This window comes from Mycobacterium sp. NPDC048908 (assembly GCF_043197955.1).
Taxonomy (GTDB): Bacteria; Actinomycetota; Actinomycetes; order Mycobacteriales; family Mycobacteriaceae; genus Mycobacterium.
The window spans coordinates 1-57,671 of the sequence record NZ_JBICUE010000024.1; the positions used below are offsets into that span (position 1 = coordinate 1).

Genomic DNA, 57,671 nt, shown 5'->3' on the forward strand with positions numbered 1-57,671 from the left:
CTGGACTGGAAAACACCCGCCGAAGCCCTCGACGAACTACTCTCCAACCCGTCCACACCGACCGCTGTTGCATAGAGCGCTAGAAACCGCCGGCGCATTTCGGGCAGTTTTACGTCTGCTCGCGGGGGAAGTTTCGCGCTACAAACGCGACTGTTCCTTGATCGATGTGTCGGTGGTGCGCAGCGGCCGGATCAACGCGTCCTGGGTGAAGGAGGCGATCAACTCGCCTTCCTCGGTGTGCACCGCACCCCGCACATAGGACATGCCCGCGCCGACCTGGGTGCTCTCATGGCTGTAGAGAAGCCAGCCGTCCCACCGCACCGGTTCGTGAAAGCTCACCGTCACCATCATCGGTGCAGTCGAAACGGTCAGATGTGCCTGGGCGGTGCCGATGCCTGCGTGCGGGCGCATGGTCGTCGAAATGCCAAGATGCCCAGTGAAATACGCGATCAACGCCTTGGCCAGGTCGTCACGCGACGGGATCGGATCGTAATGCACCCAGGCGTACAGCTCTGGCGGGCCGACCTCGTCGGGGCTGTTCACGTCGACGACGTCGACCACTCGCACCTGCCTGCCATCCATCGGCATCGGCGAGACGTTCGCATCGTCGGGCCCCGCGACATCGGGGCGTGGCAGATGGTGCCGGATGACGTCGGCCGTCGGCACGTCGGCCAGCACAGTCACCGTGATGTACCGCTTGCCGTTCTGGTTGGCTGCGACGATCGCCGTTGCGGTGGATCGCCCTTCACTCATCACGTCGATCTCCAACTCGACCGGCCCTGCCCCGACCATCACCGCTCGGGCGAACACCGCGGACGCCGACCGCACCGACTTGTCCGGGAAACGTTTGGCCACCGCGACGATCGCCTGGGCCAGCACCTGGGTCCCCTCCACCACCTGGCGCTCATCCTCGCCGGCAGGCCCGGTGTTGGCGATGAACCGGTTCTCCCCGCGCTGCTGCACGTCGAACAGGTCGAGCAGTCCGGCCACGCTCCACGTCTGCGCTGAGTCTGTCGTCATGGCACGGAACAGTAACCGAGCTTCTGCAAAACCGGTAACGTCATTACCGTGGCGAAGTCCAGTGGACGGACGCCGGACGCGTCCGGCATCGACACCGAGCCTCGGGAACGCCGCTTCATGAGGTCGGCGCTGGCGATTCTCGGCGAGACCGGCCGTACCGACTTCACCGTGCTCGAGGTCGTCGAGCGGTCCAAGACCTCGTTGCGGTCGTTCTACCAACACTTTTCGACCAAGGACGAGTTGCTGCTGGCGTTGATCGACAAGATCATGTCCGAGTCGACGCGCAAGTGGCGTGAGGACACCGCGGGCCTGGCTCCCGACGCGGCGCTGCGGGTGCTCATCGACCGCATCTGCTCGCCGGCCGAAACAACCACCCAAGACAGGGTCAACCGCGGTCTGACCTCCTACAACGACCGCCTGGCCGAGACACTGCCCCGCGAGTATGCGCGTGTGCTCGCGCCGCTGCACGACCTGATCAAAGACATCGTCAACCGCGGTATCGCCGACGGCGCCTTCCGCGGCGGGCCCGACGTCGACGCCACCGCCGCATTGATCATGCAATCGGCGCTCGGCGCGATGCGGTTGCAAGTGCTCGGCGCGGAACTCAACGGCGTTCCCGTCAGCGCCGATGACATCTACACGTTCTGCATCGGCGGCCTGCAAGGCCGCGCCGACCCGGGCTGACCTGCCGGGTACAGGTTCTTGCCCGGGGCGCTGTTTACGCTGGTACAGACGTGGTAATGTCATTACCATTATCAGCCAATGAGACTTCCAGGAGGCGGAAATGGCCCGCAAGCTTCCGTATCCGGTGTTCGACGCCGACAACCACTTCTACGAGCCCAAAGAGGCGCTGACCAAGTTCCTGCCGGACCACCGCAAGAACGTCATCGACTACATCGAGGTCCGCGGCCGCACCAAGATCATGGTCCGCAACCAGGTCAGCGACTACATCCCCAACCCCACGTTCGAAGTCGTCGCGCGCCCAGGCGCGCAGGAGGAATACTTCCGGCACGGCAGCGGCGGCAAGAGCTTCCGCGAGGTGATGGGCAAGCCGATGAAGGCGATTCCGGCGTTCCGCGAGCCCGCCGCGCGACTGGAGGTGATGGATGGGCTCGGGCTCGATTACTCGCTGATGTTCCCGACCCTGGCCAGCCTCGTCGAGGAGCGGATGAAGGACGATCCCGAACTGATCCACGACGTCATCCACGCGCTGAACGAATGGATGTACGAGACATGGCAGTTCAACTACGAGAACCGCATCTTCTCCACCCCGGTGATCACGCTGCCGATCGTCGACCGTGCCCTCGAGGAACTCGAGTGGTGTCTCGAGCGCGGCGCGAAAACCGTACTCGTCCGCCCGGCCCCGGTGCCCGGTATGCGCGGCACGCGGTCCTTCGGCACCGAGGAATTCGACCCATTCTGGGACGCATGCGCCAAGGCTGGGATCCCGGTGTCGATGCACGCGTCGGACTCGGGTTACGCGGAGTACCTCAACGATTGGGAGCCTGCTGACGAGTTCCTGCCGTTCAAGCCGACGGCGTTCCGAATGGTATCGATGGGCAAGCGGCCGATCGAGGACTCGATGGCGGCGCTGGTGTGCCACGGTGCGCTCACCCGCAACCCCGAACTGCGCATTCTGTCGATCGAGAACGGCGCCGACTGGGTGCCCTACCTGTTCAAGCAGTTCGAGAACACCTACAAGAAGATGCCGCAGGCGTTTCCCGAGAACCCGATCGACGCATTCAAACGAGGTGTCTATGTGGCGCCGTTCTGGGAGGACGACTTCGCCAAGATGGCCGATCTGTGCGGGATCGACCGGGTGATCTTCGGATCCGACTGGCCGCATCCCGAAGGCCTGGCCGAGCCTACCCACCTGATCGACGACCTGCAGGGTCTCGACGAGGAGGGACAGCGGAAAGTCATGGGCGGCAACATGATCGACCTGTTCAAAGTCGAGAACAAGATCGTCCACAACCCTGACGTGCCACCGCTCGTCATCCCTGCCTGAACGGATCACATGACCGACGACGCAAATCCAGAACGGTTGCTGTTCGCCTCGACGACGGAGTCGTTCCTGCAGAAGGAAGCCTCGCTGAGCCGGTTGCGGGACCTGTACGCGGCGGGCATCTCCTTCGACGCCGACTGGTGGCGGCGAGCCGCCGAGCTCGGATGGACGAGCCTGCTCGTCGGGGAGGAACTCGGCGGTGGCAGCGTGTCCGGGAACGGAGTGGCCGACTTGGCGCTCGTCGCCGAGCTGGCGGGCAGAACCGTCTGCCCCGGACCGCTGCATCCGGTCAGCACCGTGTTGGCCGGACTCGTCGAGGCGCCCGAAAACCACCAGGAGACAATCGAAGCCCTCGTTTCGGGTGAGGCGGTCGGCTCGTGGGCGGTGTATGAACCTGGTAAGCGGTGGGCGCCGCTGGACGTGTCGGCCACGGCGACGCGCACGGAGAACGGGTACCGGATCGACGGTGTCAAGGATCGCGTCGAAGCGGGACTGCAGAGTGCGGTGCTGATGGTCGTCGCACGATGCGACGGCGAAGTGCGACAGTTCCTGGTTCCGACGGACGCAGTTGGGGTTCGTGTCGAATCGCAGCGGTCCATCGACATGGTCAAAAGTTATGCCCGAGTGCACTTCGACGGCGTCGAGGTCGACAAGTCCGCGGTGGTCGGCTCTGCCGAGCAGACGGCCGGCATGATCGCCCGGCAGAGCCAGATCGCGCAGATGCTGCAGTGCGCGGAGGTGGTCGGCATCCTGGACACCGTGCTGGCCTTCACCATCCAATGGGGATTCGACCGGCATTCGTTCGGCCGTCCGATCGGCTCCTACCAGGCGCTCAAACACAAGTACGCCGATTTGAAAATCGGCTTCGAGTCCTGCCGCGCGACGTCCAACGCCGCGGTCGCACAAGTGGCGTCGCGTTCACCGGGCGCCGAACTCGCGGTCAGTGTCGCGAAATCCTATGTGGGGGAACATTCTCCCGGCATGCTGCAGGACTGCGTCCAATTGCACGGCGGTATCGGTGTGACGTGGGAGCATGACCTGCATCTGTTCCTGCGCCGAGCCACGCTGTACCGCTCGATGTTCGGGACGCCTGAGGAACACAATCTGCGGGTCTACGACCTCACCAGGCAACTGGAGGCCGCCTCGTGACCGAAACGGCATCTGCACCGGCCCAGACGGAATCGGTCGAGGAGTTCGCCGCCCGCGCCCGAGCGTGGCTGGCTGACAACATGCCTCGCATCGATCCTGCCAACCCGCCCGAGCACGACCGCGGCGAAGAGGAGCCGTGGCGCCGCGCTCGTGAACTTCAAAAGAAGCTGCATGCCGGTGGATTCGCCGGGATCTGCTTCCCTCGGGAGTACGGCGGTCTCGGGCTGCCGATCGCCTACCAGAAGGCGTTCGACAATGAATCCCGTAACTACGAGATGCCGGTCATCCTGAACACGCCGACGTTTACCATCTGCGCTGCAACGATTCTCGACACCGCCTCAGAAGAGCAGAAACGTCAGCACATCTCGGCGGTATTGCGCGGGGACGAGGTACTGGTCCAACTGCTGTCCGAACCGAGCGGTGGATCAGATCTGGCCGGCGTGATCACCAGGGCCGACCGGGTCGGCGACAGGTGGGTGATCAACGGCGCGAAGACCTGGAGCACAAGCGCATTCGCGGCCGATTACGGATTGATGTTGGCCCGCACCAACTGGGACGTGCCCAAGCATGAGGGCCTGACGATGTTCCTGGTGCCCATCAACAGCCCCGGCATCACCCTGCGGCGGATCAAGCAGGTCAACGGATCGGTCGAGTTCTGTGAAGAGTTCTTGGACAACCTCGAACTCGGTGACGACGCCGTCGTCGGCGAAGTCAACCAGGGCTGGCACGTGGCATCCAGGCAGCTTCACCACGAGCGACGCGCCGTCGGAGGCGGTTCCCAATTCGCCAGCGGTATAGGCGCCGAAGGCAAATCCGATGTGCCGATCGATTACGTGTCGCTGTTGGCAACGTTGGGGCAGCAGGACAACGAGCGACTGCGTGAACTGGCGGGCCGGGCGCTGGTGCACAGGGCTGTGCGCGACCAGTTGATCGACCACGTCTACCATGGCGTCCTCGCCGGATCGCTGCCGCCCGCAGCGGGTTCGATCATCCGGGTGACCCACGCGGAAATCCACCATCTGGAGATCGACACCGTTTTGGCCATCACGGGCAGTGCGGGGGTGGTCGATGGTGGCGACGACCTGATCCGCTACGGCGACCGTTATCTGTCACGGCAGGCAAGTGCACTCGGCGGGGGCACCACCGAGATTGCGAAAAACATCATCGGCGAACGCATTCTCGGCTTCCCTCGCGAGTACGCCGCCGACCGCGGTGTGCCATTCAACCAGGTGAAGCGCAACAAAACCTGAGGGCCTTTCCTTCGCGAGCAGACGCAGAAAGTTCCGACACGCCGATGATTTGGAACATTCTGCGTCTGCTCGCGCTAGAAGAGTGTGGGCTGCAGGACCTCAGCGGGCGGTGGCGGCGCGGCCTGCTCCGCCGCGCGGAAGGACCGCCGGTCGGGGGCCAACCCGTACTTGGCCACCAGCGGTGCCGCCCGGTCATGCAGCATCTTCCGGTATTCGGACGGCAGATACGCTCCGCGCCTGTACAACTCGCGGTACTCCCGCACGAGCTCGGGATGCGATTTCGCCAACCATCCCATGAACCAGCCGCGCGTCGAACCGCGCAGATGCAAACCGAACACCGTCACACCCGTGGCCCCGGCGGCCGCGATCTGGCGTAGCAGCGAGTCGAGGTGCTCGACCGAATCGGTCAACCGGGGCAGCACCGGCGCGACCATCACGTGGCACCCGAGGCCGGCTTCGCGGATTGCCGAGATGAGCGCCAATCTCGCTTGCGGCGTGGGTGTTCCGGGCTCGACGTCCTTATGCAACTCGGGATCCCCGATCGCCAGCGACACCGCAACGCTGACCTCGACGGTGTCCGCGGCCTGGGTGAGCAACGGCAGATCCCGACGCAGCAGCGTGCCCTTGGTCAGGATGGAGAACGGCGTGCCGGACTCCGCGAGTGCACCGATGATGCCCGGCATCAGCGCGTAGCGGCCCTCGGCGCGTTGATAAGGGTCGGTGTTGGTGCCGAGCGCGACGGTCTCGCGTTGCCACGTCCGGCGGTGCAGCTCGCGCCGCAGCACCTCGGCGACGTTGGTCTTCACCACGACCTGGGTGTCGAAATCGGTGCCGCAGTCGAGATCGAGGTACTCGTGGGTGGGCCGCGCGAAGCAGTACCGGCAGGCGTGCGAACATCCGCGGTAGCCGTTCACGGTGTACCGGAACGGCAGCATCGAGGCTGCGGGCACCTTGTTCAGCGCGGTTTTGCAGAGAATCTCGTGAAACGTCATGCCCTCGAATTGGGGGCTGCGGACGCTGCGCACGAAGCCGATGCGTTGCAAGCCGGGCAGGGCGCCGTCGTCGACGCTGACGCCCTGCCGATCCCACCGCACTCCACCATTCGAACGCTTGTTCGAGATGATGTCAAGGTAATTACTCGTGTGTTTCGGCGTGGTGCCCGTTTCACCGTATAACGCGGGTGGTGGCTTGCGGCAAGACTGGGGTCATGCCGCAGAATCCTCCCCTACCTTCGATAGGGGCCGGATCGAGGCCACAGATCAGGAAATGAGGCACGTGTCCTACGAAGACGAATTGCAGTCCGAGCAGAGTCACCTCGACGGGCTCTATGCGCGGCTCGACGGCGAGCGAACGCGCGTGAAAGACCGCTACCGCGCTGCGCTGCGGGAAGACGGCCTGCCGCTCGTGGAGCGCGACGCCGAGGTCCGCGCGCTGGCGCGAGAGATGAACCGGCTGAACGTCGCCGACCACGCGCTGTGCTTCGGCCGGCTGGACAGCGTCGACGGCGACCCGTCGTACATCGGCCGCATCGGCCTGTTCGATGCCGACAACGACTACGAGCCTGTTCTGTTGGACTGGCGAGCACCGGCGGCGCGGGCGTTCTACGTCGCCACCGCCGCCAATCCGGAGAACATGCGCAGGCGGCGCCAGTTCCACAGTCTCGGGCGCCGGTTGGTCGACTTCACCGACGAGGTGTTCGGCCGCCCCGGTCGCGGCGCGCGCGGAGATGCTGCGCTACTGGCCGCGGTCAACGCCCCGCGCGGCGAGGGCATGCGCGACATCGTCGCGACCATTCAGGCCGAACAGGACGAGATCATCCGACTCGACCATCCCGGCGTACTGGTGATCGAAGGCGGGCCCGGCACCGGCAAGACCGTGGTCGCGCTGCACCGCGTCGCTTACCTGCTCTACACGCAGCGTGAGCACATGGAACGCCACGGAGTGCTGGTGGTCGGCCCGAACGCGGCGTTCCTCAACCACATCGGTCGCGTGCTGCCCTCGCTGGGTGAAACCAACGTTGTGTTCATGACCCCCGGCGACCTGGTGCCCGGTCTGCACGTGACGGCCGAGGACGAACGGTACGTCGCGCAGGTGAAGGGCTCGACGGCAATACTCGACGTGCTCGCCGCGGCGGTGGCCGACAGGCAGCGACTGCCGGACCAGCCGATCCGGATCCCGTTGAAGGATGTCACCATGCGCATCGACGCGGAGATCGCCGAGTGGGCCATCGAGGAGGCGCGCACAAGCGGCCTGCCGCACAACGAGGCCCGCGCGGTGTTCAGCGACATCGTCACGTGGGTTCTCACCGAACGGGCCATCGCGTTGATCGGCCGCGGCTGGCTGACCCGGGAGGACGGCCAGGCGTGGGAGAACATGCGCGCCGATCTCCTCGCCGAACTCACCGAGACCCAGGAGTTCATCGCAGCGCTCGATGAGCTCTGGCCGTTGCTGACGCCCGAGTCTCTGCTGGCGGAGTTGTACGAATCGCCGCACCGGTTGCAGGCCGCAGGCGCCGATCCGGCGTTGCACCGCGCCAAGGGTGATGCGTGGACGGTGTCGGACGTGGCCCTGCTCGACGAGTTGTTCGACCTCTTGGGGCGGGTCAAGCTGCCCGACGACGAAGCCGAACGTGACCGCAAGGCCGACGCCGCGTTCGCCGAGGGTGTGCTGGACCTGATGGTCGGCCGCGAGGATCTGATGGACGACGAGGACCAGCTGCTGGCCACCGACCTCCTCTACGCCGAGGATCTGGCCGACCGCTTCGCCGAACGCGACTACCGAGGACTCGCCGAACGTGCTGCCGCGGACCGGGATTGGACCTACCGGCACGTTGTGGTCGACGAGGCGCAGGAACTGTCGCAGATGCAGTGGCGGGTGCTGATGCGGCGGTGCCCGAACCGGTCCTTCACGATCGTCGGCGATCTCGCACAGCGCCGGGCGGCGGCCGGGGCGACGTCGTGGGACGACGTGCTCGAACCCTATGTGCCAGGCCGCTGGCTGTACCGGCCGCTGTCGGTGAACTACCGCACCCCGGCCGAGATCATGGCGATCGCCGCCGCGCTGCTCGAAGAGTTCGCCCCCGGCGTCCAGCCGCCGGAGTCCGTCCGCGCATCGGGCGCACAGCCGTGGGCCAAGCAGACCAGCGAAGGTGAACTTGCTTCTGCCATCGACGAATTCGTGCAGACCGAGAAGGGACTACCGGGCACCAGTATCGTGATCGGTCCGCCCGGTGTGGCTGGCACGGTGCCCGCGTCGGAGACGAAGGGGTTGGAGTTCGACGCGGTCCTGGTGGTCGAGCCTGAGCGCATTCTCGCCGAGGGACCGCGCGGCGCTGCCGATCTCTACGTCGCCCTCACCCGCGCCACTCAGCGGCTCGGTGTGCTGCACAGCGGCCCGTTGCCGCAGGTGTTAAGTGGCCTGCGGATACCGCATGTGGCCTGATCGCCGCGAAAACCGTTGACAGGAAATCGAATCGAGGAGGTTGCAGTGCCGGGAGCGAACCCCTACGGGCAGTTGCGGTACAAGCAGATCAACGGAAAGCGAATGGCCTACATCGACGAGGGTCAAGGTGACGCGATCGTTTTCCAGCACGGCAACCCGACGTCATCGTACCTGTGGCGCAACGTGATGCCGCATCTGGAAGGACTGGGCCGACTGATCGCCTGCGACCTGATCGGGATGGGCGGCTCGGACAAGCTGGACGATTCCGGACCCGACCGCTACCACTACGCCGAACAGCGCGACTATCTGTTCGCCTTGTGGGACGAACTGGATCTCGGCGACCGGGTGATTCTCGTTCTGCACGACTGGGGTTCGGCGCTCGGCTTCGATTGGGCCAACAGGCACCGCGACCGGGTGGCGGGCATCGCGTACATGGAAGCCGTCGCGATGCCGATCGAGTGGTCGGACTTCCCGGGCCCGATGCGCAGCATATTCCAGGGCTTCCGCTCCCCCGATGGCGAGTCGATGGTGTTGGAGCAGAACATGTTCGTCGAGGCCGTGCTGCCCGCGTCCATCGCGCGTCAGCTCACCGATGAGGAGAAGGCGCACTACCGCGAACCATTCCGCAACGCAGGCGAGGACCGCAAACCGACGCTGACGTGGCCGCGCAACATCCCCATCGAGGGTGAACCCGCCGATGTGGCCGCCACCGTCACGGAATACGGCCAGTGGCTGTCGCAGTGCGACGTGCCCAAGCTGTTCGTCAAGGGCGAACCCGGGGCGTTGATCCGCGGCCGCGCCTTGGACTTCGTGCGCACCTGGCGGAACCAGATCGAGGTGTCCGTGCCAGGCATCCACTTCCTGCAAGAGGACAGCCCCGACGAAATCGGCGCTGCGGTCGCGTCTTTCGTGCGGGCAGTCAGAGCATGACCGTCTTGGTGGTGGGTGCCGGAGCGGGCGGCGGGTACATCGGCGACCGGTTGATTGCCGCGGGTCGCGACGTCACCTTTCTGGTTCACCCGCACACGCTTGCGCGACTGCGCGAGAGCGGTTTACGGCTGCGCCACGACAACGACGTCCGCACCGTCGACGTCAACGCCGTCACCTCCGCCGACTTGAACGGCACATACGACGTCATCGTCGTCGCGGTGCGCGCCAGTGCCGTCGCGTCGGCGATCGACGATGTCCTGCCTGCCGTCGGCCCGGGCACCAGGATCGTGCCGATCGTCAACGGCATCGGTCATCTCTCGCTACTGGCAGCCGCCTTCGGGCGTCGGGCGCTGGGCGCGGCGGCCCGGTTGCACGCATCGTTGGCCGCGGACGGCGTCATCGACGTGGTCACGCCCGGTATCGACATTCAGCTCGGTGCGCTCGACGTCGACGATGCAGACGGCCTGGGACGCACACGGGCCGAACTGGAGGTACCCGACATCGCCGTGGCGGCCCGGGAGGACATCCTCGGTGCCATGTGGGAGAAGTTCGCGTTCATCATGTCGACGGCGGTGCTCACCTGCCTGGCGGGCGCCGAGATAGGACCGATCGCCCGCACCGACGGCGGGGTCGGGTTGGCCCGTCGGGTGCTGACCGAGGTGTCCTCGATCGCGGCCGCAGAGGGTCACCCGCTCACGGACGAGGCCCGCAACGGCTTGGACGCGGTGCTCACGAACCCGTCGTCGATGTTCGGCCCCTCGATGTTCCGCGATCTGCGGGCCGGTCGTCCGATAGAGATCGGCGTCTTCGCAGACCTCGCCGACCATGCCCGCACGCATGACCTCGACACGCCGTTGTTGGACGCGGCCATGGTCGTGGTCGACGTGCACAACCGCCGCGTGTCGCAGTAAGCGGCGGCTACCTCACCACTGTCCGAGCTTGCACTGCAGGTTGTACGGGCCGTCCTGCTGCACGACCACCTGGCCGTCGACGGCGATCTCGCAATGCGGATTCGGCGCGGCCTGGCCGCCATGGGTGGTGCTGCTGACGGTGAAGATCGCCCACTGCGGGTCCGCGAGCGTGGTTTCGAACACCCACGGCGCGCCAGGACCGAGGTTCACGGTCTCCTTCTTCACGAATGAGTAGGCGTCGGCGTTGTAGGCGTCCTTGCTCGGCGGCTGAGCGGTCAGATAGAAGAGGTCGAAATCGGCCGGGCCACCCGTCGTCAGCGTGTACCGCACCTGGTGTCCGGCCGGCTCAGCGCTCGCGATGCCACCACTTACCGCAATACCGGCGGCCGCCACGAGGAGCGCCGCCCCAACCCTTGTCGCTGTTCGCATGTCCGTCACATCGCCGCACGGTACCGGATCGTTACATCAGCGCCCCCGCAGCTACGTCTAGCTCGGCGAACGGCAAATGACGTGGGGTGGGCCGACAGGTTAATCCTTTCGTCACACGCTTGTCGCCGTCCCTTGGCAAGGAGATCCACCCCGCCCGCAGCACCGGCACCACGACGCACCTGCAAGGTGCCGTGGGCCACCCGCGCCCACGCCAGCGAGACGTCGTCACCGGATCGCTCGTCATGCCAGTACCGCCGATCCGGGCCCCCATCCCGATGCACCGAGAATAGGACGTTGCCGACCCAGCGGCGGGCGTTATTGACGCATTGTCAACTTCGGCGATAGAACTCCAATGTGACTTGGCTCACAGTATTGAACCGTTCTGCAGGCGCACGCGTTTAGCGGGTAGTGACCCAACTGAGCCGCCGTTCGGTTCTTCTCGGTATCGGCGCAGTCGGCGCATTCTTGGCCGTTGACCTGGGCGCCGTCGCATACGCCAACAATTGGATCGGTCCGCGTGCCGCGCTGACCCGCGAGACCTTCATGGACGGTTTCCGTAAGGTATTCGGCTTTCATCCGGGGTTTCGGCGGAATCACGCCAAGGGCGTCGTCGTCACCGGTCACTTCGACAGCAACGGCAGCGGACGCCAACTGTCGAAGGCGGCGGTTTTCGCGCGCGGACAAACGCCGGTGATCGGACGGTTCTCACTGAGCGGTGGGAACCCCATGATGGCGGATGCACCTGGGGCGGCCCGCGGTCTTGGCCTGGCCTTCACCTTCCCGGACGCCACCCAGTGGCGGATGGCGCTACTGAATCTGCCGGTGTTCCCTGATAATTCGGCGCAGGGTTTCTACGACCGATTGTTTGCGTCCAAGAACGACCCGGCAACGGGAAAGCCCGACCCGAAGGCGATGGCGGCGTTCGAGACGGCGCATCCTGAGTCGGCTGCTGCCATGGCGATCATCAAGCAGCATCCGCCGACCCCCGGCTTCGCTGACAGCACCTTCGGCAGCCTCATCACCTTCTTCTTCGTCGACGACGGCGGCAGGCGGACGCCGGTGCGGTGGGCCTTCGTGCCGATGCAGGCGGCGTTGCCGCCGCATCCGGGGACCACCAACTCGCTGTTCGACGCGCTCGTCCGGCAGCTGAAAAGCGGGCCGCTGCAGTGGCGGCTGATCCTGACGATCGGCCAGCCGAACGATCCGGTCACCGACGCCACACTGCCGTGGCCCGCTGACCGTCGAACCATCGATGCGGGAGTGCTCACTTTGACGACGATCGAGACCGAGGCAGCCGGGAACGCCCGCGACGTCAACTTCGATCCACTGGTGTTGCCGGACGGCATCGAGCCGTCTGACGACCCGCTGCTGAGTGCGCGGTCCGCGGTGTACGCGGCGTCCTATCGGGCGCGGTCCGGTGAACCGAAGACAGCGTCCGCCGTTCAGGTCGACGAGGTCGCACAGTGACGGCGCAGGCGCGATACCCGCTGCGTACGCGGATCCTGCACTGGCTGACAGCGCTGCTGGTGTTCAGCATGCTGCTGATCGGGTTCGTCATGGTCAACTCGATCGGCGCGTACGCGGCGTTGCGCGCCATCCACATGACCCTCGGTGTGACCGTCCTCGTCATCGTCATCGTCCGAGTCGCCAACAGGTTCACCCACCGTGCGCCGAAGCTGCCCGACACGGTGGGTTGGCTCGAGCACAAGATGGTCGTCGGGTCGGAGTTGACGCTGTACGCGCTGCTGCTGGCGCAACCGCTGGTCGGATGGGCGATGGTGTCGGCGACCGGCAAGCCCGTTGACGTGTTCGGGTCACTGCATCTGCCGCGAATAGCCCCATTCGACGCCAACCTCTATTTCGTTCTTCGCCAGACACATTCGCTGCTGGCATACGTGTTGGTGGTGGTGATCGCCGCACATGTCAGCGCGGTACTGCTGCACACGCTGACGTTGCGCGACGGCATGCTGTCGCGGATGGCATTTTCGCTTCGCCGCAAGGACACCCCTACCGACTCTGCGAATCCGCCCACGCCCGCGGCTGCGGACATGCAGTCTGCTCTGGGTGAGCACACCACAGTCACCGCAAACGCTGGCCGACACGGGCGGCCTCGTCGTCACCGATGACGGCCGTCGCGTACTCGTCTTCGACCGCTGCACGGGCGCGCTGACCGTATTTACTTTCGTGCTCGCTGTGCTCGCTGTCGTGGTCGGCGGCTTTGGCATCGTCACCCTCGTTTCGGGTGTGCCGTCGACGGCGCTGGGTGCGGCGTTCGTGGTCGTGGCCCTCGGCATCGCGGCGACGACGTACGCCGTGGTCCGCAAGATTCGCGGCCGCCGCAGCCAACCGCTGCATCAATGCCGCCCGGTCGCCGTCATCGACCGCAAGCTCGGATTGTTCAGCTACGGCGGTGGTGCCGTCGTCTCACTGGATCAGGTGCGCTTCGCGCGCAGAATGCAAATCGGTTCGAGCTCACCGAAACTCGTCGCGTTGACGGCCGGTGGCACCCATGTTCTCAAACGCGGCAATCCGTTCGACGGCGGCATCGGCAACATCGACGAAGTGTTGGCCGCCGCCGTGCGGCAAGGCTGAATCCGGCCTCGTCCGCGAGCAACCGCGTTTGCACGCCGCGTGACGGCGTGTCGGCGTACAGACGCGGTCACTCGCCGGAGAGAGATCAGGCGCGGCTCAGCCGGGACAGCACTTCGGACAGCACGGCGTCGACGGGGATGTCGACCTGCTCACCGGTCGCCAGGTTCTTCACCCCGACCGTGCCGGCCTCGATGTCACGGTCACCGGCCACCAACGCGATGGACGCACCAGAGCGATCGGCGGCGCGCATGGAGCCCTTGATGCCGCGGTCGCCGTAGGCCAGATCGACGCGCACCCCGGCAGCCCGCAACCTGGCGGCCAGCACACCGAGTGTGAGCTTGGCCGCCTCCCCAAGTGGCACCCCGAACACATCGACGCGGGTGGTGCCGCCGACCGTCTTGCCCTCTGCCTTGAGCGCCAGCAGCGTCCGATCGACACCGAGACCAAAACCGATGCCGGACAGATCTTTTCCGCCGAGCTGGCTCATCAGCCCGTCGTAGCGGCCGCCGCCACCGATGCCCGACTGCGCGCCGAGCCCGTCGTGGACGAACTCGAACGTCGTCTTCGTGTAGTAGTCCAGTCCCCGCACCATGCGTGGGTTGATCACATAGGGCACACCCAACGCGTCGAGATGCGCGAGCACCGTGTCGAAGTGCTGCTTGGCCACATCGGAGAGGTGGTCCAGCATCACCGGCGCGTCGGCGGTCATCTCGCGCATCTTGGGGCGCTTGTCGTCGAGCACCCGCAGCGGGTTGATCTCGGCGCGCCGACGAGTTTCCTCGTCCAGGTCGAGCTTGAACAGGAAGTCCTGCAACAGTTCCCGGTACTGCGGTCGGCAGGTGTCGTCGCCAAGCGACGTGATCTCCAGCCGAAACCCGTCGAGCCCAAGCGAGCGGAAGCCGGCGTCGGCGACGGCGATCACCTCGGCGTCCAGCGCGGGGTCATCGACGCCGATCGCCTCGACGCCGACCTGCTGCAGCTGCCGGTAGCGGCCGGCCTGCGGGCGCTCGTAGCGGAAGAACGGCCCGGCGTAGCAGAGCTTCACCGGCAGCGGCCCGCGGTCCAGGCCGTGCTCGATGACCGCGCGCATCACCCCCGCGGTGCCCTCCGGTCGCAGCGTCACCGACCGATCGCCGCGGTCGGCGAAGGTGTACATCTCCTTGGACACCACGTCGGTGGATTCACCGACGCCGCGCGCGAACAGCGCGGTGTCCTCGAAGATGGGCAGTTCGATGTCGCCGTAGCCTGCGCGCCGGGCGGCGTCGAGCAGGCCGTCGCGCACACCCACGAACTGCGCCGAATCGGGCGGCAAGTAGTCCGGGACGCCCTTGGGCGCCTGAAAATCGCTCACTAGCTCAAGCCTTCGAGGAACGGGTTGGTGCGGCGTTCGGCGCCGATCGTGGTCTTTTCACCGTGTCCAGGTAGTACCACGGTGTCGTCGTCGAGCACCAACAGTTTTGTCACGATGGAGTCGAGGAGCTCGCGGCCGCTGCCGCCGGGCAGATCGGTCCGGCCCACCGACTGGCGGAACAGGGTGTCGCCGCTGAAGATCAGAGAGCCGGGGCCCCGCCCAATACCTTCGTCGACCCGGAACACCACGGAGCCTCGGGTGTGGCCTGGCGTGTGGTCGACGGTGACGGTCACATCACCCACATCTACCTTGTCCCCGTCGCGGTCCAGCTCAACGAGCTGTTTGGGTTCCCGGAACATGGCGCCGAAGGCGGAGCGGGCGATGCCGGCAATAAAACCGAGCCCGAAGTCCTTGATCGGGTCGGTCAGCATGAACCGGTCCTCGGGGTGGATGTAGGCCGGGCAGCCGTACATATCCGCCACCTTCTGCGCGGACCAGATGTGGTCGATGTGGCCGTGGGTCAGCATCACCGCCGCCGGCGTCAGGTGGTTGTCGTCGAGAATCTGCCGCAGCCTCCCCATCGCCCGTTGCCCCGGGTCGACGATGATCGCGTCGGCGCCGGCCTTGGCGGCCAGCACGTAGCAATTGCACGCCAACATGCCTGCCGGGAAGCCGGTGATCAACACGGCGTCCAGTGTCCCATTTCCTGTTCACGAGGGTCGCGACCCCCGCATTCAGCAATTGCTGGCACACTCGTTGCCGACCGAGCAGATCATGAGGAGGACAGCGGCGGTGCCGACCAACGAACAACGGCGGGCAACAGCGAAGCGCAAACTGGAGCGTCAGCTCGAGCGCCGAGCCGCGAAGGAACGCAGACGCCGCATCTACACGATCGCCGGGTCGGCGGTCGCGGCGATCGTCGTGATCGGCGCCATCGTGGCCACCATCGTCGTCACCAACAAGGACTCCGGCAGCCAGACCGCGTCCGCGGCGACGACGACCTCGGCCGCACCCACCAGCGCGGCTCCTGCGGCGCCGGGCGAACTGCCCCCCTTCGTCGCGCCGGCCAACCTCGGCGCCAACTGCCAATACCCGGCGACCCAGGCCAAGGCCACCAAGCCGACCCAGCCCCCACGCACCGGAAAGGTGCCCACCGATCCGGCGCAGGTCAGCGCCAGCATGTCGACCAATCAAGGCAACCTCGGGCTGCAGTTGGACAACGCGAAGTCGCCGTGCACCGTCAACAGCTTCGCGAGCCTGGCCCAGCAGGGATACTTCAACGACACCCCCTGCCACCGGCTGACCACCTCTCCGGGGCTGGCCGTGCTGCAGTGCGGCGACCCCACAGGGCAAGGCACCGGCGGGCCCGGCTACCAGTTCGACAACGAATACCCGACCAACCAGTTCCAGCCCGACGACCCGAAGCTGCAGGAACCGGTGAAGTATCCGCGCGGCACGCTGGCAATGGCCAACGCGGGTCCTGGCACCAACGGCAGCCAGTTCTTCCTGGTTTACCAGGACTCGCAGCTGCCGCCCAACTACACGGTGTTCGGCACCATCGACCAGACCGGGCTGGCCACGCTGGACAAGATCGCCGCAGCGGGCACCGCAGACGGTGGCCAGGACGGTAAGCCTAAGGACGACGTGACGATCAAGTCGATCCTGCTGGACTGACGTCGGGGCATGACCACTCCGCCGCCGTACGGCGCGTATCCACCGGCCCCGTCCGGCGGCTATCCGGGGTATTACGGTTATCCCCCGGCGCCGCCGACCAACGGGCTGGCCATCGCCTCGCTGGTGTGCGCGTTCCTGTTCGCCCCGCTGGGCATCGTGTTCGGCCACCTGTCGCTGTCGCAGATCCGCAGGACCGGCGAGGAGGGTCGCGGGCTGGCCGTCGCCGGGCTGGTGATCGGCTATCTGATCACGGTGCTCACCGTGTTGGTGGTGGCGTTGAGCGCGTTGTTCCTCGTCCGGATCTCGCGTGAGCTCGAGTCGTTGGACGGGTTGACCTCCGATTACCCGGGCATCACCGCCAGCCCGTCACCGGCCGAGCGAAACCTGCCGCCGTTCACCCCGAGCAAGACGCTCGGCTCGAATTGCCAGTATCCGGCGACCACCGAACCGGCAAGCAAGCCGGTACGCCCACCCCAAAACGGCCGCATTGCAACGGATCCCGCGACATTGCGCGCCAACCTCACCGCCACCCAAGGCAGCATCGGCCTGGAATTGCACACCAGCCAGGCGCCGTGCACGGTCAACAACTTCACCAGCCTGGCCAGGCAGGGCTTCTTCGACAACACCAGGTGCCACCGGTTGACCACGTCGGACACCGTCGGTGTGCTGCAGTGCGGCGACCCCACGGGCAGCGGCACGGGCGGGCCAGGCTACCGGTTCCCGAACGAGTACCCGACGAACCAGTACCGGCTGGCCGATCCAGCGCTGAAAATCCCCGTGGTCTATCCGCGCGGCACACTGGCCATGGCCAATTCCGGGCCGGGGACCAACGGCAGCCAATTCTTGTTGGTGTACAAGGACTCTCAGCTCCCGCCGACCTACACGGTGTTCGGCACCATCGACAGCGCCGGGTTGGCGACACTGGAGAAGGTCGCGGCGGCCGGGGTGGCAGACGGAACCGAGGACGGTAAGCCGGTTGCCGACGTGACGATCAGGTCAGCGCGGATCGGTTAGCACCGCGTGGGCGCACCGCGCACGCCGAGCAGACGCAGAAACGTGTGAAATTGGCGTCCCGAGCACGTTTCTATGTCTGCTCGCGCGAGGACTGAGCAAGCACCGAGCTATTTGGTCGGTGCGGTCTTGATGTAGAACTCGACGTCGTCACCCTGGACCTTGGTGACCTTCATCCGGGCGGTGTACTCCTTGCCCTCGGGCCCGGTGAAGTGGCATTCGAACTGCTTGCCGACCTCGGCGTCGACGCCCGACGGACACTTCACGTCGGTGGGCTTGAATCCGGTCTGCTTCGACACCAGATCGACGACGGAGTTCGCCGCCCCGTCAGGCTTGATCGTCGAACTACACGCGGCCGACGCCATCGCCAGCGAAGCCATCAGCACCACCCAAGCCAAACGCACCGCCGCAGTATTACAGACAAGGCAATTGAATGGTCAAATTTTGCGTCGTGAAATCACGCCGCAGAAGTGACCCGGTAGACGTCGTAGACGCCCTCCACGTTGCGCACCACGTTGAGCACGTGGCCAAGGTGCTTCGGATCACCCATCTCGAAGGTGAACCGGCTGATGGCCACGCGGTCGTTGGACGTGGTCACCGATGCGGACAAGATGTTGACCTTCTCGTCGGCCAGCACGCGCGTGACATCGGAGAGCAATCGGTGTCGGTCGAGCGCCTCGACCTGGATGGCCACCAGGAACACCGACGACGGTGACGGCGCCCAGTTCACGTCGATGATTCGCTCCGACTGTTCTTGCAGGGACGCGGCGTTCGTGCAGTCCGTGCGGTGCACGCTGACGCCACCTCCGCGGGTGACGAAGCCCATGATGTTGTCGCCTGGGACCGGTGTGCAGCACTTGGCCAGCTTCGTCAGCACCCCCGGCGCACCCGGCACCGCAACGCCGACGTCGTCGTTGGTGCGCTGCCGCACCGGCATGGTTGCGGGTGTGGAGCGTTCGGCGAGCTCGTCGGCGGCCTCGTCGTCACCACCGAGTTGGGCCACCAGACGCTGCACGACGTGCCGCGCCGAGACGTGTCCCTCTCCCACCGCGGTATAGAGCGCCGAGACGTCGGTGTAGCGCAGTTCGCGGGCCAGCGCAGCCATCGACTCGGCATTCATCAAGCGCTGCAACGGAAGTCCGCTGCGACGCACCTCGCGTGCGATCGCATCCTTACCGGACTCCAGCGCCTCTTCGCGACGTTCCTTGGCGAACCACTGCCGGATCTTGGCTTTCGCGCGAGGCGATACGACGAATGTCTGCCAGTCCCGCGACGGCCCGGCGTTCGGCGCCTTCGAGGTGAAAACCTCGACCACTTCTCCGTTTTCGAGCTTGCGCTCCAGCGCCACCAATCTGCCGTTGACCCTGGCGCCGATGCAGCGATGGCCAACCTCGGTGTGCACCGCGTACGCGAAGTCGACGGGAGTGGAACCCGTTGGCAGTGTGATCAGATCGCCCTTCGGGGTGAACACGAAGATCTCTTGTACCGCAAGGTCGTAGCGAAGAGCCTCGAGGAACTCGCCGGGATCCGCGGCCTCCCGTTGCCAGTCGAGCAGTTGGCGCATCCACGCCATGTCGTCGATCTCGGCGGCGGCATGCGGATGGGGTGCGTTGCGCCCCTTGGTCTCCTTGTACCGCCAGTGCGCGGCGATGCCATACTCCGCGGTGTTGTGCATGTCCTTGGTGCGGATCTGCACCTCCAGCGGCTTGCCTTCGGGTCCCACAACGGTGGTGTGCAGTGACTGGTAGACGCCGAACCGGGGTTGGGCGATGTAGTCCTTGAACCGTCCTGGCATGGGCTGCCACAGCGAGTGCACCACGCCCACCGCGGCATAACAGTCGCGGATCTCGTCGCAGAGGATCCGCACCCCGACCAGATCGTGAATGTCGTCGAAGTCGCGACCCTTGACGATCATCTTCTGATAGATCGACCAGTAGTGCTTGGGCCTGCCCTCCACGGTCGCGTTGATCTTCGACGCGGTCAGCGTGTTGACGATCTCATCGCGGACCTTGGCCAGATAGGTGTCACGCGACGGCGCCCGGTCGGCCACCAACCGGACGATCTCCTCGTACTTCTTGGGGTGCAAAATCGCGAACGACAGGTCCTCGAGCTCCCACTTGACCGTCGCCATACCCAGCCGATGTGCCAGCGGCGCAATCACTTCCAGCGTCTCACGGGCTTTTCGCGCCTGCTTCTCCGGCGGCAGGAAACGCATGGTCCGCATGTTGTGCAGCCGGTCGGCGACCTTGATCACAAGCACCCGGCCGTCACGGGCCATCGCGATGATCATCTTGCGGATCGTCTCGGCGTCGGCCGCGGTGCCCAGCGCCACCTTGTCCAGCTTGGTGACGCCGTCAACCAGATGGGCGACCTCCTCGCCGAAGTCGGCGGTCAGCTGTTCCATCGTGTAGCCGGTGTCCTCGACCGTGTCGTGCAGCAGCGCGGCCACCAACGTCGTGGTGTCCATGCCCAACTCGGCCAGGATGTTCGCAACAGCCAGCGGATGGGTGATGTACGGATCGCCTGAGCGCCGCATCTGGTCGGCGTGCCGCTGCTCGGCCACCTCGTAGGCCTTCTGCAGCAAGGTCAGATTGGCTTTCGGCACGAAACTCTTGTGCACCGCGACCAGCGGCTCCAGCACCGGGTTGACGGCGCTGCGCTGGGCGGTCATCCGACGGGCCAGCCTGGCCCTCACCCGCCGCGAGGCGCTGGTCGACGTCTTCTCGTCGCGTCCGCGCGGAATCTCGATCGGCTGGGTCTCGGGCAACGAAGCCCCAGGAGGTGCCTGCACGGCCTGTCCCGTGCCGGGATCGTCAGCCATGCTCACCTCCTATGTGCTCATCGAGCCAGACTTCGAGGATATCCCTCACACCGTGTGCAAGCTGCGCACTGGCAGCGGTTTGAGCAGGTCGCGACCCCCGAGCGCGGCCAGTTCCAGTATCACCGCGGCCCCAGTCACCGTCGCCCCGGCGTGCCGGAGCAGCTTCGCGGTGGCGGCCACCGTCCCGCCAGTGGCTAAAACGTCGTCGATGATCGCGATGTTCCGGCCTGCCAGTTCGATGCCTTCGGCGGGAACCTCCAGCGTGGCGGTGCCGTACTCCAGGTTGTAGGTTTCGCCGATCACCGGCGGCGGCAGTTTGCCGCCCTTGCGGACGGCGAGCACCCCGATACCCAGCTTGATCGCGACGGCGCCGCCCAGCAGGAAGCCGCGGGCGTCCACCCCGGCCACCAGGTCGGCACCCCGTGAAATGTCCGCCAGCGCATCGGACACGGCGTCCAGGCCGCGCGCGTCAGCGAGCACCGGCGTGAGGTCTTTGAACTGGATGCCCGGCTCCGGGAAGTCGGCTACTTCCCGGGTCAGCGAGGCGACCAGTTCGGAAATCTCGGTCATGACCCCAGCATCCAACGGTCCATATTCCACCCCGCGCCCCACCGAGTCGGATTGCCACTCACGGCGTACATCTTCTTCGAAGTCAACAGCGTCCGCTGCTGGCGGTACAGCGGCAGCGTCGGCATGTCGGCCCACAGGATCGAGCCGCCCTCACCGAGCAGTCGGGCGACTTCCTTCGGGTCGGATGTCACCGCGATCGACGCGATGATGCCGTCGATGCGCTCGTTGCTGTAGCCCGACAGGTTGTTGCCGTTTCCGGTGTGCAGGTCATAGGCGTCCATCGCCGACGAACCCGTCGACCCACTGCCTGCGGCGCCGCCGGTGCTCGCGATCAGCACGTCGATCTTGTTGTCCCGCAGACTCACTGGGCCGATGGTGTCGGCCGCGGCGTCCTGAACTGTGATTCCGGCGGGGGCGCATGCCTTCGCGATGGCGCCGACCGCCGCGGCGAGCCGGGCATTCGGGCTTTGGTATCCGATCCGCACGGTCAGTGGCTGGTTGATTGCGGCGCGGGCGGCGTCGGCGTTGGCGACCGCGAACTGTCCTGCCTCCACAGCCCCTTCTGCGGGACTGAACGCATCCTCGGACGCCGGATTCAGCCGCGAATTGGCGACGGGCACCGATGCGTTCTTGGCGATCATGTCGCGCGGCGTGCACATGGCCAACGCGCGACGGGCGGGCACCGCCGCCATCGGGCCCTGCGGCGCGAAGATGAGCTGTTCGATGCCGGCCGACGGCGAGTCCGAGCGCACATAGTCGTCTGGCAGGTTCAAGGTCCCCGACGAGCCCGCCGCCACGTCGACGACGTCGTAGACGCCTTGATTGATCTTGTCCTGGATGTCGGCGCCGCGGGGCCACACGGTGATCTTCTTGGTGACGGCCTTGGCGCCCCACCATTTGTCGTTGGCGGCAAGGACGACTGAGCCGTCTTTGTTGACCGACTCGAGCTTGTAGGGGCCCGAGGCCGGGAACCGTTTGGCGTCGAAATTGTCGGCATCGAGGTTCCAGGTGTTGTTCCACACCTGTGCGATCCGTTCGACCATCGGGCCGTCGTTGCTCAAGAGAGCCGAGGTGACGCCCCCATCCCCTAGGCCGAGTTCGTCGGCGATGACGTGCGACGGCATCATCGACGTCGCGGCGAACAACTGGCCGAAGTCGACGAAACCCCGGTCCTGGGCGAACGTCACGCGCGCCTTTTTCTGGCCCGGCGTGCAGTCCACCCGCGCGATGTCGCTGTATCCGGCGCGGTTGGCTGCGTCGAAGCCGGGCAGTCGGCCGGACTGCGACGACCATGCCAGCACCATGTCGTCGCAGGTGATCGGTTTGCCGTCCGAATACACCGCGTTGGCATTGATCTCGTAATCGAGCACCAGTGGGGCGCGGCCGACCACCGAGACGGTGCCGAAGTCGTGGTCGCCGATGATCTGCCCGTCGGGCCCGTGGTAGTTGAAGCCCGTCAGCACCCTCGCGAAGGCCTGCGGTCCACCCGAGGCCGCACCCGCGACGGTGTTGGTGTTGTAGGTGACCAGCATGCCGTCCACTGCGTAGTTGATGCTGTCGGCGCTGCCTGCCCCGCATCCTGACAGACCCAGCGCGCCAACCAACGACAGCACGGCCGCCGCGATGACGCTTCGGCTCCGGACTGGCATCGGCCTATCGCCCGCGGGTGCTTCGCTTACCCGAGGGGCGCCCGGTCCGGCTTGCGGTCGGCCGGACAGGCTTCGACCCGGGCGCGGGCTTCTCCGGGGCCGGCTTGGCGGCCACCGCCGCCACCTCCTCCGGTACGGCGTCAGCCACCTCGTCAGCCCTGGTCGGCTTGCGCCTGTTGAGCACCCGTCGGGTGTGGGTGCGAACCAGATTCGTGCGTTCCCGCAGAGAAACCAACAGCGGGGTGGCGAAGAAGATCGACGAGTACGTGCCGACGATGACGCCGACCAGCTGCACAAGTGCCAGGTCCTTGAGCGTTCCGACGCCGAGCAGCCACACCGCGACGACCATCAAAGCCAGGATCGGCAGCACCGAGATCAGACTGGTGTTGATCGACCGCATGAACGTCTGATTGACCGCAAGGTTGGCGTGTTCGGCGAAGGTGCGCCGCGTGGTGTGTTCGAAACCGTGGGTGTTCTCCTCCACCTTGTCGAACACGATGACGGTGTCGTAGAGCGAGAAGCCGAGGATCGTCAGCAGGCCGATGACCGTGGCCGGGGTGACCTCGAACCCGACAAGCGAGTACACGCCCGCGGTGGTCACCAAGTCGAACACCAAAGTCGCCAGCGCGGAAATCGCCATGTAGCGCTCGTACCGCACCGTGATGTAGGCGGCCGCCAGCACCAGGAACACCACCAGCGCGATCAGCGCCTTCTTGGTGATCTGCCCACCCCAGGTCTCGGAAACGTCGGATTGGCTGATCGCCTGCTTGCTGGGTTTGCCGTCGGATCCCTTGGGCTGCAACGCATCAAACAGCGCTGTACCGAGCTTTTCAGTCTCGTCGTTGCTCAGCTTCTCCGAGCGGATCTGCAACGTCGCCGACGGACCGTTGCCAACGACGACGACCGATTCGGGGCTCTTGCCAAGGGTCTTGCTGAACACGTCTTCGACCTGCTGCGAGGTGATCGTGCCGTTGGCACCCGCCGTGGGCATGGACACCTTGGTGCCGCCCTCGAAGTCGATGCCGAACGTGAATCCGCGCAACACCATGCTCGCGATACAGACCGCGAGGATCAGCCCGCTGATCGAGTACCACAGCTTGCGGCGCCCGATTACCTCGAACGCTCCTGTGCCGGTGTAGAGCCGGACAAAGAACCCGTGCTTGGGGGCATCGGCCGCGGCCGCTTCCAGGTCGGGTGCCTCGACCGCGCTGGAATCGGTCACGTCGGGTGAATGCTTGGCCGCCATCTACCTATCCCGTCCCGTCGCGTGTGCGGCCGCTCGCCGTTCCCGCGCGATCTGCTGCACTGCACCCAGCCCGTTCAGTGACGGCTTGGCCAGCGTCGGCGACTTCGACGCCAGGTACACCAGCGGCCAGGTCACCAGGACCACGACGACGACGTCGAGGACCGTCGTCAGGCCCAGCGTGAATGCGAAGCCTTTCACCTGACCGACCGCAAGTACGTAGAGCACGACCGCGGCCAACAGCGTCACCGCGTTGCCCGACAGGATCGTCTTGCGCGCCCTGGCCCAACCGCGTGGGACGGCGGAGCGGAACGAACGACCTTCGCGTATCTCATCTTTGATGCGTTCGAAGAACACCACGAACGAGTCGGCCGTGGTGCCGATACCGATGATCAAACCGGCGATACCGGCGAGGTCGAGCGTGTAGTTGATGTATCTGCCGAGCAACACCAGGATCGCGAAAACCATTGCGCCGGAAGCGACAAGCGATAGCGCAGTCAGCAGACCGAGCACCCGGTAGTACAGCAGCGCATACAACAGCACCAGCGCCAGACCGATCCCACCTGCGATCAGCCCTGCCCGCAGCGATGTCAATCCCAGTGTCGCCGAGACGGTTTCGGCCTCCGATGACTCGAATGACAGCGGCAGCGACCCGTATTTCAGCACGTTGGCCAGTTGGCGCGCGGAGTCCGCGGTGAACTGACCGGTGATCTGCGTGCGTCCACCGGGAATGGCTTCCTGGATTTGCGGTGCGCTGACCACCTTGGAGTCCAACACGAACGCGGTCTGCGTGCCGACGTTGGCGGCGGTGAAATCGGCCCAGATTTTCGATGCCTCATCGTTGAACTCGACCGTGACGACGTACTCACCGCGCTGCTGGTCGAGTCCCGAGTCGGCGTTCTTGATCTGCTCACCCTTGATGATCGCCTTGTCGAGCAGATACACCTGCTTTCCGTCCTGCGAGCAAGTCACCAACGGCAGGTTCGGGTCGTCGTTACCCGCCAACACGTCCTCTTGGTCGCAGCGGGTCGCCTGGAACTGCAGAGCCAGAATTTCGATCTGTTGATCGGTACTCTGCCGCAACTGCTTCTCGTCGGCGATGCGCTGCGCGAGCGACTGGTTCTGCGGCGCAGGCGGCGCCCCTGGCGCGGGTGGCGCGCCCGGGCCCGGCGGCGGCGGGGCCGGCGTCGGTGCGGGCTCCTGCGGGTAGGGGCGCGGCTGCGGCGCCGGCTCCGCCGGCGGTGGCGGCGTCTGCTCGGCGGGCGACGGCGGGGAAACAGGTGCGCCGGGCTCGGCCGGAGCGATGGGAGGAATTCCGCCCGGCAGTCCGGGCACCCCAGCAGGCGGAGCGCCAGGCGGCGGTCCGCCCGGCGGCGCCTCCGTAGGGGACTGCGGTGCCTGGCCCTGTGCCGGAATCACGTGGATGACGGGCCTGATGTACAGCCGGGCCGTCTGGCCGAGGTTGCGGGCTTCGCTGCCGTCGTTGCCCGGCACCGTGATGACCAGGTTCGAGCCGTCGATGATCACCTCGGAGCCGGAGACGCCGAGACCGTTGACGCGGGCGCTGATGATCTGCTGCGCCTGGTTGAGCGCGTCGCGGGTGGGCGGCGAGCCGTCCGGTGTGCGCGCGGTGAGCGTCACGCGGGTACCACCCTGCAGGTCGATGCCCAGCTTGGGCTTGGCCTGCTTGTCACCGGTCAGGAAGACCAAGAGGTAGGCACCGACGAGCAACACCAAAAAAAGCCCTAGGTAGCGGGCAGGGTGCACCGGTGCCGAAGACGATGCCACGTTGTCAGGGTCTCCTTCGAGATCAGTTCGTCAGCACCGCAAAGGGTACGTGCTTGTGCTGAGTCGTCAGCCGTCAGTCTTTGTGTTCGGGCTTTCCTTGATCTCGGTGGCGGTCGATTCACGGGCCTCATAGTCGAGATCGGTGGTGTCGGTGTCGGTCGAATCTTCGTCGATGTCATCGGCGATGCGGTCCCGCACCGCCAGCTTCATCCAGGTGGTGATGACACCGGGCGCGATCTCCAGCTCGACGTTGTCATCGGTGATTCCGGTGATTGTGCCCTGCAGGCCGGAGGTGGTGTGCACGCGGTCACCGATCGTCAGCGAGTTGTGCAGGTCGATGGTGGCCTGCATCGCCTTCTTCTGGCGCCGTGACGCGAAGAACATGAACGCGCCCAAGATGATGAAAAGGGGCAGGAAGAGGGTCAGTTCGCCCATGGCGGCAATCGTCTTTCGTTTCGGTTTTGCATCACGGCGCCCAGACCGCAGGTCAGGGGCCTCGTCTTTGTCCAGTGTGCCATTGCCACCGCGGACAGCCGACCACCCGGTCGCCTCCGGGCCTGCGGCGCGGCGCGATGTGCCATGACCAGCGACAGTGACCTGACGCAACGGAATCCGTTGTGTTTGGGTCGCCCCGCCGACGGTTCCCGTTCCAGATGGTTAGGTTTTCGACGGATCGGTGCGTCATGAGACTAGGCTCAGACGGCGACGCGGCATTCGTCGAACCCAACCGAAATCAGGAGCCTGGATTGAGCACTCTCGAGCAAAGCCGCTATCTCGCCACGTCCATCCCCGGACCCCGATCACAACAGCTGATCGAGCGGAAGAGCGCTGCGGTATCCCGCGGTATCGGCAACACCATGCCGGTGTATGCCGCCAGAGCGTTCGGTGGGATCGTCGAGGATGTCGACGGCAATCGGCTGATCGATCTGGGCTCCGGCATCGCGGTCACGACGATCGGGAATTCGTCGCCGCGGGTGGTCGAGGCCGTGCGCGACCAGGTCGCCAACTTCACCCACACCTGCTTCATGATCACGCCGTACGAGGGCTACGTCGCGGTGGCCGAACAGCTCAACCGGTTGACGCCGGGTGGTGGCGAGAAGCGGTCGGCGCTGTTCAATTCCGGGTCGGAAGCCGTCGAGAACGCGATCAAGATCGCGCGGACGTATACGCGCAAACAGGCGGTGGTGTCCTTCGACCACGCCTACCACGGCCGCACCAACCTGACGATGGCGCTGACCGCCAAGTCCATGCCGTACAAGCACGGCTTCGGCCCCTTCGCCCCTGAGATCTACCGTGCGCCGTTGTCGTATCCGTTCCGCGATGCCGAGTACGGCAAGGAACTGGCCACCGACGGCGAGTTGGCGGCCAAGCGGGCGATCAACGTCATCGAGAAGCAGGTCGGTGCCGACAACCTGGCCGCGGTGATCATCGAGCCCATTCAGGGTGAGGGCGGATTCATCGTTCCCGCTGACGGTTTCCTCCCCGCGCTGCTGGATTGGTGCCGCGAGAACAACGTGGTGTTCATCGCGGACGAGGTACAGACCGGGTTTGCCCGCACCGGCGCGATGTTCGCCTGCGAGCACGAGGGCATCGAGCCCGATCTGATCTGCACCGCCAAAGGCATCGCCGACGGCATGCCGCTGTCGGCGGTCACCGGCCGCGCCGACATCATGGATGCGCCACACGTCAGCGGGCTGGGTGGCACCTACGGCGGCAACCCTGTCGCCTGTGCGGCGGCGCTGGCCACGATCGAGACCATCGAGACCGACGGGTTGGTCGAGCGCGCCCGCGAGATCGAGGTCTTGATGAAGGACCGGCTCGGGCTGCTGCAGGCAGAAAACGACCGCATCGGCGACGTGCGCGGGCGCGGCGCGATGATCGCCATGGAGTTGGTCAAGCCCGGCACGCTGGATCCCGACCCCGAGCTGACCATGAAGCTGTGCGTCGGCTGCCACACCGCCGGCGTGATCGTGTTGTCCTGCGGCACATTCGGCAATGTGCTGCGCTTCCTGCCGCCGCTGACCATCAGCAATGAGCTACTCGTCGAGGGCCTGGACGTTCTCGCTCTGGTCCTGGCCGATCTCTAAGCCGACACCCGAAAGACAGGAGTTGCAATGACCAAGGTTCAGAACTTCATCGGCGGTGAACTCGTCGACTCCGTGAGCGGCGCGACCATGCCGCTGGTCGACCCGACCACCGGTGAGGAGTTCGCCACCGCGCCGATCTCCAACGAGGCCGACATCGACAACGCCTACGCGGCTGCCTCCAAGGCCTTCGCGGACTGGAAGCGCACCACACCGTCGCATCGGCAGAAGGCGCTGCTCGACTTCGCCGATGACGTCGAAAAACACGCGGAAGAACTCGTCACCGCCGAAGGGCGCAACACAGGTAAGCCCAACCACGTCACGATGGCCGAGGAGATTCCTCCGATGGTCGACCAGATCCGGTTCTTCGCCGGTGCGGCACGGATGTTGGAGGGCAAGTCGGCCGGCGAGTACATGGAGAACCACACCTCGTGGATCCGCCGTGAACCGGTCGGCGTTGTCGGTCAGGTGGCGCCGTGGAACTACCCGATGATGATGGCGATCTGGAAGTTCGTCCCGGCCGTTGCGGCAGGCAACACCGTCGTGATCAAGCCAAGCGACACCACGCCGGTCACCACGGTGATGCTCGCCGAGATCGCCGCGCGCCACTTCCCGCCCGGCGTGCTGAACGTCGTTTGCGGCGACCGGGCTACGGGTGCGGCGGTGGTTGCGCATCCGACGCCGGAGATGGTGTCGATCACCGGTTCGGTGGCCGCGGGCCGAGCGGTGGCGGTCAGCGCCGGCGGGCATCTGAAGCGCACCCACCTGGAACTCGGCGGCAAGGCGCCGGTCATCGTGTTCGACGACAGCGACATCGCCTCGGCCGCTGAGGGAATCGCCACCGCCGGCTACTTCAATGCGGGCCAGGACTGCACGGCGGCCACCCGGGTACTCGCACGGGCCTCCGTAGCGTCCGACCTGACCGATGCGCTCGCCGAGCAGGCGCGCGGCGCGACGACGACGTTCGGCAAGCCCGCGGATGACGAGGACGCCTGGGTGCCACCGGTGAACAACGCCAACCAGTTGGAGCGGGTGCTGGGTTTCCTGGGCGAGGTGCCTTCGCACGCGAAGGTCGCGGTCGGCGGACAGCGTCAGGGCGACAAGGGTTTCTATGTCGAGCCGACGGTGATCGGCGGGCTCCGCCAGGACGACCGGCTGATCCAGAACGAGATCTTCGGGCCGGTGATCACGGTGCAGTCCTTCTCCGATGAGGAGGAAGCCATCCAGTGGGCCAACGGCACGGAGTACGGCCTGGCGTCGTCAGTGTGGACGCGCGATGTGTCACGGGCCCTGCGGGTTTCGGCCGCGCTGGACTTCGGTTGCGTGTGGATCAACACCCATATCCCGCTGGTCGCCGAGATGCCGCACGGCGGCTTCAAGTCGTCCGGGCACGGTAAGGACCTGTCGGCCTACGGGTTCGAGGACTACACCCGCATCAAGCACGTGATGGCGTACACGGGATAGGGCGGTCTGCGCTGAGCAGACGCAAAGTGTCCGAATTTTCGGCGTGTCAGGTCATTTCTGCGTCTGCTCGTACAGAAATCAGTCAAGGCGGTGAACCGGTACATCTCGGCCCAGTGCCGGAAACAGTTGTTCATTGCAAGCGTGAGCGAAACTGACTGAAGCGACCTCGATGTGACGGTTGTTGCCGACCGGCATGGTCACGCTGATGCTCGCCTACGTCGAGGGCTCCACCCATCTGTGGGAGTCGCGGCCGTCGGCGATGACGGCCGCCGTGGACCAGCTTCGTCGGACCCGTGTCTAAGCTGGTCGCCCGTGCGCTGCGGGGGCGCGGTGAGCGCAAACGGCCGTCGAGTGGCTGGGATTCACTCACGCCCACCGAAGTCGACGTGGTGCGTCTGGAGGGCGAAGGGCTACCCAACCAAAGAGATCGCCGTCGCTGATCCTCAGTTCTCAAGCCGTCTGCCCCCGCCACCGCAACACCAGGTCGAGATTGGAATTGGTGCGAACAGAAGTGATCAGCGACGGAAGAACAGACCTGCCCGCATCGTCGACGACGATGTGGCTGAATTCAGCGATACGCCCATGATCGGTCGCCGATCTCGCGCTGGACAGCAAGGCGCTGGCAGTCCGAATCCCGTGGCGAGCCAATAGTTCTCGGGCGCTGCTGCGCTCGGATTTTCTCACCTGGTTGGGGCCCAGATAAGTCAACAGTATCGCCTCGTCGACCCAGTCGATGATGCGATCGGCGGGAAATCGCGTGCTGATCAGCAGGCTCACAATGTCGGCGGTCGCCATGTCGGGGACGTTCTCGATGTCTTCCTCCTCCAGCCTCGCCTCGTGCCAGACCGTAAGGCCGTCAAGGCAGTCCAAGGCCATCTCGGGCTGCAGGCTGGGAAGCGCGAACCGAAACATCTTGACCATCAGGTTGCGGATGATCTGCCACGCGACGACCGGAAACACGCCCACGACGAAGCCGATCAACAACAACGCGGACTGATTGTTCGCCCACGGCGTTAGTTGAGCGACGGCGGTGATCACCCAGATTCCGATCAGGGCGATGAGGATCCGCATCACCACCGCGACGTAAGCACTGCCGCGCAGATCCGAACGCACGTACCGGCGGAACAGCATCTGGATCGCAAAGAAGTAGGCCCCGAGGAAAGCGAATGTCACCGGTGCCGCGGTCGGTGTCAACGCCGTCTTCCAGACCTCGTGGTCATCGACGATCCTGTCGCGCGAAGGCGGCAGAGTGACCAACCATCCGATCGCGAGCACGATGACGGTGAGCGAAACCGGAACAGTGGAGACAGAATAGGGCGCCTGAGAGCGCGCCTCCTCCGTCGAGTACGGTGTGATCCGGTCTTTGAGAACGTCGCTGTGTACCCGGCGCGGCACCCGGCCGTACGTCCCTTCGAACTTCTGTAGGTAGCTGTCGATGCGCGTGGCTCGCGCGGCCTCGTTCTCCCCCAGCGAATCTCGACGCTCCAGAAGGCCGAGCCGCTGCACATTGGTCAGAAACTCGTTGAGCAGGCTTGCCCGCTGAGCTTCGATGAACAGCCACCACATCACCGCGGGTGTGATGAGCAGGATCACGTCGAGCAGAGCGCGGATGACGTTGACCCGCCATGTCGGTTCGGCGACGTACACGAAGCCGCCGAGTGCAGTCAGAATCGCCGGCGACCCGACCAGAAGTAGGCTCGCTACGCGCACCGCCCCGCTGCGATGCCTCGACCACCACGCCATCCCCGCGAACAAGAGAACTGCGAGCAGATTTCCGTAGCCGACCAGTAACCACGCGATGTGATGTCCGAACCAGCCACGAGCCCCACCGCTCGCGAGCGCGACGAGCGGCACACCGACGCCGGCCGCGATCGTCAACGCAACAATGGCGGTGAAGCCGCTGTCGATTACCCGCAGGTCGGTTCGCCGCGGATCATCTGGAGGCTGCGTGCCCGCGACACCCGTGCCTGGAGAGGACCCGTGCTGCGGTTCCACAGCCGACGCGGTTGTCGTGGCGGCAGCGCCATTGCGCTCGGTTCCCATGGCGACCCCCTTCGCCGTCGATAGTCAGTGTCGCAGGGCTGTGGACCACGCAATTGAGTAGCGCGGTACTCGAAAATGCGGCCGCCGTGGGAGCTCAAGCCGCCTGGCCGAGATGCCGCGTAACGGAGCCCTTCGCGCCCGCGGGGGCAAGTAATGCCACGGTCGCCGAGACATTTCGAGTAGTGACGTACTCGCGCCGGTCGAGGCCGCCGAGGTGACGATGGGATTCGGCACCGCGTCGCCGCAGCGGCCGCGTACATGCAGCCGATGGCATGTGCCGACTGCGCCGATCGCGTGCCCAGCCTGTGGGCCGACAACGATAGGCGGTGCTGCGCGATGGCCAGCTCAGTGCAAATCTCCGATGCCACGAGTTCGGCGGTGCCGCCGAACCCAAAGAGGCTGCGAGGTCAGTCCCGTGACGAAGACATCTTCTACGAAGAGTTCATCCGCGTCTTCGACGGCAGCGACGTCGAAGACGCCGTCAAACACCAGATCAGCGACGAATACGTGGCGGATCGCGCAGCCTTCGCCAAGCGGCTCCTCGCACACACGAACATCCCCACGGCACCGGTGCGATCCCCGTGGCGCACGTTCGCTCATCTGCTGCGCGCGGCTGCGCTGGTGTTCGGGCTTTTCGGCTTCTCGCTGGTCACGCTGCTCGCCATCGGACTGGTCAGTAACGCCCACTTGAGAATCGCGGCCATCATCGCCTCTGTCATCTGTCTGCTGGCATGGGGATGGATCATCCGGCGAATCGGCACAGGACGGTTATCGCTGTGGCCAACCGTCTCGCGTCTGAACGACTCGCAAGACGCCGAGGCGCAGTACCGCGACATCGTCAGAGTCCAGTTAGCCGCATATCTCAATCGCGCCGCCAACAAACGCCATGACGACTCACTCGCCGCAGAAGACGAAGCCCGGCGCCGTGCCGCGGAAGAGTCTGCCGAAGTTGTGCTGTCGACGACAGACGCGCCATGGCTTGTGGAGTTGGAAAATCAGGACCCCGTGCGCGTCAGGGCATTACGTGATGTCCAGGAATTCATCAGATCGCACGTGACATCCGCCATCGGCATCAGCGGGCCGCGCGGCATCGGCAAGACGACGATCATGCGGCAGCTGTGCGCCCGCTACCAAGATCACTATGTTGGGGTGTACGTGCCGGCGCCGGTCAAGTACTCGCCGGCCGACTTCGTCCGGACAATTCATCAGCGCACGGCTGAGGAAATCCTCGAAGCGCACGGCGCGTCGCGGCAGGACCCGCTGCTGACGCAGCGAAACGGTGTACTCACCGTTCGAATCGTCGCCGCCGCAGCAGTGATGTTGTGCGCTGCGGCAGTGCTTCTCTTCAAATGGCAAGACTCGCGCGTGAGCTGGTCGCTGACCGCCGGATCCGGCTTGGCTGCCACCGCTGTCGTATTGCTGGCGAGTCTGGTCGTTTCCTACATCAGCACCACGCGTGTTCAGCGGTTACGCGACAGGAGTCCGGTCGCCCTGGCAAGGGCCGAACTTGAGCGACTCGCCTGGAGTACGAAGACCCAGACGTCATCAACCAATTCCGTTGCCTTACGGGCTCTTTCCTTCGAGGAAAGCAGCACGACAGAACTGGTCGAGAGAGAATCGTCACATCCGCAGCGAGTCGACGCGTTTCAGAAGTTCGCCGCGCTGTACCGCAAGGTCAGTGATCGCACCATCATTGTCGCCGTAGACGAGCTCGACAAGATCTCTGCCCCCGAGGAAGCAATCGAGGTCATCAACGGCTTGAAGGATCTGATGCACGGCGAAAACATCCACTTCCTCGTCTCCGTCTCCGAGGACGCCCTCGCAAGGTTCGCCCTGCGCGGTATCCCGCTGCGCGACGCCTTCGACTCGACGTTCGACACAATCGCAGACGTCGACCGGTTCAGCATGAGCGACGCCAGCGACTTGCTACTGGGCCGTGTCGTCGGAATGCCGCAGGTGCTCGCCTACTACTGCCACGCACTCAGCGGTGGCATTCCACGTGATCTCATCCGCTTGTGCCGCGAGTGTGTCGAGGCGGGGCGCCGACAGCCGACGAACACACCGACGGCGACGGTGGTCTCGACGGTCACGACTAACCATGTGATGGGCCTGCTCAACGGTGCCGCCATCCGCGCCAAACAGAACGAGTCGGATTCCCTCCAAGGGCTGCTGGAGGTGCGCGAGGTGCTGCACCACACACCAGCAGAACGCCTATTCGCTGAGATTGATCGCGCTGCCGAGTTCCTCTGGCGCGAAAGACGACTCGACGAACGAGGTGATCTCGTACCAGCTCTGCCGGTCGTGCTGGCAATCATCGGCACGGTCAGTTCTTACTTCGGTCGCAAGTGGACAGGCGCGTCGTGGCGAGCAGAAGCCGAAAGTGGCAGAGCGGAGCGGATAACGAACAGCGCCGCAAGTTGCATGGCCGACGCCAGCATCGACACCAGAGTCGCCGTTGGGCGTTTGACCCTGTTGCGGCAGCAGCTGGGGTTGGCACCTCTCGAGATGAGCGCGCGCTGAGCGCGAGCCGACACCGTTTCAACCATTCACTTCTGGGGGGATTCACATGACACGACAGCTGGCCGATACGACCGCACCGCCTGCACGCACCAGCTCGGTGCGGAAGAGCACCCTTCGCCGGCGTCCCGCCGCTGCTCCGTTGCCTGCACCCAAATCCGGCGTTCTGCCTCGGCGCCGGGACGCGCTGGTCGCCGAAGCGGCGGCGGCCGTCGCGCTGGCCGGGCTGCCAACGCCGGCCAGCGGGCAGGCGATCAATCTCGGCGTCGTGGCCGGGACCGGCTCCCCGACCGCCGCCCTCGGTGCGGGCGCTACCGATCTGTGCGAAATCTCGCCCGGCGGTCAGGTCGCGCTGGCCGGCGACACCTTCACGGGAAACCATGTCGGCGAGGGGGCTTGGAGCCCGTCCATGGGTCTGCATGTGCTGCCCGGCAGTCTCAACGGCCCCCTGATCCAGTTCGACCACTCGTTCGGGGGCAACGGCACCCTTTACGCCGAGACGTGGCCACACGTGCCAGGCGGCAGTCAGCTACCGGCGGGCACCGTCCAGGTCTTCGGCATCGACTACGCGTTGGTGACGCGGGTGGTGAACCTGCTGCCCGTCGATTCACGCCTGGTACGAATCGATCCCAACGCCCCGCACTGGCCCACCGTTCCCGGGTCGCTACGCGATGCCGGCTGGCAGGACGGAAACGAGACGCAGATCAGTGGATACCAGGCGCCGGACGGCTGGGTGTACATCGTGGCCGACGGGTTCGCCCGTGACCACACCGTCCGTCTGTACCGCTGCCCGGCGGCCAATTTCACCGACCGCAACTGGTGGCATGCGTGGGGAATGGTCGGCGGTGGCCCGGATTGGGGCTGGGATGTGGCTCCGACACCGCTGAGCGGAGACCTCTTCGGCGAGCTGAGCATGCGGCTCATCGAAGGCAAGGCGGTGTTGTCCGGGTTCAATCAAAGCACGGGCTGCGTCGAAGTCCGCGTGGCCGACGATGTTACGCAGGTGCTTGCCCCGTGGACACCGGTCACTGTCGTCGCGACCCAGGAGACGGTGCCGCAGAACTACGGCGGCTACATCGTGCCCGGCTCCACTCTCGATCAGGCAGTGATCTTGGTGAGTCAGTGGAATACCACCACGAACAACCCGTACAACGTGCAAGAGTTCGTGGTGAACCTGAATCGCTGACCGTTTCGTCCGGGCGGCCATTCGACACAGGGGGTCGGTGTGAGAATGCGTGCGGTGGGCCCTCGGCTAGCCGCCGTGGCGGTGCTTAGCGCCGCGGTCATGATAGCCGCGCAGTCTCTGTCGAATCACCCACACGGCCTCGGGCCGGCCGTCACTGCGGTTGACACCTCACTGCCGCTTACCACGCAGGCCGTCGCGCCACCGCCACGAGGGTTTCCGGTGCTCGACGATTTCACTGACGTGTCAGCCGACCACGACGTCTCGAGGTTCTACTCGTTGGCGACCTTCACCGGCCCGACGGGCTTGCAGTGCGCGATGTGGAGCAGCCGCGGTGATACCGCAGCGTATTGTTTCGGGGCCATTCCCGGGCTAAACCATCCCGCCAACCAAGTTTATGCCGGGGACTATGAGGCGCGTTTCGATCTGGGCGGCCCGCCGGACATCGACAAACTGAACGGAAAACTTTTGGCCTCAGGCGAGAAGGTGATTCTGGGCGCCGGGGGAACGCTGATGGGTGGCGACCAGATCACATGCGGCGTACAGGATTTCGACGTCGCCTGCATGCTGATCCGAGACTTCGGCCGAAACCACGGTGATGAGACCGCCCAACGACACGGTTTCGTGCTCAGTCCCGCAGGCAGCTGGACATTTTGAACGCGGGCATGAGCTGGCGTTGAGCGGTTTCAGGACTGATTCTTCTCCAGCCGGCTGGGCAGGTGGCCTAAACCATTGCAGTCGCTGCCATGTCGCGTCGTCATATGTAAGCAGCGGCTGACGGGCGGATGATCGCCCCCAGCGATCTGCGAGCCAACGAGCGCGTCGATGTTTGTGGCGGCAGGCGCGAGCGGTCACGTCGACAAACGGTGATTGACTGGGCGCCAGGGCAATCGGCGTCCGCTCAAGTTCATTCGACCGAGAATCGATGGGCGAAATAGATCTCGGCGCCGACCGTGATGCGCGATCGCGCTGTGCGCTCGCCGCGGGTGCCGGGATGGATGACGAAGCCGGCTTTGGGTGCGTCGTGGGGCTGCAACCGCGAGAAGACGTCGTCGGCGGCGGGCACAGTCATCACGGCAGCCCGGCGCATTGGCTGCTGGGCGAGGGCCTCATCGAGAATGGTGATCGAGACGATCTGGTCAAAGCTCGACGCCGGCATGATCTGGTGTACGCCATAGAATTCGCCGCCCTCCCCAAAGCACAAGTAGTTCAGACTGCCGCTGCGCGAAGTCCCGGCCGAGTCGAGCCGGTGGTCATGAACCACATCATCGACAGTGACAGTGACGCCTGTGATCAACAGTTCGCCAGCGTCTCCACACCTGTTGCGATGTATATCGGTGACGAACGACTCCCCCGCCGCCGCAACCGGCACACGCCTGTTCTCTGGCCTCAAGCTGTAGAAGGGCGTGCCTGCCACACCGCGATCGGCGCGGTAGCGCACATAGGGATCTTCACCCGACTTGGCGAGTGTGACCGCGAGGATCATCTGTTCGCTGTGCGGCGGCCGGGAAGGCGGTGTACAGGACAGATAAAGTCGTGTCTCTCCGAAGAGCACCATGGTGCCGACGGCGATCGGCGCCTCTTCGTCGTGGTGATGGTCTTCGTGCGCTGCGGTAGTCACCGGGCCGCGTCCCTTCTGCAGGAAAGTTCGGTCCATCGATGGTCACGCGGCGGTGAAGCGCTCGCCACGAGTAGTGAACTACCTGAATATTTTTCAGCCTGCGGATGCAGGCCCCCGGCGCCCACCAGGCGGTCTACTTTGCGCCCGGGTTCCCGCGAATGATCTTGCCGAGTGCCTCGCGGTCGGCCGCATCGAGCTTGATGCATGCGCGATAGATGTGGCCCTCCACCGTGCGCACCGACACCGTGAGCTGTTCGGCGATGCCCTTATTGGACAACCCGGATGCCACCAGACCGGCGATCTCGCGCTCGCGAGGCGACAACGGCAGCGGTTCGGCCGCAGCCCTGATCGCCGGTGTAACCGCTCCGCCACACTGGGTCGCCAGCCGCAGCGCACGGGCCGAGGACTCATAGCTTTTCGATCGTGAAACGCTTGGCTCATGCATCGGCACAGCCTGCGCCGAGCAGTCCGCGGCGGACAGCAGCAGTCCGGCGGCTTCGAATTCGGCGCTGAGCACATCCAATTCCTGTGCGTCGCCGTCACGGACCGCCGCGGCGTGGCGGGCGGCCAGCGCAACGACCTTACCGTCCACCTGGTCGACCAGTTCTGCGAGCCGATCGGCGACGGTGGTGTCGCCGAACCGGGCGGTGACGTGCAAAGCTTGGGCTTCGACAGCGAATTGACCTGCGCTGCGCGCAGATTCGGCGGCCGCACGTGCCAGTTCGATGCCGGGACGCTCGCCTCCCCTGGCCGCGGCGACCCACGCCCTGGAGATCAACAGTTCGGGGTTGTGTAGTGCCATCGACCGCCCGCTGTGCTCCTTGGCATCGGCCAGTACCCGCTCGGCTTGATCGATGCTGCCCAGTGCCGCGTAGCACCGGGAGAGCAGCAGCCGTGCCGGCAGCAGCCACGGCAGCGACGTTTCAGCTGCCAGCGCTGCCAACGCTTGTTCCAGGGAAGTGATGGCTTCGGGGAAGTGGCCGCGGTGAGTAGCCACCAACGCGGTGGTGATCTTGGCGATCGCCCACGCGAGAAATTGCCCGGCCGAGGAGAATTGCGCATAGTGCGCGGCCCGGGCTTCGGCGAGATCCAGCTGACCGGTGTGAGTGAGGGCCAGCACGTCGCCGTAGCGCACCATGATGCGAATCATGCCGTCGGTGGCCTTCTGTTCGGCACGGCAGCGCGCCGCAATCGGCTCGAAATCATTGCCGCGCCCTGCGACCGGCATCGCCAAGCCGGCGGCGAATGCGGCGAAATCGACTGCCTGCTTGGGTGCATGCGGATTCGACAGCACCGTCTCGGCGGCGGCGATGCCCTCGGCGATGTTGTTCTCGTGCACGGTGATTGCCGATGCGGTAGCGTCGACGATCAGTTTGAGGGTGGGTTCGACCACGCGCTGGCGCAACAGGCTCAACACCTCGTGGGCGGACTCGGTATCCCCGATCGACCAAAACAGTATCGACAGCCGCGGGATGCCCCACATCACCAGCTGCAACTCGTCGAGCTCGTCCGGCGAGAACCGTGCGAGAACCTTGTCGGCCTGGGTGGGGTGTCCCTGCCACAGCAGCGCGCGCGACAACAGCTCCGCGGCCTGCAGCGAGCCATCACGTTCTAGGGTGGCGCGCGCGAGCTGTTCACCGAGCGGAACGTTGGACAGGGAGATGGCGTCTTTGGTGGCCGCCACGAGAAGGCCGGTCTCCACGGATTGATCGCTGGCGATGGCCAATTGGGCCAGCCGCAGCCGCGCCGCCGCAGAGTCGAGTTTCCGGTTGCGCAGCACCTGCACGATTTGTCCGCGCAGCCGGCGCGCCGACACCGTGCCCATCCGCCGTCGCACGACGTCCCCGTAGAGCGGGTGGGTGAACCGGGCGATCAGCGTGCGGCCGTCTTCGGTGACGCGAATCAGCCCACCGAGCTCGGCGGCGTCGACGGACTCTTCGCCGGCCAGTTCGCAGAGCACGTCGACGTCGAGAGGCTCGCACAAGGCCAGCAGCTTGAGCGCCTCGATCCCGTGCCCGCCTTGGTCGAGCCGGTCTTCGAGCAATTCGGCCAGCCCGGAGGGCACCGCAGCGCGGCCCCGCAGCTGCCAGACACCGTCTACTTCGGTCAGCGTCCCGGCGTCGAGTGCGCCTTCCACCATGTGGCGCAGAAACAGTGGGTTGCCGCCGGAGGCGTCCCACATCACATCGGCGGATAGGCCTTCCAGCGTGCCACCCAGGACGGCCTCGATCAGGGTGACGCTCTGCTCTTTGGTGAACGGCGCAAGCTCGAGGCGCTGCAGATAATTGTCCTTCCAAAGGGCGGTGACCGCGGCAGGCACCGGTTCGCCGCTGCGTACCGTGGCCACCACCTGACCGGCCCGCTCCACCGCGATCTGATACAGCAACGTCGAGGACAGGTCGTCGAGGAGGTGCGCGTCGTCGACCGCGATGACGGTGTCGGCGTCGGCCAGAACCGACTCACGTGCGGCCGCGAGCAGCGCCAGCGGGTCACGCGATCCCGTGGTGGGAATGCGGTGGGCGAACACCCCGAGCGGGATGCTGCGCGAAGATTCGGTGCAGCCGACCCAGTTCACCGTGGTACGCAGCGTCGCCGTAACCGCTCGCGCCAGTGTCGATTTACCGACGCCGGCCGGCCCGGTGACCACGACGCCGCCGCCTTTGCCGCCCGTCAATGTCGAACGAACGGTGTCGAACTCTGTCGGGCGGTCCAGCAACTGCCAGCGGCTAGCCATATTGACCTCAGTGTATGTGGCTGTGGCAGGTGCCGCGGCGCGAACACCGGCCTGGTGATGCACCGGTCGTGCAATCGGTCATCCCTACGTCCCCACCGTCATTGCGATCATCGGTCACGAGGGTAGGTCGGCGGTGGTGGTCGGTTCTATCCGCGGCACACCGTTGACCCGATGACGGAAGTCGCTGGACGCCTCGTACACCAGCTTTTTGAGCCGGTTGATCGACCCGAGCGGACGGTGCGCAGCAAGGCCACGCCACGAGTTGAAGGACAGCACGTCATCACCGAATCTGCGTCGCTCGGGTGTGTCGGGGTTCTGGACGCCGAACGCGATTTTGGCGACGCCGATGTGCGGGGACTGCTGCTCCGGCCACGCGACCGTGGCGTCCTCGATGGGCATCGTCGCCAGATCGGTGCACAGCTGCACCTTCAACTCATATTCGGCGCTGTTGGTGGTGAAGAAGTCAACGACCATGTCACGGAACGCATCCGGGCCCGCGTCGACCGGAACGGGTCGGCCGGCCAGAGACCGCACGGAGTCGGACAGCGGTGTGTACAAGACCTTGGCGACGTAGTCGCCCCACCGCAGCGGAGCAGAGGAGTAAAACGTCAGACCCAGGATGTGGTTGTTGGGTTCACTGAACAGTTCCAAGGCGGTTGGCAGCGACCGGTGGACGCGTTTGAGTACGCCGCCGATCGCGGCCAGTACGTTGCCGGTGGCGATCAGTGCCCAGTCGGGCAGCCGCGCCAGCAGCCACGCCATCGGCATGCCGCGCTTGAGGTAGGCGTTGGCATCAGGGAACGGAAACTCACGGTGGGTGACCAGGATGAAGTCCTGCGTCGTGGTGGTGTCGTCGGGCAGGGCGCGCTGCCCGCTCACCCCGAGTACTTTGATTCCCAGGCCGCGCACCCCGCGACATCGATCGCTGCGCAGCGCTCCCGAGGTGCTCGACAGCCGCGCGATGACGGGATAGCGACTCGGCGTGGCGAAAAGACCCTGCCGCAGAGGTTCGGGCAGATCGGGATAGACCGTCAGCTCGCCGCGCAGGATGCCGTGGCTTTTCGCGTGCGCATCGCGGATGCCGTGGCGATACTTCCGAAACGCCCACTCGTTGTTGCCGTGCAACACATCGGCGATCCTCTTGACCAGCTGGTCCTCGTCTGGGCGCGGGCGCTCCAAGTCGTCGCGGTACCGGACGTAGGAGGCGGTCCGCGGGCCCACGGTATCGGTCATCGACGAACATCCCTCCCTGGCGACGGCGTACACGACGTCTGACCCTTACGAGCGTGCTCTGCGGGTGGCGGTTCAGCATGCGTAGCCGACTACTCGAATCTCATCGGTGTCGTCGCCTAAACCACGGCCTGCCAAGGCGCGAACGGGTTGGCGACACCACGCAAAGCGGGCTCCAGCGTCGGGAAGTGCCGTAACAGCACGGTGCGCATGGTGTTGTTCTTGATCCATTCCATTCCGCCCGGAGTGTAGATCTCGGGCCGGAAGTCGGTGGTGAAGAAGCGGTCGCTTTCCAACCGCCGCGACGCCATCAGGATGAACACCCGAAAAGCGGTGTCACTGAAACCGAATCCGGGCGGCTTACGTTCGGCGTACAAGCCGACCATCAGGTCGACGCGTTCGATGTCACCGTAGATGTCGCGCAACTCCTGCGCGCACGCCGGATTGTCGGTCAGGTCCTCAAACGATGCGGCCGGTTCGAGCCGGAACAGCCGCCGGAACTCGTTGTAACGCGGCACGCCGCGCTCGCGGGTGCGCATGATGTCGATAGCGCCCAGGTCGACCAGTTCGCCGTCGGCTTTCCGGAGGCGCTGCAGCGTGCGCGGATAGTTGTGCAAGCTCAACGCGCCCGGGTGCGCACGGCCGAAAGAATAGAAGATGTCCGCCATCGACAGTTCCGAAAGACGCCGACGGACCTCGAACACCGTCAGGTCGGTCAACTCGTGACGAACGAGTTCCGCGTTGTCGGCCACTGAGCGGAACGTGAACTCGTCGGGGATCAACGGATGCATGCGGTAGACGGCGACGAACTCCTCGGTCAGCGAGTACGGAACGCCGTGCAGTTGCGTCACCGAGCCAGGGATACCGCCCAACAGTGCGCCGGTGCCGATCCGGCCGAAGCGCTGCGCGAACCGTTCGCCGAGAACCCCGAACCAGTTTGCGCGCAATGCGAAGACGGTGGTGGGATGGGCGATGATCGCCGGTGTCCAGTCGACGGTGTGAATCTTGGCGATCAACGCGGCGTTGATCAGCCGCGCGGTGTCGTAGAGCTGCTGATCGGTCATCGAAGGGTATTCGGCTTCCAGCCTGTCGCAGATCGCGTTGTGCTCGCGCATGAACAACGAGTGCAGGATGGCCAGGCCCACCCAGAAGTTGCCGGCCGCGCCGCTGAGGTCGGCGTACTTCGCGGCCGCCTCGGGCGGTAAGCCGAGCTCATCGATCAGCAGACGCCCCCTCGGTCCGCGAATCGCATCCGCGAATCCCTCTGTGCTGCCGTAAATTTGAGAGGCATCCCACCAGTGGCTGTCGCCGGTGACGAAGGTGGGCGGACCCCAGCTGTCGGGGGCGGGGTCAGGGGCGGTCCGCTTGATCACCATGTCGCGCGAACCATGCTCGGCGACCGAGGCCGTCAGGTCCTCCTCCGGCCAGGGGTCATCGGGTGCCAGCGGCACCAGGAAGGGCTGCTGGTCGGTGAATCCGTGGCTCACCCAGTCATGCACCTCGAACTGGATCCACGACGCCGCCAGCACATTGAGGGTGGTGGCCGGCTGGAACTGCTCTCGGGTGAGCAGTCGCCTGCTGACCAGCCGTGGATTGGGATGCAGCAGTGCGGCGGGTTCCTCCCGGTAGGCGTGGGTCAGCGGAACGTTTCGGCCGAACCGGCTGCCGACCGCACCCATCAGCGGATCGCTGCGGTTGTTCTGGCAGCCGGTGACCGTGCGCGCCGACAACCCTTGCGCCGCGACCATGTGGGGGCCCGGCGACTGGTCACGGCCGGTGTCATAGAGATTCTTCGAGCGCAGCTGTTCTCGTAGCCCGATCAGCACCGGTATCGCCAACACCGTGGGCAGATTGGGCCAGCCGATCATCCGGTCGACCCGCTGCGCACACCAGGCGGCGAGTCGGGTGATCGCGTTGTTCATCGGCGCACCCCCCGGTCAGTATCGCGCGGAAGGTGTTGCTCCGCCGTGTTTTTGCACAAGCCGGGTGATCGCGCGGACCCACAAGCGGCGCGCCGCCACTGCTAACCGGCCAACGCGAAGCTGGCGCCGAGCTTCTGCAGCGTCGCGGCGTCCACCACGCCGGTGACAAGAAGACCTGCACGACTTTGGAATTCGCGCACCACTGATTCGGTGACCGGACCGAACTGGCCATCGACCGTCAGGTGCGAATACGCCGGGTAGTCGTGGTTGAGCAGCACCTGTAGCTGACGGACCTTGTCTCCGCTGTCCCCCACTTTGAGCACCACGCTGTCGGTCGCCGCCCCGTTACGCTGCGCCGGCGGCACCTTGGGCTCGGCCGCAACCACCTTGGGCTCGGCGAACACGGCCTGGGCCAATGCGATCTTGGCTTTGCCCAGATACAGCCTTCGGGCGTCGAGTCCGTGCAGGCCGCCGTTGACCTTGCGGGTCACCGCCTCCAGATCGTCGCGGTCGCAGTCGGGATTGATGTTGCGCCGCTTCCAGTACTCACATGCGATTCGCAGTGACAGCGGCGGGTCGGCGGCTAGGTCCGGGTTGTTCTCCAGGTCCACCCCCAGGGCGGCACCGTATTGGCGGTAGTTGGCCCGTCCGGTGAGTTGAAGCAGCCCGCGGCCCTTGTAGCGGCGGCCGTCGCCGGGCTGAGTGTTGCCCAGATCGCCGCGGCCTTCGTATTCGTCACCGCTGGCGAACTCGACTGTGGTGCGGAAGCCGGCCGACTCCTCGCATACCTGGGCCATGAAGTGTGCGACCCGCAACGCGGTGTCGATCCCGTACTCGTCCAGCGTCGAGCGCAACACGGGGCCGACGGCGCCGATGATCGCGGCCTGGTCGTCGTGGTTGTGCCCGGTGTAGGTGGGCGCGACGTCCCACATCAGGTTGGCGTCGACCATCATCGGGGTGCGCACGTCGCCGGCGTTCCAGCCGTTGGGCAGGCGCCACCCCTCCTTGATGACCGCGTCCCACTCGCCCTCGTATACACAGCCGTAGCCGATTCCCGGCGTCGGCTGCCAGCCCTTTGCCAGCTGCAGCGTGGTAGCGGCCTTCGCGGTGACGCCGTCGTTCCACTTGTGCGTCACCGGGATTCCCAGCGCCGCCTGCCAGCGACCCAGCCCGTCCAGCCACGAGTCCGGTTCACCGGACTCACCGGAGATGCAGTTGGTCGGGCCGGTCAGCGGACCCCAGAAGTAGCCGGTCGGCATCGGGAAGGTGGCCGGGTCATACGGTGCCCAGACACCGAGATATCCGTTCTTCAGGTCGGCGGCGAGGTCGGTCAGCCGTTGGTCGACGTCGACCGTGAAGTTGCCGTTGGGACTCAGGCTGCCCTCGGCGTAGTTGAGCTGAAAATGCATCTCGTCGATCGGGTTCTGCCAGTCGCCGCCCCACCACACGCATCCAGCGAACTCTGCCAGCAGAGTGCGTAGCGCAGTGAGTTTGTCTCCGAAGGTGCCTCGGACGCGGAACGGGTGACGCCGCCAGTTGAGGTCCATCGCGGTGCCGGCCAGGTGGTTGGAGGAGCCGACGTCGTTGGTCGATGTCCAACCGCCGCATTGGCTTTGGTCGAGCGGTTCGACGAGCTGGCTGAATCGACTGGCGAAAGCCTTGAGGATGGTGGTGGGCACCCCGGCTCGCAGCGGGATCCAGACGTCGGTGCCGGGGATGGTGCCCCGATCGCATTCATCGTCGTTACACATGCGCCAGCCGTCTTCAGATGTGCTGTTGCCGTAGGCAGTGCGAAAGCTCATGATGTTTCCCCCCGGTCGAGCGTTGCGGACTACTCCTGGAAGTGTCAGCGCAATCGGCGGCGCCGACGTGAGTAGTCGGCTACTCGAATCGGCAACGCATCAGTGCGGTCCCACCTCAGGGCACGGCCAGCCGTTGGCTTGGCGGCTGCGGTCCCAGTTGCCTGCGGCGGTGTCGTCGATACCGGCGTATTTCCAGAACGATATGCGCGTCGCCGCATCGGTACTGACGATCAGCGAGTAGCCGTGGGTGGGCTCCCACGCGGCCGGGATCAGCACCCAGTGCCCATCTTTGACCACCAGCGCGCGAAAGCAGCGGTACCGGAACCGGATACCATGCCCTGGTTCAGCAGAGTCCAGCGCCGTTTCGCGGACGAACTGCGATGGGGCGGAGAGTCGCTCACTGGTGTCCAGCACGACAGCGGTCTCCTGCCTCCACAGCCCGGCTGCAGTCGATTTAGCTTGCTCCTCGCCATAGTGGGAAGCCAGATTTCCGGTCATCCAGAACAGCGCGAGCACCATGATGGCGACGGCCGCCAACAGCGTCGCTCGGGCGACGGTCGCGAAAGGCTGAGGAGTCGAACCGGCCCGCATCGTCACCAGCAGCCAGGAGCCGATCACGATCGCCGCCGCTCCAAGGCCGACGGCCAGCGGCGTGAGCGCTGCATTTCGCGGATAGGCGTACTGCGGCAGCGTCATTCCCAACACCCCCCGCAACACACCGAGCAGGCCGACGGCGATCAGTGCTAGCGCACTGCGGCGTAACGTTTCGACGCGGCGCCCGGCCCGGGCGACCCTTCGCACGTAGAACCCCGCCCACAGCACGGCCAGCCAGCAGAACACGAACGCCAGCACTGGGACGTACAGTGCGGTGACGCTTCTGATGACGTAGTCACTGGTGGAGAAGCCGATCGCGTTGGCGTCGATTCCGAAGTATGCGAAGTACTTTCGGGTGTAGAGGAATCCGAAGTAATAGCACAGCGCGGTGATCACGGTGGTCGGCGCCACGAACAGGCCGACAATGCCGGCCCACCGCTGCACGCCGGCCACGGCCGGGTTCTCGCGTTGTTCGCCTTCACCGGAGCGTGAGGCAGCCTCGGTCATGACGGTGCGGTTGGCGGCGACGGGCTGGGCAGCGGTATCACCGAGGACGATTGGTGAGTTGTGCCGGTCGTCGATATCGCGGTCGTCTCGGGCGGCGGTGAGGTGACTGTGAACGCCGGGCTGGGCAGATCGCTGGTGGTCCCGGTGGTGGGTTGCGGGCCCCGCGAGAACGTCTCCTCGGTTTCATGGGCGATGCCGGTGCCCGTCCCGGAGGGCGGCGCAGTCCATGACGGTGGCGGCAGCGGTGCAGGCGTCGGCGGCGCGGACTGCTGTTGACACGCAACGACCCACCATCCCGCGGCCAGCAACGCGGTCAGGCCGGTCGCGCGTCCGGCAATGATCGTCGTGCGCCGGATCTGTTGCTCGGTCATTCCGTTAACCCCCGTTGATCGGCTGACTGAGATCGTCACCCCAGACGTCGATCAGCGGCGCGCGTAGACCGGTACTCGATTCACGACCGCACCGCCGCAGTCAATTGCCGAGCCCCGCTGCCGATACCACCGCCCACAGCACCTCGGCGTGCCGGATGTCGCTGTGCGCGCCGCTGATCGGGGACTGGTCGTTCGGGGCTCGTGAGTACCAGTGGGCTGATCAGAGATGCCCGGCGGGCGCCTTGTGGTGGTGGCACGCCGGTCATAGTGGCCTCTCCGGCATTGCCGAGCGCAGCTACGTTGCCGCGTAAACCGGGCTGATCACCATGAGGGCAATCGTGGTGGATATCTCGGCTGTCGTCGTGAGTAGTCAACTACTCAAATGTGTCGGCGCCGCACAGTGCGCGGGCAGCTGATGCCATGTGCGTGGTCGACGGTCAGAAATCTGCGTAGCGCCCTACTCGCGCCCGGTGCGTCTCACGCACCCTAGCGTCAGGTCATAGCTATCAGAGGCTCGAACCCGAAGGGAGGTCGGCGGGATGATCAACATCGAAGCGTGTGGGCGCGGCGGCCCACGCCGTTGCAGCAGCCGACGCTCGCGGCGGGTGACTCGGACGTGCGCCGGTGGGTCCGACGGTGAACGGGGTTGGTCATGAACGCGGTGCTGTGGGTGGCGCTGGTGATCGGCTCTCCCGCAGTGGGAATCGGGATCTATGACTTGCAGACAAAGCTTGAGCGGTGGGTCTATCAGCGCCACGCGGAGGACTAGGGGGAAGTGTGAAGAACAGCGTCAGGAACTACTGGATCGAATTCAACACCCCGCTTGAGGGCCGGGTGCATTACATGTACCTGGATTGGAAGGGCTGGGTCAGTACCGGTGTCGGTAACCTGATCGACGCCACGCAGCAGCCGATGAGTGCACCCAGCGCCGCCGAACGGTCCGCATCGTTGGCGATGGCCGGCCAGTTCGGCTGGACCACGACAGACGGCGCCAGTGCCGGTGCAGACCTCATCGCCGCCGACTGGGACGCGGTCAAGGCGCGCCTGGACCTGGCACCCTTTGGGCATCTGGCGTTCGCGTCGTTGACCCATCTGGTGCTCAGCGATGATGAGATCGACCGGATGATCTTCGCCAAGGTCGATGAGATGGAGCGCTATCTGACGTCGCGGGGCGAGTTCGCCGACTTCGACAACTGGCCCGCCGACGCGCAGCTGGCCGTGTTGAGCATGTCTTGGGGTATGGGTCCGGCATTCAACTTCCCCAACTTCAGCTCCTTTGTGGCACAGGGTGATTGGGCTAACGCGGCCGCCGAATGCGGCTTCCAGCCCGATCAGGGAACCATCAAGATCCGCAACATGCTCGATGCGCAATGCCTGCGCAACGCCGCCCGGGTCTGCTCCGACGGATATGACCCCGAGCAGTTGGTCATCGACCTGTCGAACGTTCTCGGCGTCCAAATCGCGCTGCGCCACTATCGGTTTGACCCCGGTCCGACCGATGGGACAGGCGGGCCGCGCACCACCGCAGCGGTCATCGCCTATCAAGGCGCCAGCGGGGTCACCCCGACCGGTAACCCAGCGGACATCACCGCAGAACTAGCCGTCGCCCTGACCGGAGAAGGCTTCACCGCGCTCACAACCTAGACGGCAGACATCTCGAGTGTGCGCGACGCACACCACGTCCGAAGTCGGCATCGACACTGAATCCCGGAGCGATTCAGCAATCGAGGAGAACGCCGTCACTCAACCGACCGGCCTGCGCATCCACGTCGACGGCAACCTTGCGGCGACGGGGTCACCAACGTCCGCTGATGCATCCTCACCCCGACACCGGCACCCCGACGTAGTCGTCGCCGAATCCGTGTCCGGGTTCGGGGGCGTGGGCGAGCACGAAGTTCCAGCCCGCTGCGGCGTGGCCGCCGCCGGCCGGGCAGTGCCCTTTGTCGCGGTACCCATCGAAGTACAGGCTGTGACACTTGCCGCAGTATCGCCAGTGGGGCTGCGCGGTGTTGGAGGCCGGCACGTCATGGTTGAGCCAGAAGTCCGGTGTGGTCGCCGAATGGGCACCCCCGCTGGCGCACGATCCCTTTTCGGGATAGCCGTTGAAGAACAACACCCGGCATCGCCCGCAGTGCCGCCAATTAATCTGGCCCACTGAGCTTTCCGGCTTGTTCGACGGCAGCACGAAGCGGTACCCGGCGGCTTGGTGTCCGCCGCCTGCCGCACAATGACCTTTGTCGGCGTTGCCGTCCCAGAACAACGCGTGACACTTATCGCAGTATCGCCAGCCACTTGTCGGCATTGCACTCTCCTATTCTCAGTAGTCAGCCGGCCCGCCGCGATGCTGCTGCGGCGTTGTCAGCGTTGGCCTGATCACGCGACGGCGGCGGGACGCAGACGTGGTCGTCCGGAAACGCCTCGCGCCACACGAAACCCACAAGGCAGGTGTCGGGTCCGTAGAGTCCACCGTTGGGGTCGCGGCGCTGATCGGCGAGGTTGTTCTCGTCGGTAGTCTGGGTGCGGATGTCGGGAGTCACGCAGACGTGGTCGCTAGGCCGAGCCTCGCGCCACACGAATCCCTGCGCGCACGTGTCGGGTCCGTAGGGCAGCGCCGCGGCGACGGTATAGGAATTTTCGTCCCACGGACTGCAACTCGAGTTACCGAACAGGTCCCGGTCGCAACCCTGCACCTTCACCGTGTAGGTCATCCCGGCGTTGACTTTGTTGATGCGGAAGCTGCCGCTAGGTCCGCCGTCGACCTCGTGCTGCGACTCGTCGCGGCCGGGCCGGCTCCACCGGAAGTTGTAGTGGCCCCAGTCTTGTTGGCCGTCCCAGCCGATCACCAACGTGGTGCCGTCTTGATATAGCTCGTTGATACAGGGCCGGTCCACGGCGCAAGCGATCACATCACCGCTGAGGTCATCAGCGTGGGCCGCACCAATCCCTGACGAAGACAACAGTATGAGCAATCCCGCACCAGTTGCGCTCGCTACTCGAATCATGATCGCATCCCTCCCATTGCAGCTGTCGTCCTCAATCCTGGCGCTGGCCGTACGCCATCGCGTGAGTAGACAACTACTCGAATTCGCGCGACGCCGCCTCGATGTAGACGTGGAGCGAGAGCTTCGAGGCCAGCGGACTTTTCGTCGTTCATCACTCGTTCGGATGCCGCTGCGTGCGCGCCGGGCAGAAGCTGCAGGCGCTGCACAGCAACAACTTTGGGAATCTGCGGCTAGATCTTCAGTGCACGCTGCCAGACCCGAGGATCTGACCTGTCGGGTGGGCGGTCACCCGGTCGGGCGGTGACAGCAGGGTTATCGGGCGCACCGCGTCCTGCGCGGCTGGCAGCGGGCAGCGTGCGTTGATCCACTCGGTGATGACTTGCGCACCGGTTGTCCCGTCCTGGGTCTCTGCCGACAAGGCGTGTGCCATTGCGTTGTTGCCACGAACGATGGCGGTGATCAGCTTGCTGGATTCGGCGTCGCCAGACACCACCCAGCCGCTTTCGGCTCGGGCCAGTGCGGCCATCAAAGCTGTTGCAGGCAGGTCGAACCACCACGCCACCGGTTGGGTGGTCTGTTGACCCGAAGAGCGCGGATCGTCGCCGGTGAGGGTCGCGGCTGCGTGCGCGGCGACCCCGTGCTGGCGGTCTCGCAGGCCGTCGATGAGTGACCGCATCCGTTCGGCGATCGGTGCCGGCGATCGTGGCGGCGCGGGCGGTGCAGGCGCCTTTGGTGACAACGCTCGGACCCATTCGCGCCAGGTGTTCAATTCGGCGTCGGTGAAGATCCGGTACATCGGACCGGTCGGCGTGGTCAGCCGGAAGAACGGGCTGCCCTCGGGGTCACCGGGCTTGACGAAGCCGTGCTCGACCAGGGCCGCCATCAGCGTCGGCGGGTCGTCGAACAGCTCGTTGAGCAGCCGGTCGCCCAGGCGTTTGGTGCCGTGGTTCAACCGTGCCTTGGCGGCTCGCGTAGCGATCATGGCCGCGACTTTGTCGGCCGCTATCGCCGGGCGTGCGCGGCGCGCGGCCATTTCTGCGCCGAGTTCGCCGGTGGTGGCGAACGCGACGTAACCGTCCCACACACGTCTCCACTGATCCTGCACGGCGTCGTCTCCTGAGGAGATGCGCACCTGCTCCAGGTAGAGCGTGATCGCGCGTTGGGCCATCGCGCCGTGTCCGGTGGCGGCATTGTCGATGGCCACGTGCAGTTCATAGAACTGGGTGTCCAGTCCAAAGTGCCGGTTGAGCAGCACCATGTTCTTCAACTCGATCGATCCCCACTCCAAATACAGGGTCATACCCAGCAATTCGGGCAGAAAGTCCTGCGGGAACTGTGAGATCACCAGCTGGAACAGCGGCAGGGTGAACGCGGCGTCGACGATCGCCGCATTGTCCACATAAGCGCGTGACCGGATACTCGGCAATTCGAATCCGACACTGCGCAGTAGCTTGGTGTATACGTTGGCATGGTTGAGCGCCGGATCCGCACCGCCCAGTTCGTCGACGTAGATCGAGAACAGCAGGGAATGCAGTTCATCCATGGGGCCGACGTCGGCGATGGTGCGCAGCCAGGCGCCGTCGGTCTGGTTGAACGGCGCCATCTGCAGGATCCAGTCGACGACATCGTCGCGGGTGCGCAGTGACCAACTCTGGGCTGCGTCGTAGCGCGCCACGTCGTCGGCCATGCCTTGATAGGTCTCGTCGCAGCGGGTTTCGAACGCTTGACGGGTGTAGGTGAATGGGCGCAGTTCTGCTTCCAGCACGGGGTCTTGCTGGCGTCGGCGAGCGGCGTCGAGAAACTTCTCGGCCAGCTCACGCGCGACGGGGACGAACCCGTCGAACGAGTCGAGGTTGAGCATGATGTGGAAGTAATCGCGGTCCCGCAGGCCCGCGTATTGCTCGGTGTCGCTTGGGATTGCGGTCGCCGCGACCGCGGTCTTGATCATCAGCCGCCGGCACTGTCGCTGACGATCACGTTGCCCAACGTCAGCGGCGGGCCGCCGTTGATGACCAGCGTCATCGTGTAGTCACCGGCGGGCAGCGTGAAGGTCGTCGACCGCAGGGCAGACTCGTCCGGTTGCAGCGAACCGCACGGAACGGATTTGCTGTCGCCGGAGCCTTGGTCGTCGAGGTCGAAGATGTCCTGGTAGTCGTCACTGGCGGTGTCACCGGTGTTGCGTTCCTGCCAGTTGACGCTGAATTCCTGTCCGGCGCTTGGGTTTACTGGATCGGTGACAAAGGTAACCTGCTCGTCGAGCACGATGATGGCGGCCATGATCGGTCCTTCGGGTCTGCGGCTATTGCGAGATATGCAGTTTGGCGAACTGGGCGCCGGCGGCGATGTAGAAGTCCACCCAGGCGCGTTCGCGCTCATCGTCGGTGCCCGCGCTGTCGGGGTCACCGAGCGGCTGGGCCAGATCGCGGCTCATGTCGGTCCAGAACAGGTTGCCCTCATCGGGTGTGAGTTCGTAGCCGTTGTGGTAGCCGAGGGCCAGCGCGGCGTTGTAGTAGTGCTGGGCCAACACCCCGCCTTCGGGCCAGAAGTCGTTCTGCTCGGCCGACCATTCGAAGAACCGCGACTTGACGAAGTCCACCTTTTCCTTGAGCGCACCCATCACGATCCCCTCGGAGAACCCGGCCGATGAACGGGCGGCTTTGATTTCGCGGGCCGCTTCCGCGTACCCGGCGCCGATGGCGGCGAATTCCCCCGCCATCGCGGCGACGCCGACGGTGACAGGCCACGCCACCCCTGAGCCGACGCCTTCGAGCACCTCACCGAGGGTGGCGATGACACCGGTGGCGCCGCCGGCGCTCGCCACAGCCAGCACCACCTCGACTCCCTCGACGACCTCGGCGGCGGTGTGTACCCAGTCGATCGACGTCGACGTCGGGTCGGTCAGCGCGCGGTCGACCGCTTCTTTGATGGACTCTAACATGTTGTACTCCCTGCGTTTTCGCCTCCGTAGGAGACGGATGTGTCTATCGTGTCAGCGTTTTCGGTGCACCCGCACGAGTAGTGCAGTACCTGTTTGTCGATGCCAGATCACGGATTGTGCTGCGAGGCCGCGCTATTGCACCGCCTCCAGACATTCGGCGGCGATGATGTCGCGCGCGGCCCGCATCCCCGATTGCAGGGCGCCTTCCATGTAGCCGAAGAACCCGACGAACGACTGCTCGCCGGCGAAGTACAGTCGCCCGTGCGGCTCAGCCAGCGCTTGACCCACCGTGGTCACCTGTCCGGGTGACGGCACCGAATACCCGGTCATCACGCCGTCGGTGTGAGGCCAGTCGACGAACCGTTCCGCCGTCGGTGCGTAACCGGGGAAAATCTGCGACAGTCCGGCCCGGTACCCCGCCTCGTCAGTGACGAAGGTGCCGCCCGAGTAGACCGACAACCCGAATTCCGGCTGTGTCGGTTGGCGGTCGGTGCTCTCCCACACCGACCCGAGCTGGTCGGCCAGAGCGCTGGGCGCAAGCGCCGAGTCCAGCCAGAACTGGGTCGCGAAACTGTTGAGATATTTCACCGCCGCACCGTGAAACATGGTGCGCTGTGCGGGATCCCACGGCAGGAACGAGGTGATCTGCGGCCACACCGTGGGCGGTGCGGTCAGGATCAGGTAGTCACTGCTTCCCTGGCCAGATACCGACGTGAAGTTGACGCAGTCGGACTGCACGTCGATGGCGGTGATCGCGTCGCCCGGCCGGACGCTGTCGCCGATCTGGGCGGCCAGCGCGCCGACCAGTTGATCATTGCCGCCGCCGCAGCGGTGGGTTTCGGTGTAATTCCAGTAGCCGCGCAGGCCCTCGGCGTCGTCGCCGACCCGGCCGGCGCTGACCAGCGCCAGCAACCCCAAATAGCTCTGGCTGGCCGTCGGTGCGCAGTTGTCGTTGCCCAGGACGAATTCCAGGAAGGCGCGGGAGAAACTGCACGCCGGGGGCAGCAATTGATCCAGCCGTGCTGAGACGCTCATCGCGTCGTACGCGCCCGCACCGGCCGACAGCCACGGATTGACTGGGTCGATGTTGGCGGCATCGGCACCGATCGCATCCAGCACCGGCTCCAGTTCGTCGTGGACCTGCTTCTTCTCTTCCGGCGTGAGGTCGTGATCACCGATGCGCAGCCGCACGCCCAGCCCGGCGTCGCCGTAGTCGGAGTCCTTGCTGATCTCCACCAGCTGCAGGCCGAACATCGACGCCAAAGTCACCCACATCGGATGGTTGGCGCCGATGAGTTCGGCGCCGGCCTCCACCGTCTTGCCTGCGATGAAGTCGCGGTCGGTGCGCACACGGCCGCCGAGGCGTTCGGTCGCCTCGAACACCACGGCGGCCACCCCGCACTCGTGCAAATACCACGCCGCCGCCAGCCCGGCCAACCCGCCGCCTGCGATGACGACCTGCAGTTCGCGCAGTCGCGAACTCGCCTGCAACGCCGCCGCATTCAGCGACTCTGGCAGCAGCCGCGCGTGCATCAGCGCGGTTTGTTTGGCCGCGGTCAGGGCCATCAACTGCTCGCCGTTCACCGGCGCACCGAACACCGCGTTCAGCTCGGCATACCACCGTGTGGCCATTTGGTTGACTCCTTTACTGTCCGGCTATCCAGCCGGAGTAACCTGCAGTTGGCGTCCCACGAACGGAGCCCAGTCCGTCCACGGGCCCGGACCGTCGGGATCCTCGTAGCGCACCCGGTAGTCGAAGCGGGGCTGGTCGGGGCGCAGGCCCGCGACGATGTCGTCAAACGAGAAAGGGATCGACGCGGACATCGACGGCGTCTCTCGGGTCAGCGTCACCCGGATCGAAGGCGCACTGCCTCGGCGGATCTCGGTGTCCAGGGCGAAAATGCGCGGATGCGTCGACGGCAGATTCTCCGGGTGCGCGAGCTGATAGCTGCTGACCGTCACCGACGCGGTCAGCGGGCTGGCGGCGGCCAGCGTGTGGATCCGCTCGAGTGTCGCAGTGCGGTCGATATGAAGATCTGCCTGACCGAAAACCAGTTCAGCTGCGCCGATCAACCGCGGGTCGGGCAGCTGGTCGGGATGAGCGGGGTCCAGGCGCACCAGCGCCGACCCGGCCGGCGGGGCGGGCGGCCAGGCTGGTGGTGGATGAGGCACGAAAAGCGCCTGCCACGTGGGCGTGTCGATGACGCCGGTGACCGGCAGCCCGGCGCTGCCCTGATAGGACCGGACCAACCCTTCGGTCTGGTCACCGAAGTCGCCGTCCACGACGACGTCATAGCCGAGATCGTGCAGCCGCTGCTGCACCAAGCGCACGGCGGGGACAACGACGCCGGGGTTCTTGGCGATGGGTGTCGCCGGCGCGGGCGGCGGTGCGGGGTTGAACAAAGCCTGCCAGGTTCGTGCGTCGACGACGCCGGTGACCGGCAACCCTGCGCTGTTTTGAAAATCCCGCACGATCCCTTCGGTCTGCTCCCCGAAATCGCCGTCGACGACGACGTCGTAGCCGAGGTCGTGCAGGCGCTGCTGGATGCGGTGGGCGTCCGGTGACACGACGCCGGGATTCTTGGCGATTACCCCGGCCGGCGCCGCCGGTGCAGAAGCCGCCGATGCCGGCTGGGCAACCGGTGTCGCCACCCCGGCAGGCGCGTTCAGCGTCAGATGGGCAGGCACCGCCGACAGCGCCACCGCGCTGACGGCCTGCCCGTCAGCGCCCATCGCCACCAGCGTGCCGCCCAGAATCTGGGTGTCCATCGGCTTGGTGGACCGCGGCGCCACCGCCGCGTACAGTGCCGGTGTCCACCCGTCGGGCCACAGGGTGGGATCGGGCAGAGGAATCAGGCTGGTGTTCACCAGGTCTCCGGCGATCGAGTCGAGACTCAGCCGAACCGGCACATCGACGGTGGTCGGTTTGGCGCCGTCGGTGTCGGATGTGCGTAGCGCCAACCGGACTCGGCCTTCCACAGCGGTGGCGTCGGTGGGGTTTGGCGGCGCGAGCTGGCTGCACAAGAACGTGTAGAACTCCAGCGTGCAATCCCACACCAGCTCGAATCCGCTCGGGTCGATCGAGTCCGCGGCTGACACGGTGGATGCGCCAAGGCCGCTGAGGAAAGTGGTCATGTCGAACGAGGCGCCCTGGTAGCCGCCGATGACCAGCTCCGGGTGCGGCACGTACTGCGCCGCGCCGATCGCGGCCTGCAACGCCATGCGCCGCTGGGGATCCACCCACGGCACGATGCGGAAGCGCACCCGCACCGCGTAACTTGGCTGGGCGCCGTTGGTGCCGGGCACCTCGTGCAGCAGCACGCTCATAGCAGGGGTGTTGGCGGTGTTGTCATAGGCCAGCCGGTACTCGTCGGGTAAGACGTTGTACACCGAATAGCTTGGGGAAGCACGCCAATAGCCGTTGGCCGTTGGTGCCCACACCGCGCCGTCGTCACCGGCATCGACCCCGGGCAGTCCCGCGTAGATCGGCCGGTAGTAAGCGATGACCGTAGGGTCGAAGTGGAAGTCCATCGGCGGCCAGTGCACCGGACAGGTGGTGGTGATCACCACCCCGGGGGTCGGCCTGACCCGCAACCTGCGCACGGGTCGGTACCGCAACGCCGCCGGGTTGGCCTGCAGGTCGGACGCCGAGATTGCGTGCAGTACAGCAGGATTCAAGACGATTGGGTGATGGATCGGGTGCGGGGTCGGGCCCACCGGCGTCGGCGACGGTGCCGGTTGCGGGTGGGTCAATTCGCGGTAGTGCGCCGTCGCGGAGACGTGCAGTGACAGTCCCGGCGTGCGCATCGCTTTGATGATCGTTTCCAGATCCACCGGTGCCGTGGCCACCAGCCGGTCGATCGCGTCTGCTCGCGGTGACGGCTCGAACGCTATGGTGAACGTCGGCGAGACGAACCCCGGTGTGGCCGACACCAACTGGACCGCGTAGTCGGTCAGGGGGAATATCCCGGCGTCTGCCGGCGCACTGGCCCGCAGCCGGTCAAGGCCGATGCGTAGCTGCCAGCCCGTCGTGGTTTTCGTGAATGCGACCATCGGCACCTGCGACGTGCGGTCGCGCCGGCCGAGTTCCAGTGTCGGGGTAAACCACGACGTGCCGTCGACCGCTTTGGTCGGAGTGCCGATACCGCCTGGGGCGCCGTCGATTTCGGGCGCGTCGTCGACCGAAGCCGCTACCGCGCCGAACTGCAGCTGGGTCAGCAGCGCGGCGTCGAAGTGCGGCATCAGCGTCATGGTGGGTGTGTCGCTGACCTTCAGCGCCGCGACGCTGGTGTTGATTGGTCCGGTGACTGCCATGATCAGTTTCCCGCCTCGAGGACCAGCAGCGCGTCACTGCTGTTGGTCGGCCCGACGATCTTCTTGCTGCCGTCCGTGCCGTACAGCGTCATCGTGTAGGTGTAGGCGGTGGCATGCGGGTCGTACAGCGGCACCGTCCAGGTTTGATCATCAGGTTTGGCGGCGCTGAATTGCATTGTGTGCGTCTGGGTTTCACCCGATCCGGGATCGGTGTAGTCCAGCCGCACCGCGACCAGTTTGTACTTGGACATGTCCAACACCGCCGGACTGACCTCGATGGGCAGCAGCGAGCTGTTCACGTCGCCGACCAGCACCGTGCCCTCGGCGCCGTCGCGCCAGTCCCCCGTCGAGGTCGAGCCGTCGGCGTAGGTGACGTCGGCGCGGTAATTGAAGGTGCGTTTGGTGGCGTCCCGCAGGTTGACCGACCACGTCCAGGTGTCGCTGGGTGAGGTGAACACGTGGGTGCCTTCCTCGTGGTAACCCGCTGCGGTGTCGGAGTATTTGGCCGACACCACGATGCGTGCCACCGGCGGGAACGCGCCCCGGGGCACGAACACCACGTCCATACGGTCGTTGAACGGTGCGTCGATGAGTAGCGTCGCGGCCGAGGCGTGCTGGTCGGCCACGGTGATGGACTGCCCGCTGTGCATCCGGAATACCGCGCTGTACTGGTATTCCTTGACGTCGGTTTCGCCGGTGTAGGTGAACCAGTTCTGTGTCGGCGTCGAGGCGGTGAGCACCACCCGCGTGGAAGCGGTCGGCAGTGACACCCCGGGCAACGAGAGCGAAACCTCGACCGAGTCAACGGCATTCCATGGCACCGCGCCGGCCATTACGTTGACCGCGACGCAGTCCAGCCGGTCATATCCGATGATCAGGCTGCGCTCGCTGGTGCGTACCGGGGCGATCTCACTGGGCTTGGCCGCGGCCTTGTAATTGACCTTGCTGGAGTAGGTGTAGGTGTCCTTCGGGCTGCCATCGGCGTTTTTGGCCATCGGGGTGCGGAAGTAGCACACCTCGTCGCCCTTGACGAAATCACCGGTCATGGTTTGGGTGACGACGTTGCCGGTGCGGTCGTCGGTTTCGTGATAGTCGAGGGTGACCTGCACGTCGGCGATCGGGTCGTGATCGAAGTCCGCGGTCACCCGCACCGGGACCTGCAAGATCGAGAAGATCGGCTTGTTCAGATCGACCTCGAGGAACGCCGCTTTGAGTTGCTCGACTGTCACGATGCCCAGCAATGCGCTGTTGGGATAGGCGGCGAACGTGCGGGTGATGTTGCCGGTGAAGGTCATGTCGAGGTCGGCGGTGGCGTGCTGGATGAAGTCTTTGAGCCACAACTGATTTCCCCCGGCGACCGGTACGCCGGGATCTTTGAAGTTTTGCATCGGGTCGGTGCCCAGCTTGGCCGCATCGAGCTGGCCGTTGACGACAGGCTGGCCGAACATGTTCTTCAAATAGCTCTGCGCTATATCCAGCGCCAGGTCTTCGAGCTTCTTGGTCAGCGCGGG

At 65.5% G+C, this 57,671-nt stretch carries 47 protein-coding genes (1 of these 47 running past the window's edge); 19 read left to right on the forward strand and 28 right to left on the reverse strand.

Annotated features, from left to right (window positions below; translation table 11 throughout):
• Positions 1 to 138: 138 nt before the first annotated feature.
• Positions 139 to 1,020: an acyl-CoA thioesterase gene (locus tag ACGFK1_RS31405; RefSeq protein ID WP_393439200.1), complete on the reverse strand. Its 882-nt coding sequence runs from the start codon at positions 1,018 to 1,020 to the stop codon at positions 139 to 141.
• 48 nt (positions 1,021 to 1,068) lie between these two features.
• Between ACGFK1_RS31405 and ACGFK1_RS31410 the strand changes: the two genes are divergently transcribed.
• The 4 genes from ACGFK1_RS31410 (at position 1,069) to ACGFK1_RS31425 (ending at position 5,424) form a co-directional block, all read left to right on the forward strand.
• Entirely contained in the window at positions 1,069 to 1,704 is a 636-nt protein-coding gene (locus ACGFK1_RS31410; protein WP_393439203.1) for a TetR/AcrR family transcriptional regulator, read from the forward strand.
• Between the two features lie 100 nt (positions 1,705 to 1,804).
• Positions 1,805 to 3,028, forward strand: a complete 1,224-nt coding sequence (locus ACGFK1_RS31415; RefSeq protein WP_393439205.1) for an amidohydrolase family protein — start codon at positions 1,805 to 1,807, stop codon at positions 3,026 to 3,028.
• Positions 3,029 to 3,037: 9 nt separating this feature from the next.
• Positions 3,038 to 4,174 (forward strand): acyl-CoA dehydrogenase family protein, encoded by a 1,137-nt coding sequence (locus ACGFK1_RS31420; RefSeq protein WP_393439208.1) that lies wholly within the window; start codon positions 3,038 to 3,040, stop codon positions 4,172 to 4,174.
• Positions 4,171 to 5,424, forward strand: coding sequence for an acyl-CoA dehydrogenase family protein (locus ACGFK1_RS31425; RefSeq protein WP_393439210.1), 1,254 nt, complete (start codon positions 4,171 to 4,173; stop codon positions 5,422 to 5,424). The genes ACGFK1_RS31420 and ACGFK1_RS31425 overlap by 4 nt, the downstream gene beginning before the upstream one ends.
• A 74-nt stretch (positions 5,425 to 5,498) precedes the next feature.
• Here ACGFK1_RS31425 and ACGFK1_RS31430 read toward each other — a convergent pair whose 3' ends face one another.
• Positions 5,499 to 6,518 (reverse strand): Rv2578c family radical SAM protein, encoded by a 1,020-nt coding sequence (locus ACGFK1_RS31430; RefSeq protein WP_393439212.1) that lies wholly within the window; start codon positions 6,516 to 6,518, stop codon positions 5,499 to 5,501.
• Between the two features lie 172 nt (positions 6,519 to 6,690).
• On the opposite strand from ACGFK1_RS31430, the gene helR reads away from it, so the two are divergent.
• Genes helR through ACGFK1_RS31445 form a run of 3 tightly spaced genes read left to right on the forward strand, consistent with a single transcriptional unit; the run spans position 6,691 to position 10,706 of the window.
• Complete coding sequence (gene helR / locus ACGFK1_RS31435) at positions 6,691 to 8,865, forward strand: RNA polymerase recycling motor ATPase HelR (protein ID WP_393439215.1); 2,175 nt, start codon at positions 6,691 to 6,693, stop codon at positions 8,863 to 8,865.
• A gap of 45 nt (positions 8,866 to 8,910) precedes the next feature.
• Positions 8,911 to 9,795 (forward strand): haloalkane dehalogenase, encoded by an 885-nt coding sequence (locus ACGFK1_RS31440; protein WP_393439218.1) that lies wholly within the window; start codon positions 8,911 to 8,913, stop codon positions 9,793 to 9,795.
• Positions 9,792 to 10,706: a ketopantoate reductase family protein gene (locus tag ACGFK1_RS31445; RefSeq protein ID WP_393439221.1), complete on the forward strand. Its 915-nt coding sequence runs from the start codon at positions 9,792 to 9,794 to the stop codon at positions 10,704 to 10,706. Before ACGFK1_RS31440 ends, ACGFK1_RS31445 begins: the two co-directional genes overlap by 4 nt.
• A gap of 12 nt (positions 10,707 to 10,718) precedes the next feature.
• Here ACGFK1_RS31445 and ACGFK1_RS31450 read toward each other — a convergent pair whose 3' ends face one another.
• Positions 10,719 to 11,135 (reverse strand): hypothetical protein, encoded by a 417-nt coding sequence (locus tag ACGFK1_RS31450; RefSeq protein WP_393439353.1) that lies wholly within the window; start codon positions 11,133 to 11,135, stop codon positions 10,719 to 10,721.
• 408 nt (positions 11,136 to 11,543) lie between these two features.
• Between ACGFK1_RS31450 and ACGFK1_RS31455 the strand changes: the two genes are divergently transcribed.
• Genes ACGFK1_RS31455 through ACGFK1_RS31465 form a run of 3 tightly spaced genes read left to right on the forward strand, consistent with a single transcriptional unit; the run spans position 11,544 to position 13,727 of the window.
• Positions 11,544 to 12,602, forward strand: a complete 1,059-nt coding sequence (locus ACGFK1_RS31455; protein WP_393439224.1) for a catalase family peroxidase — start codon at positions 11,544 to 11,546, stop codon at positions 12,600 to 12,602.
• Positions 12,599 to 13,261, forward strand: a complete 663-nt coding sequence (locus ACGFK1_RS31460; protein ID WP_393439227.1) for a cytochrome b — start codon at positions 12,599 to 12,601, stop codon at positions 13,259 to 13,261. Before ACGFK1_RS31455 ends, ACGFK1_RS31460 begins: the two co-directional genes overlap by 4 nt.
• The gene (locus ACGFK1_RS31465) at positions 13,200 to 13,727 is read left to right on the forward strand and encodes a hypothetical protein (protein WP_393439229.1); all 528 of its coding nucleotides are present in this window, start codon (positions 13,200 to 13,202) and stop codon (positions 13,725 to 13,727) included. Before ACGFK1_RS31460 ends, ACGFK1_RS31465 begins: the two co-directional genes overlap by 62 nt.
• A gap of 85 nt (positions 13,728 to 13,812) precedes the next feature.
• Here the strand turns inward: ACGFK1_RS31465 and hisS are convergent, their stop codons facing one another.
• Complete coding sequence (gene hisS / locus ACGFK1_RS31470; RefSeq protein WP_393439232.1) at positions 13,813 to 15,078, reverse strand: histidine--tRNA ligase; 1,266 nt, start codon at positions 15,076 to 15,078, stop codon at positions 13,813 to 13,815.
• A complete protein-coding gene (locus ACGFK1_RS31475) occupies positions 15,078 to 15,764 on the reverse strand; it encodes an MBL fold metallo-hydrolase (protein WP_393439235.1) in 687 nt (228 codons plus the stop codon). The genes hisS and ACGFK1_RS31475 overlap by 1 nt, the downstream gene beginning before the upstream one ends.
• 106 nt (positions 15,765 to 15,870) lie before the next feature.
• On the opposite strand from ACGFK1_RS31475, the gene ACGFK1_RS31480 reads away from it, so the two are divergent.
• Together ACGFK1_RS31480 and ACGFK1_RS31485 are read left to right on the forward strand one after the other, a co-directional pair.
• Entirely contained in the window at positions 15,871 to 16,752 is an 882-nt protein-coding gene (locus ACGFK1_RS31480) for a peptidylprolyl isomerase (RefSeq protein WP_393439356.1), read from the forward strand.
• 9 nt (positions 16,753 to 16,761) lie between these two features.
• On the forward strand, positions 16,762 to 17,766 hold the full coding sequence (locus ACGFK1_RS31485) for a peptidylprolyl isomerase (RefSeq protein WP_393439238.1): 1,005 nt from the start codon (positions 16,762 to 16,764) through the stop codon (positions 17,764 to 17,766).
• A 107-nt stretch (positions 17,767 to 17,873) separates the two neighbouring features.
• Here the strand turns inward: ACGFK1_RS31485 and ACGFK1_RS31490 are convergent, their stop codons facing one another.
• The 7 genes from ACGFK1_RS31490 to yajC form a co-directional block, all read right to left on the reverse strand.
• The gene (locus tag ACGFK1_RS31490; RefSeq protein WP_393439241.1) at positions 17,874 to 18,167 is read right to left on the reverse strand and encodes a DUF4333 domain-containing protein; all 294 of its coding nucleotides are present in this window, start codon (positions 18,165 to 18,167) and stop codon (positions 17,874 to 17,876) included.
• Between the two features lie 53 nt (positions 18,168 to 18,220).
• Positions 18,221 to 20,584 (reverse strand): RelA/SpoT family protein, encoded by a 2,364-nt coding sequence (locus ACGFK1_RS31495; RefSeq protein WP_393439243.1) that lies wholly within the window; start codon positions 20,582 to 20,584, stop codon positions 18,221 to 18,223.
• 45 nt (positions 20,585 to 20,629) lie between these two features.
• Positions 20,630 to 21,154, reverse strand: a complete 525-nt coding sequence (locus ACGFK1_RS31500; protein WP_393439246.1) for an adenine phosphoribosyltransferase — start codon at positions 21,152 to 21,154, stop codon at positions 20,630 to 20,632.
• Complete coding sequence (locus ACGFK1_RS31505) at positions 21,151 to 22,803, reverse strand: ABC transporter substrate-binding protein (protein WP_393439248.1); 1,653 nt, start codon at positions 22,801 to 22,803, stop codon at positions 21,151 to 21,153. The genes ACGFK1_RS31500 and ACGFK1_RS31505 overlap by 4 nt, the downstream gene beginning before the upstream one ends.
• A gap of 4 nt (positions 22,804 to 22,807) precedes the next feature.
• Entirely contained in the window at positions 22,808 to 24,049 is a 1,242-nt protein-coding gene (secF, locus tag ACGFK1_RS31510) for a protein translocase subunit SecF (RefSeq protein ID WP_393439251.1), read from the reverse strand.
• The gene (secD, locus tag ACGFK1_RS31515; RefSeq protein WP_393439254.1) at positions 24,050 to 25,834 is read right to left on the reverse strand and encodes a protein translocase subunit SecD; all 1,785 of its coding nucleotides are present in this window, start codon (positions 25,832 to 25,834) and stop codon (positions 24,050 to 24,052) included.
• Between the two features lie 66 nt (positions 25,835 to 25,900).
• Positions 25,901 to 26,269: a preprotein translocase subunit YajC gene (gene yajC / locus ACGFK1_RS31520; protein ID WP_393439256.1), complete on the reverse strand. Its 369-nt coding sequence runs from the start codon at positions 26,267 to 26,269 to the stop codon at positions 25,901 to 25,903.
• 311 nt (positions 26,270 to 26,580) lie between these two features.
• On the opposite strand from yajC, the gene gabT reads away from it, so the two are divergent.
• The gene (gabT, locus tag ACGFK1_RS31525; RefSeq protein ID WP_393439259.1) at positions 26,581 to 27,921 is read left to right on the forward strand and encodes a 4-aminobutyrate--2-oxoglutarate transaminase; all 1,341 of its coding nucleotides are present in this window, start codon (positions 26,581 to 26,583) and stop codon (positions 27,919 to 27,921) included.
• A gap of 27 nt (positions 27,922 to 27,948) precedes the next feature.
• On the forward strand, positions 27,949 to 29,382 hold the full coding sequence (locus ACGFK1_RS31530) for a gamma-aminobutyraldehyde dehydrogenase (RefSeq protein ID WP_393439262.1): 1,434 nt from the start codon (positions 27,949 to 27,951) through the stop codon (positions 29,380 to 29,382).
• Positions 29,383 to 29,832: 450 nt separating this feature from the next.
• Here the strand turns inward: ACGFK1_RS31530 and ACGFK1_RS31535 are convergent, their stop codons facing one another.
• The gene (locus tag ACGFK1_RS31535; RefSeq protein WP_393439265.1) at positions 29,833 to 31,425 is read right to left on the reverse strand and encodes a hypothetical protein; all 1,593 of its coding nucleotides are present in this window, start codon (positions 31,423 to 31,425) and stop codon (positions 29,833 to 29,835) included.
• 621 nt (positions 31,426 to 32,046) lie between these two features.
• On the opposite strand from ACGFK1_RS31535, the gene ACGFK1_RS31540 reads away from it, so the two are divergent.
• From ACGFK1_RS31540 to ACGFK1_RS31550, 3 genes are all read left to right on the forward strand, one after another.
• On the forward strand, positions 32,047 to 33,945 hold the full coding sequence (locus tag ACGFK1_RS31540; RefSeq protein ID WP_393439268.1) for a P-loop NTPase fold protein: 1,899 nt from the start codon (positions 32,047 to 32,049) through the stop codon (positions 33,943 to 33,945).
• A 46-nt stretch (positions 33,946 to 33,991) separates the two neighbouring features.
• The gene (locus ACGFK1_RS31545; protein WP_393439271.1) at positions 33,992 to 35,128 is read left to right on the forward strand and encodes a DUF4185 domain-containing protein; all 1,137 of its coding nucleotides are present in this window, start codon (positions 33,992 to 33,994) and stop codon (positions 35,126 to 35,128) included.
• A gap of 276 nt (positions 35,129 to 35,404) precedes the next feature.
• Complete coding sequence (locus ACGFK1_RS31550; RefSeq protein ID WP_393439273.1) at positions 35,405 to 35,782, forward strand: hypothetical protein; 378 nt, start codon at positions 35,405 to 35,407, stop codon at positions 35,780 to 35,782.
• Between the two features lie 250 nt (positions 35,783 to 36,032).
• Here ACGFK1_RS31550 and ACGFK1_RS31555 read toward each other — a convergent pair whose 3' ends face one another.
• From ACGFK1_RS31555 to ACGFK1_RS31585, 7 genes are all read right to left on the reverse strand, one after another.
• Positions 36,033 to 36,611, reverse strand: coding sequence for a hypothetical protein (locus ACGFK1_RS31555; RefSeq protein WP_393439276.1), 579 nt, complete (start codon positions 36,609 to 36,611; stop codon positions 36,033 to 36,035).
• Positions 36,612 to 36,879: 268 nt separating this feature from the next.
• Entirely contained in the window at positions 36,880 to 39,480 is a 2,601-nt protein-coding gene (locus tag ACGFK1_RS31560; RefSeq protein WP_393439279.1) for a LuxR C-terminal-related transcriptional regulator, read from the reverse strand.
• Between the two features lie 114 nt (positions 39,481 to 39,594).
• Complete coding sequence (locus ACGFK1_RS31565; protein ID WP_393439282.1) at positions 39,595 to 40,713, reverse strand: catalase family protein; 1,119 nt, start codon at positions 40,711 to 40,713, stop codon at positions 39,595 to 39,597.
• Positions 40,714 to 40,829: 116 nt separating this feature from the next.
• Positions 40,830 to 42,578: a peroxidase family protein gene (locus tag ACGFK1_RS31570; protein WP_393439359.1), complete on the reverse strand. Its 1,749-nt coding sequence runs from the start codon at positions 42,576 to 42,578 to the stop codon at positions 40,830 to 40,832.
• 155 nt (positions 42,579 to 42,733) lie between these two features.
• Entirely contained in the window at positions 42,734 to 44,434 is a 1,701-nt protein-coding gene (locus ACGFK1_RS31575; RefSeq protein ID WP_393439285.1) for a peptidoglycan-binding protein, read from the reverse strand.
• Positions 44,435 to 44,533: 99 nt separating this feature from the next.
• Complete coding sequence (locus tag ACGFK1_RS31580; protein ID WP_393439288.1) at positions 44,534 to 45,535, reverse strand: hypothetical protein; 1,002 nt, start codon at positions 45,533 to 45,535, stop codon at positions 44,534 to 44,536.
• Complete coding sequence (locus ACGFK1_RS31585) at positions 45,532 to 45,906, reverse strand: hypothetical protein (RefSeq protein ID WP_393439291.1); 375 nt, start codon at positions 45,904 to 45,906, stop codon at positions 45,532 to 45,534. Before ACGFK1_RS31585 ends, ACGFK1_RS31580 begins: the two co-directional genes overlap by 4 nt.
• Before the next feature lie 646 nt (positions 45,907 to 46,552).
• On the opposite strand from ACGFK1_RS31585, the gene ACGFK1_RS31590 reads away from it, so the two are divergent.
• Together ACGFK1_RS31590 and ACGFK1_RS31595 are read left to right on the forward strand one after the other, a co-directional pair.
• Positions 46,553 to 46,675, forward strand: a complete 123-nt coding sequence (locus ACGFK1_RS31590) for a hypothetical protein (RefSeq protein WP_393439294.1) — start codon at positions 46,553 to 46,555, stop codon at positions 46,673 to 46,675.
• Positions 46,676 to 46,683: 8 nt separating this feature from the next.
• A complete protein-coding gene (locus tag ACGFK1_RS31595) occupies positions 46,684 to 47,550 on the forward strand; it encodes a peptidoglycan-binding protein (protein WP_393439296.1) in 867 nt (288 codons plus the stop codon).
• Positions 47,551 to 47,725: 175 nt separating this feature from the next.
• Here ACGFK1_RS31595 and ACGFK1_RS31600 read toward each other — a convergent pair whose 3' ends face one another.
• The 8 genes from ACGFK1_RS31600 to ACGFK1_RS31635 form a co-directional block, all read right to left on the reverse strand.
• On the reverse strand, positions 47,726 to 48,208 hold the full coding sequence (locus ACGFK1_RS31600; protein ID WP_393439299.1) for a hypothetical protein: 483 nt from the start codon (positions 48,206 to 48,208) through the stop codon (positions 47,726 to 47,728).
• 22 nt (positions 48,209 to 48,230) lie between these two features.
• Entirely contained in the window at positions 48,231 to 48,797 is a 567-nt protein-coding gene (locus ACGFK1_RS31605; RefSeq protein ID WP_393439301.1) for a hypothetical protein, read from the reverse strand.
• A gap of 349 nt (positions 48,798 to 49,146) precedes the next feature.
• Complete coding sequence (locus ACGFK1_RS31610) at positions 49,147 to 50,856, reverse strand: iron-containing redox enzyme family protein (protein ID WP_393439304.1); 1,710 nt, start codon at positions 50,854 to 50,856, stop codon at positions 49,147 to 49,149.
• Positions 50,856 to 51,185: a hypothetical protein gene (locus tag ACGFK1_RS31615; protein WP_393439307.1), complete on the reverse strand. Its 330-nt coding sequence runs from the start codon at positions 51,183 to 51,185 to the stop codon at positions 50,856 to 50,858. The genes ACGFK1_RS31610 and ACGFK1_RS31615 overlap by 1 nt, the downstream gene beginning before the upstream one ends.
• Before the next feature lie 22 nt (positions 51,186 to 51,207).
• Positions 51,208 to 51,846: a hypothetical protein gene (locus ACGFK1_RS31620; protein WP_393439310.1), complete on the reverse strand. Its 639-nt coding sequence runs from the start codon at positions 51,844 to 51,846 to the stop codon at positions 51,208 to 51,210.
• 132 nt (positions 51,847 to 51,978) lie between these two features.
• Positions 51,979 to 53,478, reverse strand: a complete 1,500-nt coding sequence (locus tag ACGFK1_RS31625) for a flavin monoamine oxidase family protein (RefSeq protein WP_393439313.1) — start codon at positions 53,476 to 53,478, stop codon at positions 51,979 to 51,981.
• Between the two features lie 24 nt (positions 53,479 to 53,502).
• The gene (locus ACGFK1_RS31630; protein ID WP_393439315.1) at positions 53,503 to 56,160 is read right to left on the reverse strand and encodes a peptidoglycan-binding protein; all 2,658 of its coding nucleotides are present in this window, start codon (positions 56,158 to 56,160) and stop codon (positions 53,503 to 53,505) included.
• 2 nt (positions 56,161 to 56,162) lie between these two features.
• Positions 56,163 to 57,671 carry the 3' portion of a hypothetical protein gene (locus ACGFK1_RS31635; RefSeq protein ID WP_393439318.1) on the reverse strand. 816 nt of this gene lie beyond the right edge of the window, so 1,509 of the gene's 2,325 nt are visible here — the last part of the coding sequence; the start codon falls outside the window, past its right edge; the stop codon is at positions 56,163 to 56,165.

Coding starts and splice junctions, on each gene's coding strand:
- ACGFK1_RS31560 (WP_393439279.1), bottom strand. CDS start 39,480: ATGGCTAGCCGCTGGCAGTTGCTGGACCGCCCGACAGAGTTCGACACC.
- ACGFK1_RS31580 (WP_393439288.1), bottom strand. CDS start 45,535: ATGACCGAGGCTGCCTCACGCTCCGGTGAAGGCGAACAACGCGAGAAC.
- ACGFK1_RS31575 (WP_393439285.1), bottom strand. CDS start 44,434: ATGAGCTTTCGCACTGCCTACGGCAACAGCACATCTGAAGACGGCTGG.
- ACGFK1_RS31620 (WP_393439310.1), bottom strand. CDS start 51,846: ATGTTAGAGTCCATCAAAGAAGCGGTCGACCGCGCGCTGACCGACCCG.
- ACGFK1_RS31600 (WP_393439299.1), bottom strand. CDS start 48,208: ATGCCGACAAGTGGCTGGCGATACTGCGATAAGTGTCACGCGTTGTTC.
- ACGFK1_RS31450 (WP_393439353.1), bottom strand. CDS start 11,135: ATGCGAACAGCGACAAGGGTTGGGGCGGCGCTCCTCGTGGCGGCCGCC.
- ACGFK1_RS31495 (WP_393439243.1), bottom strand. CDS start 20,584: ATGGCTGACGATCCCGGCACGGGACAGGCCGTGCAGGCACCTCCTGGG.
- ACGFK1_RS31445 (WP_393439221.1), top strand. CDS start 9,792: ATGACCGTCTTGGTGGTGGGTGCCGGAGCGGGCGGCGGGTACATCGGC.
- ACGFK1_RS31485 (WP_393439238.1), top strand. CDS start 16,762: ATGACCACTCCGCCGCCGTACGGCGCGTATCCACCGGCCCCGTCCGGC.
- ACGFK1_RS31420 (WP_393439208.1), top strand. CDS start 3,038: ATGACCGACGACGCAAATCCAGAACGGTTGCTGTTCGCCTCGACGACG.
- yajC (WP_393439256.1), bottom strand. CDS start 26,269: ATGGGCGAACTGACCCTCTTCCTGCCCCTTTTCATCATCTTGGGCGCG.
- ACGFK1_RS31500 (WP_393439246.1), bottom strand. CDS start 21,154: ATGACCGAGATTTCCGAACTGGTCGCCTCGCTGACCCGGGAAGTAGCC.
- ACGFK1_RS31555 (WP_393439276.1), bottom strand. CDS start 36,611: ATGATCCTCGCGGTCACACTCGCCAAGTCGGGTGAAGATCCCTATGTG.
- ACGFK1_RS31545 (WP_393439271.1), top strand. CDS start 33,992: ATGACACGACAGCTGGCCGATACGACCGCACCGCCTGCACGCACCAGC.
- ACGFK1_RS31585 (WP_393439291.1), bottom strand. CDS start 45,906: ATGACCGAGCAACAGATCCGGCGCACGACGATCATTGCCGGACGCGCG.
- ACGFK1_RS31530 (WP_393439262.1), top strand. CDS start 27,949: ATGACCAAGGTTCAGAACTTCATCGGCGGTGAACTCGTCGACTCCGTG.
- ACGFK1_RS31535 (WP_393439265.1), bottom strand. CDS start 31,425: ATGGGAACCGAGCGCAATGGCGCTGCCGCCACGACAACCGCGTCGGCT.
- ACGFK1_RS31415 (WP_393439205.1), top strand. CDS start 1,805: ATGGCCCGCAAGCTTCCGTATCCGGTGTTCGACGCCGACAACCACTTC.
- ACGFK1_RS31505 (WP_393439248.1), bottom strand. CDS start 22,803: ATGCCAGTCCGGAGCCGAAGCGTCATCGCGGCGGCCGTGCTGTCGTTG.
- ACGFK1_RS31625 (WP_393439313.1), bottom strand. CDS start 53,478: ATGGCCACACGGTGGTATGCCGAGCTGAACGCGGTGTTCGGTGCGCCG.
- helR (WP_393439215.1), top strand. CDS start 6,691: ATGAGGCACGTGTCCTACGAAGACGAATTGCAGTCCGAGCAGAGTCAC.
- ACGFK1_RS31615 (WP_393439307.1), bottom strand. CDS start 51,185: ATGGCCGCCATCATCGTGCTCGACGAGCAGGTTACCTTTGTCACCGAT.
- secF (WP_393439251.1), bottom strand. CDS start 24,049: ATGGCGGCCAAGCATTCACCCGACGTGACCGATTCCAGCGCGGTCGAG.
- ACGFK1_RS31405 (WP_393439200.1), bottom strand. CDS start 1,020: ATGACGACAGACTCAGCGCAGACGTGGAGCGTGGCCGGACTGCTCGAC.
- ACGFK1_RS31565 (WP_393439282.1), bottom strand. CDS start 40,713: ATGACCGATACCGTGGGCCCGCGGACCGCCTCCTACGTCCGGTACCGC.
- ACGFK1_RS31610 (WP_393439304.1), bottom strand. CDS start 50,856: ATGATCAAGACCGCGGTCGCGGCGACCGCAATCCCAAGCGACACCGAG.
- ACGFK1_RS31570 (WP_393439359.1), bottom strand. CDS start 42,578: ATGATCGGCTGGCCCAATCTGCCCACGGTGTTGGCGATACCGGTGCTG.
- ACGFK1_RS31630 (WP_393439315.1), bottom strand. CDS start 56,160: ATGGCAGTCACCGGACCAATCAACACCAGCGTCGCGGCGCTGAAGGTC.